This window comes from Serratia sp. CMO1 (assembly GCF_015689115.1).
Taxonomy (GTDB): Bacteria; Pseudomonadota; Gammaproteobacteria; order Enterobacterales; family Enterobacteriaceae; genus Serratia; species Serratia marcescens.
Map to the genome: position 1 here is coordinate 572957 of NZ_CP065032.1, position 55956 is coordinate 628912.

The 55956-nt window shown below is 62.1% G+C and carries 55 protein-coding genes and 3 tRNA genes (2 of these 58 only partly in view); 42 read left to right on the forward strand and 16 right to left on the reverse strand.

Annotation, left to right across the window (positions count from 1 at the left end; genetic code table 11):
- Positions 1–579 carry the 3' portion of an SDR family oxidoreductase gene (locus IT763_RS02635; RefSeq protein WP_164052248.1) on the forward strand. Its footprint begins 213 nt before the window's first position, so the window shows 579 of its 792 coding nt (coding positions 214–792); its start codon lies off the left edge, out of view; its stop codon occupies positions 577–579.
- A gap of 56 nt (positions 580–635) precedes the next feature.
- Here IT763_RS02635 and hpaR read toward each other — a convergent pair whose 3' ends face one another.
- Positions 636–1088 carry a homoprotocatechuate degradation operon regulator HpaR gene (gene hpaR, locus IT763_RS02640; protein WP_004933183.1) on the reverse strand — a complete coding sequence of 151 codons (453 nt, stop codon included), beginning with the start codon at positions 1086–1088 and terminating at the stop codon, positions 636–638.
- Between the two features lie 327 nt (positions 1089–1415).
- Here hpaR and IT763_RS02645 point away from each other — a divergent pair, with 327 nt between their 5' ends.
- From IT763_RS02645 to hpaC, 11 genes are all read left to right on the forward strand, one after another.
- Positions 1416–2048, forward strand: a complete 633-nt coding sequence (locus IT763_RS02645) for a fumarylacetoacetate hydrolase family protein (protein ID WP_151254770.1) — start codon at positions 1416–1418, stop codon at positions 2046–2048.
- Positions 2045–2809, forward strand: coding sequence for a fumarylacetoacetate hydrolase family protein (locus IT763_RS02650; RefSeq protein ID WP_151254771.1), 765 nt, complete (start codon positions 2045–2047; stop codon positions 2807–2809). Before IT763_RS02645 ends, IT763_RS02650 begins: the two co-directional genes overlap by 4 nt.
- Entirely contained in the window at positions 2806–4260 is a 1455-nt protein-coding gene (hpaE, locus tag IT763_RS02655; RefSeq protein WP_033631722.1) for a 5-carboxymethyl-2-hydroxymuconate semialdehyde dehydrogenase, read from the forward strand. Before IT763_RS02650 ends, hpaE begins: the two co-directional genes overlap by 4 nt.
- Before the next feature lie 37 nt (positions 4261–4297).
- Positions 4298–5371, forward strand: a complete 1074-nt coding sequence (gene hpaD, locus IT763_RS02660; RefSeq protein ID WP_004933173.1) for a 3,4-dihydroxyphenylacetate 2,3-dioxygenase — start codon at positions 4298–4300, stop codon at positions 5369–5371.
- Between the two features lie 50 nt (positions 5372–5421).
- Positions 5422–5808, forward strand: coding sequence for a 5-carboxymethyl-2-hydroxymuconate Delta-isomerase (locus IT763_RS02665; RefSeq protein ID WP_033638797.1), 387 nt, complete (start codon positions 5422–5424; stop codon positions 5806–5808).
- A 14-nt stretch (positions 5809–5822) separates the two neighbouring features.
- Complete coding sequence (gene hpaH, locus IT763_RS02670; RefSeq protein ID WP_004933170.1) at positions 5823–6626, forward strand: 2-oxo-hept-4-ene-1,7-dioate hydratase; 804 nt, start codon at positions 5823–5825, stop codon at positions 6624–6626.
- Positions 6627–6702: 76 nt separating this feature from the next.
- Positions 6703–7497, forward strand: a complete 795-nt coding sequence (hpaI, locus tag IT763_RS02675; RefSeq protein WP_033631724.1) for a 4-hydroxy-2-oxoheptanedioate aldolase — start codon at positions 6703–6705, stop codon at positions 7495–7497.
- 3 nt (positions 7498–7500) lie between these two features.
- On the forward strand, positions 7501–8871 hold the full coding sequence (gene hpaX / locus IT763_RS02680) for a 4-hydroxyphenylacetate permease (RefSeq protein WP_197758574.1): 1371 nt from the start codon (positions 7501–7503) through the stop codon (positions 8869–8871).
- 34 nt (positions 8872–8905) lie between these two features.
- Positions 8906–9802: a 4-hydroxyphenylacetate catabolism regulatory protein HpaA gene (gene hpaA, locus IT763_RS02685; protein ID WP_004933161.1), complete on the forward strand. Its 897-nt coding sequence runs from the start codon at positions 8906–8908 to the stop codon at positions 9800–9802.
- Between the two features lie 178 nt (positions 9803–9980).
- Positions 9981–11543: a 4-hydroxyphenylacetate 3-monooxygenase, oxygenase component gene (gene hpaB / locus IT763_RS02690; protein ID WP_004933158.1), complete on the forward strand. Its 1563-nt coding sequence runs from the start codon at positions 9981–9983 to the stop codon at positions 11541–11543.
- Positions 11544–11559: 16 nt separating this feature from the next.
- Positions 11560–12075 (forward strand): 4-hydroxyphenylacetate 3-monooxygenase, reductase component, encoded by a 516-nt coding sequence (hpaC, locus tag IT763_RS02695; protein WP_004933156.1) that lies wholly within the window; start codon positions 11560–11562, stop codon positions 12073–12075.
- Positions 12076–12108: 33 nt separating this feature from the next.
- Here the strand turns inward: hpaC and ampH are convergent, their stop codons facing one another.
- Positions 12109–13251, reverse strand: a complete 1143-nt coding sequence (gene ampH, locus IT763_RS02700) for a D-alanyl-D-alanine-carboxypeptidase/endopeptidase AmpH (RefSeq protein WP_015376541.1) — start codon at positions 13249–13251, stop codon at positions 12109–12111.
- Between the two features lie 126 nt (positions 13252–13377).
- Positions 13378–14136 carry a FadR/GntR family transcriptional regulator gene (locus IT763_RS02705; protein ID WP_004933150.1) on the reverse strand — a complete coding sequence of 253 codons (759 nt, stop codon included), beginning with the start codon at positions 14134–14136 and terminating at the stop codon, positions 13378–13380.
- Between the two features lie 235 nt (positions 14137–14371).
- Here IT763_RS02705 and IT763_RS02710 point away from each other — a divergent pair, with 235 nt between their 5' ends.
- The 7 genes from IT763_RS02710 to fucP are packed head-to-tail and all read left to right on the forward strand — an operon-like array spanning position 14372 to position 20533.
- Complete coding sequence (locus IT763_RS02710; protein WP_016929185.1) at positions 14372–15112, forward strand: SDR family oxidoreductase; 741 nt, start codon at positions 14372–14374, stop codon at positions 15110–15112.
- A gap of 25 nt (positions 15113–15137) precedes the next feature.
- Positions 15138–15983, forward strand: a complete 846-nt coding sequence (locus tag IT763_RS02715; RefSeq protein WP_028127877.1) for a fumarylacetoacetate hydrolase family protein — start codon at positions 15138–15140, stop codon at positions 15981–15983.
- Between the two features lie 14 nt (positions 15984–15997).
- Positions 15998–17275 (forward strand): L-fuconate dehydratase, encoded by a 1278-nt coding sequence (locus IT763_RS02720; RefSeq protein WP_025305193.1) that lies wholly within the window; start codon positions 15998–16000, stop codon positions 17273–17275.
- Between the two features lie 14 nt (positions 17276–17289).
- Positions 17290–18153 carry an amidohydrolase gene (locus tag IT763_RS02725; protein WP_110146672.1) on the forward strand — a complete coding sequence of 288 codons (864 nt, stop codon included), beginning with the start codon at positions 17290–17292 and terminating at the stop codon, positions 18151–18153.
- The gene (locus IT763_RS02730; protein ID WP_033638791.1) at positions 18131–18907 is read left to right on the forward strand and encodes an SDR family oxidoreductase; all 777 of its coding nucleotides are present in this window, start codon (positions 18131–18133) and stop codon (positions 18905–18907) included. Before IT763_RS02725 ends, IT763_RS02730 begins: the two co-directional genes overlap by 23 nt.
- On the forward strand, positions 18904–19263 hold the full coding sequence (locus IT763_RS02735; protein WP_015376547.1) for an L-rhamnose mutarotase: 360 nt from the start codon (positions 18904–18906) through the stop codon (positions 19261–19263). Before IT763_RS02730 ends, IT763_RS02735 begins: the two co-directional genes overlap by 4 nt.
- 40 nt (positions 19264–19303) lie before the next feature.
- Complete coding sequence (fucP, locus tag IT763_RS02740; RefSeq protein WP_206195154.1) at positions 19304–20533, forward strand: L-fucose:H+ symporter permease; 1230 nt, start codon at positions 19304–19306, stop codon at positions 20531–20533.
- 1 nt (position 20534) lies between these two features.
- Here the strand turns inward: fucP and IT763_RS02745 are convergent, their stop codons facing one another.
- The gene (locus tag IT763_RS02745; protein ID WP_206195155.1) at positions 20535–21737 is read right to left on the reverse strand and encodes an MFS transporter; all 1203 of its coding nucleotides are present in this window, start codon (positions 21735–21737) and stop codon (positions 20535–20537) included.
- Positions 21738–21845: 108 nt separating this feature from the next.
- Between IT763_RS02745 and IT763_RS02750 the strand changes: the two genes are divergently transcribed.
- Positions 21846–22757: a LysR family transcriptional regulator gene (locus IT763_RS02750; RefSeq protein WP_206195441.1), complete on the forward strand. Its 912-nt coding sequence runs from the start codon at positions 21846–21848 to the stop codon at positions 22755–22757.
- Here IT763_RS02750 and IT763_RS02755 read toward each other — a convergent pair.
- A complete protein-coding gene (locus IT763_RS02755) occupies positions 22754–23848 on the reverse strand; it encodes a GGDEF domain-containing protein (protein ID WP_049300729.1) in 1095 nt (364 codons plus the stop codon). The genes IT763_RS02750 and IT763_RS02755 overlap by 4 nt on opposite strands.
- Positions 23849–24106: 258 nt before the next feature.
- On the opposite strand from IT763_RS02755, the gene IT763_RS02760 reads away from it, so the two are divergent.
- Positions 24107–24391, forward strand: a complete 285-nt coding sequence (locus IT763_RS02760; protein WP_004933115.1) for a DUF1435 domain-containing protein — start codon at positions 24107–24109, stop codon at positions 24389–24391.
- Positions 24392–24480: 89 nt separating this feature from the next.
- Here the strand turns inward: IT763_RS02760 and IT763_RS02765 are convergent.
- The 4 genes from IT763_RS02765 to IT763_RS02780 form a co-directional block, all read right to left on the reverse strand.
- Positions 24481–24567 (reverse strand) — tRNA-Leu (locus tag IT763_RS02765).
- Between the two features lie 42 nt (positions 24568–24609).
- A tRNA-Leu gene (locus tag IT763_RS02770) sits at positions 24610–24696 on the reverse strand.
- Between the two features lie 36 nt (positions 24697–24732).
- A tRNA-Leu gene (locus IT763_RS02775) sits at positions 24733–24819 on the reverse strand.
- 72 nt (positions 24820–24891) lie between these two features.
- Complete coding sequence (locus IT763_RS02780; protein WP_143779178.1) at positions 24892–25836, reverse strand: LysR family transcriptional regulator; 945 nt, start codon at positions 25834–25836, stop codon at positions 24892–24894.
- Between the two features lie 118 nt (positions 25837–25954).
- Here IT763_RS02780 and IT763_RS02785 point away from each other — a divergent pair, with 118 nt between their 5' ends.
- Complete coding sequence (locus tag IT763_RS02785; RefSeq protein ID WP_206195156.1) at positions 25955–26947, forward strand: aldo/keto reductase; 993 nt, start codon at positions 25955–25957, stop codon at positions 26945–26947.
- Positions 26948–26997: 50 nt separating this feature from the next.
- Here IT763_RS02785 and rsmC read toward each other — a convergent pair whose 3' ends face one another.
- Positions 26998–28038, reverse strand: coding sequence for a 16S rRNA (guanine(1207)-N(2))-methyltransferase RsmC (rsmC, locus tag IT763_RS02790; protein WP_028127873.1), 1041 nt, complete (start codon positions 28036–28038; stop codon positions 26998–27000).
- 146 nt (positions 28039–28184) lie between these two features.
- On the opposite strand from rsmC, the gene IT763_RS02795 reads away from it, so the two are divergent.
- The 13 genes from IT763_RS02795 (at position 28185) to deoD (ending at position 40683) form a co-directional block, all read left to right on the forward strand.
- Positions 28185–28622, forward strand: coding sequence for a DNA polymerase III subunit psi (locus tag IT763_RS02795; protein WP_016929171.1), 438 nt, complete (start codon positions 28185–28187; stop codon positions 28620–28622).
- On the forward strand, positions 28567–29010 hold the full coding sequence (gene rimI / locus IT763_RS02800; RefSeq protein WP_044029730.1) for a ribosomal protein S18-alanine N-acetyltransferase: 444 nt from the start codon (positions 28567–28569) through the stop codon (positions 29008–29010). The genes IT763_RS02795 and rimI overlap by 56 nt, the downstream gene beginning before the upstream one ends.
- 151 nt (positions 29011–29161) lie before the next feature.
- Entirely contained in the window at positions 29162–30751 is a 1590-nt protein-coding gene (gene prfC / locus IT763_RS02805; RefSeq protein ID WP_206195157.1) for a peptide chain release factor 3, read from the forward strand.
- 515 nt (positions 30752–31266) lie between these two features.
- Positions 31267–31881 (forward strand): molecular chaperone OsmY, encoded by a 615-nt coding sequence (gene osmY, locus IT763_RS02810; protein ID WP_016929169.1) that lies wholly within the window; start codon positions 31267–31269, stop codon positions 31879–31881.
- Between the two features lie 161 nt (positions 31882–32042).
- The gene (locus tag IT763_RS02815; RefSeq protein WP_004933089.1) at positions 32043–32204 is read left to right on the forward strand and encodes a DUF1328 domain-containing protein; all 162 of its coding nucleotides are present in this window, start codon (positions 32043–32045) and stop codon (positions 32202–32204) included.
- 68 nt (positions 32205–32272) lie between these two features.
- Complete coding sequence (locus IT763_RS02820; RefSeq protein WP_206195158.1) at positions 32273–32458, forward strand: stress-response protein; 186 nt, start codon at positions 32273–32275, stop codon at positions 32456–32458.
- A 10-nt stretch (positions 32459–32468) separates the two neighbouring features.
- Positions 32469–33587: a patatin family protein gene (locus IT763_RS02825; protein ID WP_033631741.1), complete on the forward strand. Its 1119-nt coding sequence runs from the start codon at positions 32469–32471 to the stop codon at positions 33585–33587.
- A complete protein-coding gene (locus IT763_RS02830; RefSeq protein WP_016929166.1) occupies positions 33584–34366 on the forward strand; it encodes a metal-dependent hydrolase in 783 nt (260 codons plus the stop codon). Before IT763_RS02825 ends, IT763_RS02830 begins: the two co-directional genes overlap by 4 nt.
- A gap of 183 nt (positions 34367–34549) precedes the next feature.
- Entirely contained in the window at positions 34550–35827 is a 1278-nt protein-coding gene (locus IT763_RS02835; protein ID WP_004933076.1) for a NupC/NupG family nucleoside CNT transporter, read from the forward strand.
- A gap of 369 nt (positions 35828–36196) precedes the next feature.
- Complete coding sequence (gene deoC, locus IT763_RS02840) at positions 36197–36976, forward strand: deoxyribose-phosphate aldolase (RefSeq protein WP_016929165.1); 780 nt, start codon at positions 36197–36199, stop codon at positions 36974–36976.
- 66 nt (positions 36977–37042) lie between these two features.
- Entirely contained in the window at positions 37043–38368 is a 1326-nt protein-coding gene (gene deoA / locus IT763_RS02845) for a thymidine phosphorylase (protein ID WP_048796556.1), read from the forward strand.
- A 193-nt stretch (positions 38369–38561) separates the two neighbouring features.
- Positions 38562–39785 (forward strand): phosphopentomutase, encoded by a 1224-nt coding sequence (gene deoB / locus IT763_RS02850; protein ID WP_016929163.1) that lies wholly within the window; start codon positions 38562–38564, stop codon positions 39783–39785.
- Positions 39786–39951: 166 nt separating this feature from the next.
- Positions 39952–40683, forward strand: a complete 732-nt coding sequence (gene deoD, locus IT763_RS02855) for a purine-nucleoside phosphorylase (RefSeq protein ID WP_004933059.1) — start codon at positions 39952–39954, stop codon at positions 40681–40683.
- 169 nt (positions 40684–40852) lie between these two features.
- Here deoD and IT763_RS02860 read toward each other — a convergent pair whose 3' ends face one another.
- Positions 40853–41536 carry a YtjB family periplasmic protein gene (locus tag IT763_RS02860; RefSeq protein ID WP_151254331.1) on the reverse strand — a complete coding sequence of 228 codons (684 nt, stop codon included), beginning with the start codon at positions 41534–41536 and terminating at the stop codon, positions 40853–40855.
- 110 nt (positions 41537–41646) lie between these two features.
- Between IT763_RS02860 and serB the strand changes: the two genes are divergently transcribed.
- From serB to IT763_RS02880, 4 genes are all read left to right on the forward strand, one after another.
- Positions 41647–42624 carry a phosphoserine phosphatase gene (serB, locus tag IT763_RS02865; protein WP_004933052.1) on the forward strand — a complete coding sequence of 326 codons (978 nt, stop codon included), beginning with the start codon at positions 41647–41649 and terminating at the stop codon, positions 42622–42624.
- A gap of 19 nt (positions 42625–42643) precedes the next feature.
- Entirely contained in the window at positions 42644–44029 is a 1386-nt protein-coding gene (gene radA / locus IT763_RS02870) for a DNA repair protein RadA (RefSeq protein WP_004933048.1), read from the forward strand.
- A gap of 58 nt (positions 44030–44087) precedes the next feature.
- The gene (gene nadR, locus IT763_RS02875) at positions 44088–45362 is read left to right on the forward strand and encodes a multifunctional transcriptional regulator/nicotinamide-nucleotide adenylyltransferase/ribosylnicotinamide kinase NadR (protein WP_016929160.1); all 1275 of its coding nucleotides are present in this window, start codon (positions 44088–44090) and stop codon (positions 45360–45362) included.
- A gap of 133 nt (positions 45363–45495) precedes the next feature.
- Positions 45496–46929 carry a glycosyltransferase family 39 protein gene (locus tag IT763_RS02880; RefSeq protein ID WP_049300119.1) on the forward strand — a complete coding sequence of 478 codons (1434 nt, stop codon included), beginning with the start codon at positions 45496–45498 and terminating at the stop codon, positions 46927–46929.
- Between the two features lie 31 nt (positions 46930–46960).
- Here the strand turns inward: IT763_RS02880 and IT763_RS02885 are convergent, their stop codons facing one another.
- Positions 46961–47962: a zinc-binding alcohol dehydrogenase family protein gene (locus IT763_RS02885; protein WP_151254332.1), complete on the reverse strand. Its 1002-nt coding sequence runs from the start codon at positions 47960–47962 to the stop codon at positions 46961–46963.
- 97 nt (positions 47963–48059) lie between these two features.
- Between IT763_RS02885 and IT763_RS02890 the strand changes: the two genes are divergently transcribed.
- Positions 48060–48971, forward strand: a complete 912-nt coding sequence (locus IT763_RS02890) for a LysR family transcriptional regulator (protein WP_206195159.1) — start codon at positions 48060–48062, stop codon at positions 48969–48971.
- Positions 48972–49001: 30 nt separating this feature from the next.
- Here the strand turns inward: IT763_RS02890 and ettA are convergent, their stop codons facing one another.
- The 4 genes from ettA to IT763_RS02910 all read right to left on the reverse strand — a co-directional run bounded on the left by ettA (position 49002) and on the right by IT763_RS02910 (position 53197).
- Positions 49002–50669 carry an energy-dependent translational throttle protein EttA gene (gene ettA / locus IT763_RS02895; RefSeq protein ID WP_025159620.1) on the reverse strand — a complete coding sequence of 556 codons (1668 nt, stop codon included), beginning with the start codon at positions 50667–50669 and terminating at the stop codon, positions 49002–49004.
- A 142-nt stretch (positions 50670–50811) separates the two neighbouring features.
- Positions 50812–51309: an OmpA family protein gene (locus IT763_RS02900; RefSeq protein WP_016929155.1), complete on the reverse strand. Its 498-nt coding sequence runs from the start codon at positions 51307–51309 to the stop codon at positions 50812–50814.
- A gap of 38 nt (positions 51310–51347) precedes the next feature.
- Positions 51348–52595: a diguanylate cyclase domain-containing protein gene (locus IT763_RS02905; protein WP_016929154.1), complete on the reverse strand. Its 1248-nt coding sequence runs from the start codon at positions 52593–52595 to the stop codon at positions 51348–51350.
- Positions 52592–53197, reverse strand: a complete 606-nt coding sequence (locus IT763_RS02910; protein WP_015376603.1) for a YfiR family protein — start codon at positions 53195–53197, stop codon at positions 52592–52594. Before IT763_RS02910 ends, IT763_RS02905 begins: the two co-directional genes overlap by 4 nt.
- 639 nt (positions 53198–53836) lie before the next feature.
- On the opposite strand from IT763_RS02910, the gene sltY reads away from it, so the two are divergent.
- Both sltY and trpR read left to right on the forward strand, forming a co-directional pair.
- A complete protein-coding gene (sltY, locus tag IT763_RS02915) occupies positions 53837–55765 on the forward strand; it encodes a murein transglycosylase (protein WP_016929153.1) in 1929 nt (642 codons plus the stop codon).
- 54 nt (positions 55766–55819) lie between these two features.
- Positions 55820–55956: the beginning of a trp operon repressor gene (gene trpR, locus IT763_RS02920; RefSeq protein WP_016929152.1), read on the forward strand. 193 nt of this gene lie beyond the right edge of the window; 137 of the gene's 330 nt are visible here — the first part of the coding sequence; it begins with the start codon at positions 55820–55822; the stop codon falls past the right edge of the window.

Below are 55956 nucleotides of genomic sequence, written 5' to 3' on the forward strand. Positions count from 1 at the left end.
GAGCCGGGGCAGATAGCCGAGTTGGTGGCGGCGGTGGGCGAGCGGCATCAACGGCTGGATGTGGTGATCCACAACGCCGCCTATTTTCCGCTGACGCCGTTCGCTGCCATCGACGCGGCCCTGCTGCAACGCACGCTGAGCGTCAATCTGATGGCGCCGTTCTTTCTGGCGCAGGCGGCGCTGCCGTGGATGCGCCGTGCCGGCGGCGGCAGCCTGCTGGTGACCTCGTCGGTGACCGGCCCGCGGGTGGCGTATCCGGGGCTGGCGCACTACGCCGCCTCCAAGGCCGGGGTGAACGGGTTTATTCGCGCGGCGGCGCTGGAGCTGGCGGCGGAGAATATTCGCGTCAACGGCGTGGAGCCGGGGATGATCCGCACGCCGGCGATGGCCAACCTGGGCGATGCGCAGGTGAATCAGGCGATCGCCGCTGCGGTGCCGCTCGGGCGGCTGGGGGAACCGGAAGACATCGCCGCGGCGATGGTGTTTCTCGCCTCGCCGGCGGCGGCCTACATCACCGGCCAGACGCTGGTGGTGGACGGCGGTGCGCTGTTGCCGGAAACGAATTCTCTGCTTACTTGACGCTGCAGCGTTGTTGGCTGCAACGCCAATTAATTTGAGAATTCCGGTTGGTTAAATCACTGCTTGGCGGGATGCGCGGTGACGTTGGCGGGCAGGCTGTCGCCCAGGGTGATCAGCTCGTCCAGCAACGTCATCAGTTGGTCCATTTTCTGCCGCGAGAAAGCGGCTTCAATCTCGGCGTAGCCCTGTTCCACCTGGTGGCGCGCCACTTCATACAGATCCTGGCCCTGTTGGGTCAGCGACACGTACAGCTTGCGCTGATCGTTAACCGGCTTGAGGCGGAAGATCAGCTTATCACGCTCCATGCGCGACAGAATGCCGGTCAGGCTGGGACGCAGGATGCAGGTTTCCGCCGCCAGTTCGTGGAATTCGATCGAACGGCTGTTGGCCAGCACGCGGATGATGCGCCACTGCTGTTCGGTCAGGTTGTGGCTTTTCAGGATCGGGCGGAAGAACCCCATGGCGGTTTCACGCGCCTGCAGCAGGGCGATGGTTAACGATTCATGCATAAGTTTGGCCTTAGCTATCAAGGTGTTCGCTGTTACGGCGCTCGTCATGGGGGCGCCTGCCCCGCAAAGCCCGATTTTGTTAATAACTTAATAGTAGCCAAAGTTACCCGTAGGGATAAAGCAAAAATGCGCGGCGCAGCGAAAAATGGCGAGAAAAATGATTAATGCGTTGAATAATCACGCCAATGTTCGTTGTTTGTGAATATTTTGTTATCACGATCACAAATCATTCCAAGCGCGTTGCGTAAAAGCTGCACAGCGTATAAAAGTAATCATTAATATGTTAATGAATGCCGGTTGTCATGTTTTGCCATTGGAGGAGTTCGCATGAAAGGCACCGTATTTTCCGTTGCGCTGAACCACCGCAGCCAACTGGACGCCTGGGATCAGGCGTTTCACCAGCCGCCGTATCAAACCCCGCCCAAAACCCCGGTGTGGTTTATCAAACCGCGCAACACCCACCTCGCCAACGGCGGGGCGATCCCGTTTCCGGCCGGTGAAACCGTGCAGAGCGGCGGCACGCTGGCGGTGATCATCGGCGATACCGCGCGCAAGGTGCCGGCGGTGCAGGTGGGTCGTTATCTGGCCGGGTATGCGTTGGCCAACGACGTCAGCCTGCCGGAAAGCAGCTTCTACCGCCCGGCGATCAAGGCCAAATGCCGCGACGGGTTCTGCCCGCTGGGAGAGATCGGCCAGCTGGAGAATGCCGATCGGCTGGAGATCGTCACCGAGATCAACGGCGTGGAGCAGGATCGCTGGTCCACCGCCGATCTGGTGCGCTCGGTGCCGGAGCTGATCGCCGCCATCAGCGATTTCATCACCCTGCAGCCGGGCGATGCGGTGCTGATCGGCACCCCGCACCAGCGGGTGGCGATCAAACCGGGGGATGAGGTGACGGTGCGCGCCGCCGGCCTGCCCACTCTGAGCAACCGCGTCACCCAGGCAGGAGCCGCATCATGAAACATGCCCGTATTCGCCATCATGGCCAGATCGTCAACGTTCCGGTGGACGACCAGCTGCGCGTCACGTTGCCGAACGGCGAGGTGCTGCAGGAGCGCGAAGTGGAATGGCTGCCGCCGGCGCAGGGCACGGTGTTCGCCCTGGGGCTGAACTATGCCGACCACGCCAGCGAGCTGGAATTCAAGGCGCCGGAAGAGCCGCTGGTGTTCCTCAAGGCGCCGAACACTCTGACCGGCCATCGTCAGGTATCGGTGCGTCCGGCCGACGTGGAGTACATGCATTACGAAGCCGAGCTGGTGGCGGTGATCGGCAAGACCGCACGCAACGTCAGCCGCGAGCGCGCCATGGAGTATGTGGCGGGTTACACACTGTGCAACGACTACGCCATCCGCGACTACCTGGAAAACTACTACCGGCCGAATCTGCGGGTGAAGAGCCGCGATACCCTGACGCCGATCGGGCCGTATATCGTCGATCGCGACGACGTCGCCGATCCGCACCGGCTGGCGCTCAGCACCTACGTCAACGGCGAGCTGCGCCAGCGCGGCAGCACCGCCGACATGATTTTCGACATTCCGTTCCTGATCGCCTACCTGAGCGAATTCATGACGCTTCAGCCGGGCGACATGATCGCCACCGGCACGCCGAAAGGGCTGGCCGACGTGCGGCCGGGCGACGAAGTGGTGGTGGAGATCGAAGGCATCGGCCGTTTGGTTAACCACATTATCAGTGAAAAAGATTACGAGGAGAGCCTGCGATGAAAACCATCAACCACTGGATCAACGGCAAGAACGTCGCCAGCAAAGAGTATTTCACCACCACCAACCCGGCGAACGGCGAGGTGCTGGCGGAGGTGGCCTCCGGCGGCCAGCTGGAGATCGACCAGGCGGTGGCGGCCGCGAAAGAGGCGTTCCCCAAGTGGGCGAATACGCCGATGAAAGAGCGCGCGCGCCTGATGCGCCGTCTGGGTGAACTGATCGACCAGAACGTGCCGCAGATCGCCGAAATGGAAACTGCCGACACCGGCCTGCCGATCCATCAGACCAAAAACGTGCTGATCCCGCGCGCCTCGCACAACTTCGAATTCTTCGCCGAGGTGTGCCAGCAGATGAACGGCAAGACCTACCCGGTGGACGACAAGATGCTCAACTACACGCTGGTGCAGCCGGTGGGGGTCTGCGCGCTGGTGTCGCCGTGGAACGTGCCGTTCATGACCGCCACCTGGAAAACTGCGCCTTGCCTGGCGCTGGGCAACACGGCGGTGCTGAAAATGTCCGAACTGTCGCCGCTGAGCGCCGATCGCCTGGGCGAGCTGGCGCTGGAAGCCGGCATTCCGGCCGGGGTGCTGAACGTGGTGCAGGGCTACGGCGCCACCGCCGGCGACGCATTGGTGCGCCATAAAGACGTGCGCGCGGTCTCCTTCACCGGCGGCACCGCCACCGGCCGCCGCATCATCGAAAGCGCCGGGCTGAAGAAATTCTCCATGGAGCTCGGCGGCAAGTCGCCGGTGCTGATCTTTGAAGACGCCGACATCGAGCGGGCGCTCGACGCCGCGCTGTTCACCATCTTCTCGATCAACGGCGAACGCTGCACCGCCGGTTCGCGCATCTTTATTCAGGAGAGCATCTACCCGGAATTCGTCAAACGCTTCGCCGAGCGCGCCAACCGTCTGCGCGTCGGCGATCCGCAAGATCCCAACACCCAGGTGGGGGCGCTGATCAGCCCTCAGCACTGGGAAAAAGTTTCCGGCTATATCCGCCTCGGGGTGGAGGAAGGGGCGACCCTGTTGGCCGGCGGCCCGGATAAACCGGCCGGCTTGAGCCACGGCAACTTCCTGCGCCCGACGGTGCTGGCGGATGTCGACAACCGGATGCGCGTGGCGCAGGAGGAGATCTTCGGGCCGGTGGCCTGCCTGCTGCCGTTCAAATCAGAAGAAGACGGCCTGCGCATGGCCAACGACGTGGAGTACGGCCTGGCGTCGTACATCTGGACGCAGGATGTGAGCAAGGTTCTGCGCCTGGCCCGCGGCATCGAAGCGGGCATGGTTTTCGTCAACACCCAAAACGTACGCGATCTGCGCCAACCGTTCGGCGGCGTGAAAGCCTCCGGCACCGGCCGCGAAGGCGGCGAATACAGCTTCGAAGTGTTCGCCGAAATGAAGAACGTGTGCATTTCCATGGGTGACCACCCGATCCCGAAATGGGGCGTCTGAGCCTCAGGCCACAATAATAACGAAAGAGATGAGAACAATGACGACAAAACTGACCACTAATGCTGTCCCTGCTCCCGACGTCGTGCGCTGTGCCTACATGGAGATTCAGGTCACGAACCTTAAAGCCGCACGCGAATTTTACGTCGATATCCTCGGCCTGGTCGTAACCGCCGAAGATGACAAAACCCTCTACCTGCGTTCGATGGAGGAGTTCATTCACCATAACCTGGTGCTGCGCGAAGGCCCGGTCGCCGCCGTGGCGGCGTTTGCTTTCCGCGTGCGCACGCCGGAAGACGTCGATCGCGCCGAAGCGTATTTCAAGGCGCTTGGCTGCCGCACCGAGCGGCGGGTGAACGGGTTCGCCAAAGGCATCGGCGATGCGGTGCGGGTAGAAGATCCGCTCGGTTTCCCGTATGAGTTTTTCTACGATGTGCAGCACGTCGAGCGTCTGGCCTGGCGTTACGATCTGTATACGCCGGGCGCGCTGGTGCGCCTCGACCACTTTAACCAAATCACCCCTGATGTGCCGCGCGCCGTGGAATATATCCAGGGGCTGGGTTTCCGCGTGACGGAAGACATCCGCGATGAAGACGGCGTGGTTTACGCCGCCTGGATGCGCCGCAAGGCGACGGTGCACGATACCGCGATGACCGGCGGCGCCGGGCCGCGCATGCACCACATCGCCTTCGCCACCCATGAAAAACACAACATTTTGGCCATCTGCGACAAGCTCGGCGCGCTGCGCAAATCCGATTTGATCGAACGCGGCCCTGGCCGTCACGGCGTCTCCAACGCGTTCTATCTCTACCTGCGCGATCCTGATGGCCACCGTGTGGAAATCTACACGCAGGATTACTACACCGGCGATCCGGACAACCCGACCGTGACCTGGGACGTGCATGACAACCAGCGCCGCGACTGGTGGGGTAATCCGGTGGTGCCGAGCTGGTACACCGAAGGATCGCTGGTGTTGGATCTCGATGGGCAGCCGCAGCCGGTCATCGAACGCAGCGCGCCCAGCGAAATGGCCGTCACCATCGGCGCAGACGGTTTTTCCTATACCCGCGAGGGCGATACGGAAAAAGGTTTCAAACTTGGCAATACGCTGTAAATGCTGCTGCGCGGGCCTCGCCCGCGCCTATGCGCCGTGTGGAGAACGCTATGCCCCATTTTTACGCTGAATGTACCGACAACATCCGCCGCGAGGCGGATTTGCCCACCCTGTTCGCCAAGGTCAACGAGGCGCTGGCGGCGACCGGCATCTTCCCGCTGGCCGGCGTGCGCAGCCGCGCCATCTGGCTCGATACCTGGCAAATGGCCGACGGCAAGCAGGATTACGCCTTCGTGCACATGACGCTGAAGATCGGCCACGGCCGCAGTCTGGAAAGCCGTCAGCAGGTGGGCGAGATGCTGTTTACGCTGATCAAGGAACACTTCGCCGCGCTGATGGCGCAGCGTTACCTGGCGCTCTCTTTCACCATGGAAGAGCTGGATCCGGTGCTGAATTACAAACAGAACAATGTCCACGCGCTGTTCAATAAGGCGTGAATAAGGGGTCGTAAATGCTGGATAAAGAGCAGGTTAACCGCGCCGTGCAGCGTCTGCATCAGGCGGAAAAGAGCCGTGAGCAGATCCGCGCGCTGTCGCTCGATCATCCCGAGATCACCATTGAAGACGCCTATGCCATTCAGCGGCAGTGGGTAGAACTGAAGATCGCCGAGGGGCGCACGCTCAAAGGCCACAAGATCGGCCTGACCTCGCGCGCCATGCAGGTGAGCTCGCAGATCACCGAGCCGGATTACGGCGCGCTGCTGGACGACATGTTCTTCAACGACGGCAGCGACATTCCGATCGATCGCTTCATCGTGCCGCGGGTGGAAGTGGAGCTGGCGTTCGTGCTGGCCAAGCCGCTGCGCGGGCCGAACTGCACGCTGTTCGACGTCTACAACGCCACCGACTACGTCATTCCGGCGCTGGAGATCATCGACGCGCGCAGCCACAACGTCGATCCCGAGACGCAGCGGCCGCGCAAGGTGTTCGACACCATCTCCGACAACGCCGCCAACGCCGGGGTGGTGATGGGCGGGCGGCCGATCAAGCCGGATGCGCTGGATCTGCGCTGGATCTCTGCGCTGCTGTACCGCAACGGCGTGATTGAAGAGTCCGGCGTGGCGGCGGCGGTGCTCAACCACCCGGCCAACGGCGTGGCCTGGCTGGCCAACAAGCTGGCGCCGTATGAGGTGGAGCTGGAAGCGGGGCAGGTGATCCTCGGCGGTTCCTTCACCCGGCCGGTGCCGGCGCGGCGCGGCGATACTTTCCACGTCGATTACGGCCCGATGGGCTGCATCAGCTGCCGCTTCGTCTAATAAGCAGGCTCGGCGAACCGAGCCGCAATAACCGGGCGGGGGCCACGCGCCGCGCCCGCTTGTCAGGGAGAATGCGATGTTAACCAACCACTTCAAGCGAGCGCTGCAGGAAAAACGCCCGCAGATCGGGCTGTGGCTCGGGTTGTGCAGCAGCTACAGCGCCGAGCTGCTGGCCGGCGCCGGTTTCGACTGGCTGCTGATCGACGGCGAACATGCGCCCAACAACGTGCAGACGGTGCTGGGGCAGCTGCAGGCGGTCGCCCCTTACCCCAGCCAGCCGGTGGTGCGGCCGCCGTGGAACGACGCGGTGATCATCAAGCAACTGCTGGACGTCGGCGCGCAAACCTTATTGATCCCGATGATTCAGAACGCCGAACAGGCGCGCGACGCGGTGCGCGCCACGCGCTATCCGCCGCACGGCGTGCGCGGCGTCGGCAGCGCCCTGGCGCGCGCTTCGCGCTGGAACCGGGTGCCCGATTACCTGCAGCAGGCCGACGAGCAGATGTGCGTGCTGGTGCAGATTGAAACCCGCGAGGCGGTGAAAAACCTCGACGCCATTCTGCAGGTGGAAGGGGTGGACGGCGTGTTCATCGGCCCGGCGGATCTCAGCGCCGACATGGGCTTCGCCGGCAATCCGCAGCACCCGGAGGTGCAGCGCACCATCGATGACGCCATCGCGCGCATCCGCGCCGCCGGCAAGGCGCCGGGCATTTTGATGGCCAACAAGGCGCTGGCGCAGCGCTATCTGGAAGCCGGCGCGCTGTTCGTCGCGGTAGGGGTGGATACCACCCTGCTGGCGCGGGCGGCGGAAGCCCTGGCGGACGAGTTCAAACAGGGCGGGGCGCAAGCACCTTCATCGGGAGTCTACTGAACCATGAACCACGTCGATTCGCTGCCGCCGGCCAACCCGGCGCAGCAACATAAAGCGTTAACCGCCGCCGAGCAATCGGTGATTAAAAAGTTGTTTCGGCGCCTGATCATTTTCCTGTTCGTGTTGTTTGTTTTCTCTTTCCTCGACCGCATCAACATCGGCTTCGCCGGGCTGACGATGGGCAAAGATCTCGGCCTCAGCTCGACCATGTTCGGGCTGGCGGCGACGTTGTTCTATGTCACCTACGTGATCTTCGGCATTCCCAGCAACATGATGCTGAGCAGGGTCGGCGCGCGGCGCTGGATCGCCACCATCATGGTGCTGTGGGGCGTCGCCTCCACCTGCACCATGTTCGCCACCGGACCCACCAGCCTGTACGTGCTGCGCATGATCGTCGGCATCACCGAGGCCGGCTTTCTGCCGGGCATTCTGGTGTACCTCACCTACTGGTTCCCGGCGTTCTACCGCGCCCGCGCCAACGCCTTGTTCATGATCGCCATGCCGGTGACCATGGCGATCGGCTCGCTGGTCTCCGGCTATATTCTGGCGCTGGACGGGGTGATGAACCTGAAGGGCTGGCAGTGGCTGTTCCTGCTGGAAGGCATTCCGTCGGTGCTGCTGGGCGTGGTGGTGTGGTTCTACCTCGACGACACGCCGGCTAAGGCCAAGTGGCTGACCGACGAGGAAAAAGCCAGCCTGAAGGCGATGATGGAGGCCGACAAGCTGCAGCTGGTGCAGCCCAACGGGCCGAGCAGCCACCGCGCGCTGCAGCAGCGCAGCCTGTGGCGCGAGATTTTCACGCCGATTGTGTTGATGTATACGCTGGCCTATTTCTGCCTGACCAACACCCTGAGCGCGATCAATATCTGGACGCCGCAGATCCTGCAGAGCTTCAACCAGGGCAGCAGCAACGTGACGATCGGCATTCTGGCGGCGATCCCGCAGATCTGCACCATCGCCGGCATGGTGTGGTGGAGCAAACGATCCGACCGGCTGCAGGAGCGCAAGCATCACACTGCGCTGCCGTACCTGTTCGCCGCCGCCGGCTGGCTGCTGGCGTCCGCCACCGATCACAGCCTGATCCAACTGCTGGGGATCGTGATGGCGTCGGTCGGTTCCTTTACCGCCATGGCGATCTTCTGGACCACGCCGGATCAGTCGATCAGCCTGGAAGCGCGAGCGGTGGGGATCGCCGTGATCAACGCCACCGGCAACATCGGATCGGCGCTCAGCCCACTGCTGATCGGCTGGTTCAAGGATCTGACCGGCAGCTTCAACTCCGGGCTGTATTTCGTCTCGGTGCTGTTGATCGTCGGCGCCGTGCTGGTGTGGCGCATCCCGATGAAGGATTCGCGCCCGAGAGCGACGCCTTGATACGCAGACAGGCAGGATTGCAGGAGGTCATGAGGTGCGGAAAAGTACCGGTTTTATCGCCAACATCGATATTTGCAAAGAGTATGACGCGCGCTACGCCGCCGACGAGGTGCACTACGAAACCTTCGCCGGGCTGGCGGCATTCTTTGGCCGCGACATGCAGGTGCACTGGCACGACTGCTTCTTCCAGGTGCATTTTCTGGAGACCGGCAAGATAGAGCTGCAGCTCGACGATCAGCACTATTCGGTGCAGGCGCCGCTGTTCATCCTCACGCCGCCGTCGGTGCCGCATGCGTTCTTCACCGAACCGGACAGCGACGGCCACGTGCTGACGGTGCGTCAGGAGTTGATTTGGCCGCTGCTGGAGCGCCTGTACCCCGGCAGCAACCTGGCGCTCGACATGCCGGGCATCTGCCTGTCGCTGGCCGACGCGCCGCAGGAGCTGACGGCGCTCAGCCACTATTGGGCGCTGATCCGCCGCGAGTTCGCGCAGAACCTGGCCGGGCGTGAACAGACGCTGGCGCTGCTGGCGCAGGCGGTGTTCACGTTGCTGTTGCGCAATACCGCGCTGGAAGACAGCGCCAACAGCGGCGTGCGTGGCGAACTGCAGCTGTTCCAGCGCTTCAACAAGATGGTGGACGAGCGTTTTCGCGAGCACCTGCCGGTGCCGGAGTATGCGCAGGCGTTGGGGGTGACCGAATCGCGGCTCAACGATCTGTGTCGGCGCTTCGCCAACCGGCCGCCCAAGCGGCTGATCTTCGATCGATTGCTGCGCGAGGCCAAGCGCATGCTGCTGTTCAGCGCCTGCACGGTGCATGAAACCGCCTACAGCCTCGGCTTCAAGGATCCTGCCTATTTCGCCCGGTTTTTCAATCGGCTGGAAGGCTGTTCCCCCTCGACCTACCGCGCGGCGCAACACGCCCTTTCGTAACCGCGATCACAGTTTGCCGCGAAAGCGGCAAACTGACCTGAAAAGTACCGGCGATTGCCGCAAAAGTCTCTTCTCGAAACCGGCTTTGGCAGCTTCAATTAAGCAACCAAAAGAAAACATTATTTTAACAAATGGCCGACTCCACGGCCTGAAAAATGCCGATTACGAGGAAGACCCGATGAAACCAGAAGACTTTCGTGCCGACAGTAAACGCCCGTTCACCGGCGCCGAATACCTGAAAAGTTTGCAGGACAGCCGTGAAATTTACATTTACGGCGAGCGCGTGAAAGACGTCACCACTCACCCGGCGTTCCGCAATGCGGCGGCCTCGGTCGGCCAGCTGTACGACGCGCTGCACGATCCGGCCAGCCAGGATCGCCTGTGCTGGAATACCGACACCGGCAACGGCGGTTACACCCACAAGTTCTTCCGCTATGCCCGCAGCCCGGAAGAGATGCGCCAGCAGCGTGACGCCATCGCCGACTGGTCGCGCCAAAGCTATGGCTGGATGGGGCGCACGCCGGATTATAAGGCGGCCTTCGGCTGCGCGCTGGGCGCTTATCCGGAGTTCTACGGCCAGTTCGCCGACAACGCGCGCCACTGGTACAAACGCATTCAGGAAACCGGGCTCTATTTCAACCACGCTATCGTCAACCCGCCGATCGATCGTCATAAGCCGGTCAACGAGGTGAAGGACGTCTACATTCAGGTGGAGAAAGAGACCGACGCCGGCATCATCGTCAGCGGCGCCAAAGTGGTGGCCACCAACTCGGCGTTGACCCACTACAACTTCATCGGCTTCGGTTCGGCGCAGGTGATGGGCGATAACCCGGACTTCGCGCTGATGTTCGTGGCGCCGATGGACGCCGAAGGGGTGAAGCTGATTTCGCGCGCCTCCTACGAGCTGGTGGCCGGCGCGACCGGTTCGCCGTTCGACTACCCGCTGACCAGCCGCTTCGACGAGAACGACGCGATCCTGATCATGGATCATGTGCTGATCCCGTGGGAAAACGTGCTGATCTACCGCGATTTCGACCGCTGCCGCCGCTGGAGCACCCAGGGCGGTTTCGCCCGGCTGTTCCCGCTGCAGGCCTGCGTGCGCCTGGCGGTGAAGATGGACTTCATCACCGCGCTGCTGCAAAAGAGCCTCTCGTGCACCGGCGTGCTGGAGTTCCGCGGCGTGCAGGCCGATCTGGGCGAAGTGGTGGCCTGGCGCAACCTGTTCTGGTCGCTGAGCGACGCGATGTGCGCCGAAGCCACTCAATGGGAAAACGGCGCCTACCTGCCGGATTCCGCCGCGCTGCAAACCTACCGCGTGATGGCGCCGATGGCCTACACCAAGGTGAAACACATCATCGAGAAGAACGTCACCAGCGGCCTGATCTACCTGCCGTCCAGCGTGCGCGACATGAACAACCCGGAGATCGACAAGTACCTGGCGCGCTACGTGCGCGGATCGGACGGTATGGATCACGTCGAGCGCATCAAGATCCTCAAACTGATGTGGGATGCGATCGGCAGCGAGTTCGGCGGGCGCCACGAGCTGTATGAGATCAACTACGCCGGCAGCCAGGATGAGATCCGCCTGCAGTGCCTGCGCCACGCGCAGGGATCCGGCAACATGGATCGCATGATGCAGATGGTCGACAAGTGCCTGGCCGATTACGATCAGCATGGCTGGAAGGTGCCGCACCTGCGGAACAATGACGATATTAATCAGTTGGATAATCTGCTGAAGTAATTCAGGAGGAGGTTGTATGTCTCAGGAAAATGAACAGCGGTTGCGCTTTCGCGACGCGATGGCCAGCCTGTCGGCGGCGGTGAATATCGTCACCACCGACGGCCCGGCGGGGCGCTGCGGCATCACCGCCACGGCGGTGTGCTCGGTAACCGATACGCCGCCGACGCTGCTGGTGTGCATCAACCGCAACAGCGCGATGAACCCGGTATTTCAGGAAAATCGCAGGCTGTGCGTCAACGTGCTCAACCACGAACAGGAGCTGATGGCGCGCCACTTCGCCGGCATGACCGGCGTCAGCATGGAAGATCGTTTCCGGCTGGAAGAGTGGCAGCTTGGCGCGTTGGGGCAGCCTGTATTGCGCAATACCCTGGCCAGCCTGGAAGGGGAGATCGAGCAGATCCAGAGCATCGGCACTCACCAGATGTACCTGGTGCAGATCAAGCAGATCGCGCTGAGCGAAGCCGGCAACGGCCTGATCTATTTCAAGCGCAACTTCCATTCGGTGATCCACCAGATGGCGGTGCCGGCCTGAGGCATGGGGGCGCAGTTGGCTGCGCCCCTCATCTCAACTCTTGTTGGCCGCCAGATCGCTCACCAGGCGGTTGACCGGATCGCTCATGTTGGTGAACTTGCTCAGCTCCGAACGGGTCACCACCACGAACACCCCGACGTTTTTCGCCGGGATCATCGCCATGTAGGTAATGAATCCGCCGCCGCCGCCGGTCTTCTGAATGATGCCCGGCAGCCCGTCCTTCGGCGCCATATACACCCAGCCCAATCCCAATGCATCCGCTTGCCCCGGCACGTCCATGCCCTTCAGCGACACCAGATCGTGGCGCTGGAAGTACATGGTTTGCTCGCTGGCGGCGGTGGCTTTGCGCGGGCCGCTGGCGCTGGAGGAGAGGAACTGCTGCATCCAGCGCTGCATGTCGCGCGGGGTGGAGTAGACGCCGCCGCTGCCGGCTGCGGCGGTGGTGTCGCGACAGGCGCTCGGGCCGGCCGCCGCCACCATCAGGCGCGAGCACTGTTCGGGGCTCGGCGTCAACGTGGTGTCGACCATGCCGAGCGGCGCGGTGATTTTCTCTTTCAGCAGCGCGCTGTAAGGCTTGCCCGCGGCGCGGGAGAGCGCGTCGGCCAGCAGATCGTACGCCAGGTTGGAATACGCGGCGCGCACGCCCGGCGGCACCGTGACGTTGGCATGCGCCAGCCATTGCCAGCGCTGAGCCTTGGTCGGCCAGGTGAACACCGGCGTTTTCGGCGGCTTTTTGCCCGGCTGCTCGCGCGGCAGCGCGCTGGTGTGGGTCGCCAGGTTCAATAACGTGATCGGCTGGCCGGCGTTGTAAGACGGCACATAGGCGCCCTTGGGAGCGTACTTGCGCAGCGGGTCGGTCAGCTTGACCTGACCTGCCGCCGCCATTTTCACCATCACTTCGCTGGTCATCAGCTTGGTGATCGAGGCGATGCGGATCAGCGAATCCGGGCGCGGGCGCAGGTTATTGCCGGGCTTGGTGTCGCCGAAGCTGCGGTTAACCACCTGATTGCCGTCGATCACCACCAGCGCCATGCCGGTGGCGCCGCTGTTGTAGAAAATATGTTCGGCATACTGGTCGACGATTTGCGAAGCCAGCTGCGGGGGCGCGGCCTGCACGGCCAGCGGCGCGGCGCACAGGCCCAGCGCCAGCAATAAAGCGGAGACAGAGTTCTTCAACGGTCGTTATCCATTTAACAATGCAGCGGGAAAGGGCGTAATCCATCGCCCAGTGTAATGTGCCCGCCCCCCCGCTGCATGTAGAAAAAAGAGCGGTGGCGATAAAATTTTTTCACCGCCGGCGGCTTACTGCGCGCGGGCGAAAATGGCGATCACTTCATCCAGGTGCGCCTTCATCGCTTTGCGGGCGCCGCGCACATCGCGCGCTTCGATCGCCGCCAGGATCGCCCGGTGTTCCAGCTCGGAACGGTGCGGCATGTCGTCCGGCGTATAGTGGCGCTGCAGCACGCGGAACATGCTGCCGTAGCGGTGGCCGAGCAGATGGCCGATGATGAACGCGTAAGCCGGGTTGCCGCTGGCCTGGGCGATACGGATGTGGAACAGTCGATCGCCGGGGTGGGTGGCGGAGCCGGCGCGGTTATCGCGGCAGTTCTGCTCATAGGCGGCGCGGATGCCCGCCAGCTCCTCGTCGGTGGCGTGGCGCGCGGCCAGCGCAGCGGTCTCCGGTTCAATCAGCAGGCGGGTTTGCAGCAGTGAAAACGGCGGCAGCTCGGCGTTGAAATCCAGCTCGATATTCAGTTCGTCGTCGATCTCCGCCCACTGGTTGCGGCCGGCCTGGGCCATCACCGACTCCTGCGACGCCGCCGGCGGCGTTTGCGAACGCACGATCACCCCGTTGCCCACCTTGACGTCCACCAGGCCGATCACTTCCAACGCGATCAGCGCCTCGCGCACCGACGCGCGGCTGACCTGCAACTGCTGGGCGAGATCGCGCTCCGAGGGCAGGCGGCTGCCAGGCGGAAATTCGTTATTCTCGATAAGACGTTTGAGCTGGTCGGCTATCTGTCTGTAAATCCTTGGGTTTTCCAGTCGGGTAATCGGCATTTTTGACCTTTGACGATTCGGCGTTCAGTGATTTGGCGCACAATTATGCGACAAGGCGCTTGAGTAATCGTTATTCAAGTGTAAAAAAATGGTTAATTGAAATGTGGTTTCAAGGCTGTTTTATTAACTTCTTCCCCCAACGATAACGCGTAAAGCGTCTTTTGTCATGTTAGAGGCCTGACCTTTAATCGCCCTTAGTGGCCTGACCATTAGACCTTTAGGCCGAGGAGTCAAGATGGATTTAACCGGGAAACGCGTACTGATCACCGCCGCCGGGCAAGGGATCGGATTCACCACCGCCAGGCTGTTCGCCGCCGCCGGCGCCGAAGTGATCGCCAGCGACATCAACCTTGAGCGCCTGCAGGGCTGCGCCGGGATCCGCGCGCTGACGCTGAACGTCACCGATCCGGCCGCCATCGCGGCGGCGGCGGAAGCGATCGGCCCGATCGACGTGTTGTTCAACTGCGCCGGCGTAGTGCACAGCGGATCGATCCTCGATTGCAGCGAAGATCAGTGGGCGTTCGCGCTCGATCTCAACGTGACCGCGATGTTCCGCATGATCCGCGCCTTCCTGCCGGGCATGTTGGCGCGCGGCAAAGGCTCGATCATCAACATGTCTTCGGTGGCCTCGAGCGTGAAAGGGGTGCCGAACCGCTTCGCCTACAGCGCCAGCAAGGCGGCGGTGATCGGCCTGACGCGCTCGGTGGCGGCGGATTACGTCACCCAGGGCATCCGCTGCAACGCCATTTGCCCCGGCACGGTGGAATCGCCGTCGCTGCGCCAGCGCATCGCCGAGCAGGCGCGCGAACAGGGGCGCAGCGAGCAAGAGGTGTATCAGGCGTTCGTCGCCCGCCAGCCGATCGGGCGCATCGGCACCACCGAGGAAATCGCCCAATTGGCGCTGTATCTGGCCTCCGACGCCAGTTCGTACACCACCGGCACGGTGCAGATCATCGACGGCGGCTGGAGCAACTGATCCGCCATTTTTGAGAGAGGAACGCATGAAACTTTTACGTTATGGGCAACCTGGGCAAGAGCGCCCCGGCATGTTGGATGCCCAGGGCCGCCTGCGCGATCTGTCGCAGCATATCGCCGACGTGGGCGGCGCCGCGTTATCGCCGGCGTCGCTCGCCAAACTGCGCGCGCTGGACAGCGCCGCATTGCCGCTGGTCGAGGGGCAGCCGCGCCTCGGCGCCTGCGTCGGCGGCATCGGCAAGTTCATCTGCATCGGCCTGAACTACGCCGATCACGCGGCGGAAACCGGCGCGGCCATTCCTGAAGAACCGGTGGTGTTCAACAAATGGACCAGCGCGGTGGTCGGCCCCTACGACCGGGTGGAGATCCCGCGCGGCTCGCAGAAAACCGACTGGGAAGTGGAGCTGGGCGTAGTGATCGGCCTGGGCGGGCGCTACATCAGCGAAGCGGATGCGATGCGCCACGTCGCCGGTTATTGCGTGATCAACGACGTCTCAGAACGCGAATATCAAATTGAGCGCGGCGGCACCTGGGACAAGGGCAAAGGCTGCGACACCTTCGGGCCGATCGGGCCCTGGCTGGTGACCGCCGACGAGATCGCCGATCCGCACAGCCTGAATTTGTGGCTGGAGGTGGACGGCAAGCGCTATCAGGACGGCAACACCAGCACCATGATCTTCCGCATTCCGCAGATCGTCAGCTACCTCAGCCGCTTTATGAGCCTGCAGCCGGGCGACGTGATCTCCACCGGCACGCCGCCGGGCGTCGGCATGGGGCAGAAACCGCAGCCCATCTACCTGCGGGCGGGCCAGACGATGCGTCTGGGCATTGAAGGGCTGGGCGAACAGCGCCAGCAAACCGTACAGGCTTAACCGGGAGCGCCGCCATGACCACCATTACCGCACTGCGGGTTGAAGACATTCGTTTCCCCACCTCGCTGGGGCTGGACGGATCCGACGCCATGAATCCGGATCCCGACTATTCCGCCGCCTACGTGATCTTGGAGACCGATCGCGCGGATCTCAGTGGCCACGGACTGACGTTCACCATCGGCCGCGGCAACGAGATCTGCTGCGCGGCGATCCGCGCGCTGGAACATCAGATCGTCGGTGAGCGGCTGGAGACGATCGCCGCCGACATGGGCGCCTTCTGGCGGCGCTTCACCAGCGACAGCCAGCTGCGCTGGATCGGGCCGGACAAAGGCGCCATTCACCTGGCGACCGGCGCGGTGGTCAACGCGGTGTGGGATCTGTGGGCCAAATCGGTCGGCAAACCGGTGTGGCGGCTGGTGGCAGAGATGACGCCGGAGGAGCTGGTGCGCTGCATCGACTTCCGTTACATCACCGACTGCATCACGCCGCAGGAAGCGCTGGCGCTACTGAAACAGCGGGCCGAGGGCAAAGAACGCCGCCTGGAACGACTGCTGCAGGAAGGGTATCCCTGCTACACCACTTCGGCAGGGTGGTTGGGTTATCCGGACGACAAGCTGCGCCGCCTGTGCCAGGAGGCGGTCGACGCCGGTTTCTCCTACCTGAAGCTGAAGGTTGGGCGCGATCTGGAAGACGACATTCGCCGGGTGCGCATCGCGCGTGAGGTGATCGGCCCGGATCGCCGGCTGATGATCGACGCCAACCAGGTGTGGGAAGTCGATGAAGCCATTCCGTGGGTGAAACATCTGGCGTTCGCCAAACCCTGGTTTATCGAAGAGCCGACCAGCCCGGACGACGTCGAAGGGCATCGCCGCATCCGCGAAGGGGTGGCGCCGGTCAAGGTGGCTACCGGCGAGATGTGCCAGAACCGCATCATGTTCAAACAGTTCATCATGCGCGGTGCGGTGGACGTGGTGCAGATCGACGCCTGCCGTCTCGGCGGCGTCAACGAAGTGCTGGCGGTGATGCTGATGGCGGCCAAATACCAGCTGCCGGTCTGCCCGCACGCCGGCGGCGTCGGGCTGTGCGAATACGTGCAGCACCTGTCGATGATCGACTACCTGTGCATCGCCGGCACCCACGAAGGCCGGGTGATCGAGTACGTCGATCATTTGCATGAACACTTTGTCGATCCCTGCGTGATCAACGGCGCGGCCTACATGCCGCCGAGCCGGCCCGGTTACTCGATCGAGATGCATCCGTCGTCGATCGAGCAATACCGGTTCCGCGGGTGAAGCGGGAGGATCGCATGCCGCGCATCGACGCTCACCAGCACTACTGGCGCTACCACCCGCAGCATTACCCGTGGATCGACGAGCGGATGCGCGTGCTGCGGCAGGATTTCGATCCGCCCCGGCTGCGGCCGCTGTTGCAGGAACACGGTTTCGACGGCGCGCTGGCGGTGCAGGCGCGCCCCAGCGAGGAAGAGACGCTGGCCTTGCTGGCGCTGGCTGAACGGAGCGAAGGCGTATGCGGCGTGGTGGGCTGGTTGGATATCGCCGCGCCGCAGCTGGCGCAGCGTCTGGAGGCCCTGAGGCCGCGCGCTGCGCTGCGCGGGGTGCGTCATCAGGTGCAGGACGAAGCGGATCCGGCGGCCTGGTTGGCGCGGCCGGAGGTGGAACGTGGCATGCAAACGCTGCAGCGCGCCGGGTATGTGTACGAGATCCTGGTGACGCATCGGCATCTGGCGGCCGTGGCGTCGTTCGCCGCCCGCCATGACGAGCACTGGCTGGTGCTGGATCACCTCGGCAAGCCGGACATCGCGCGCGGCGCGCGGCACTGGGCGCAGCAAATCCGGCCGCTGGCGGCGCTGCCGCACGTGGCCTGCAAGCTTTCGGGCCTGATCACCGAGGCGCCGGGCGGCCGGTGGCGGGCGGAGGAACTGCTGCCGTTCTTCGACGCCGCGCTGGAGGCGTTCGGCCCGCAGCGGCTGATGTTCGGCTCCGACTGGCCGGTGTGCCTGCTGGCCGGCGACTACCGCCAGGTGGTGCAACTGTGCGAACGGGCGCTGTCGACGCTGGGGGCTGCCGAGCAGGCGGCGATTTGGGGCGACACCGCCTGGCGAATTTACGGTTTAACGGAGTCTGGTTATGGATTTGTATCTGCAAGATAAGGTGGTGCTGGTCACCGGCGGTGGTGCCGGCATCGGCGCGGCGATTTCTCATGTGCTGGCTGAAGAGGGGGCGATCCCGGTGCTGGTCACCAACGCCGCGCCGGAGGCGGCGCTGCTGGCCGATTTGCAGCGGCTGCAGCCGCGCACCGAGGTGATCCTCACCGAATTGTGCGATGAGGCGGCCTGCCGCCGCGCGGTCAGCCAGACGCTGGCGACCTTCGGCCGCATCGACGGACTGGTGAATAACGCCGGGGTCAATGACGGCGTCGGGCTGGAGGCGGGGCGTGAAGCGTTCGTCGGTTCGCTGGAAAAGAACCTGGTGCACTACTACCTGATGGCGCACCTGTGCCAGGCGGCGCTGCGGGAGAGCCGGGGCGCTATCGTCAACATCGCCTCCAAGACCGCGCTCAGCGGCCAGGGCGGCACCAGCGGCTACACCGCCGCCAAGGGCGCGGTGCTGGCGCTGACGCGCGAATGGGCGGTATCGCTGCGCCATGACGGGGTGCGGGTGAACGCGGTGGTGCCGGCGGAGGTGATCACCCCGCAGTACCAGCGCTGGCTCAACACCTTCGCCGAGCCGCAGCGGCAGATGGAGAAAATCACCGCGCGCATTCCGCTCGGGCAGCGCATGACCACGCCGCAGGAGATCGCCGATACCGTGGCGTTTCTGCTGTCGTCGCGGTCATCGCATACCACCGGGCAGTGGCTGTCGGTGGACGGCGGCTACCTGCATCTCGATCGGGCGCTGACGTGAGCGGCGCGGCGGCAGGGCGGCGCCGTTTCTGCCAGGCGCTCGATCTGATTGACTCACCGGCGCTGATTGCGGAGTACCAGCAGCATCATCAGCGCATTTGGCCGGGCATCGCCGCGCATTTGCGCGAGCACGGCATTCTGGACATGGAAATTTACCGGTTGGGCACCCGGCTGTTCATGATCGTGGAGGTCAGCGCCGATTTCGACGCCGCGCGCTTTGACGCCGCCAGCCTGAACAACCCCGAAGTACAGCGATGGGAAGCGCTGATGTGGCACTACCAGGCCGCCACCCCCTGGACGCCGCAGGGCGAAAAATGGGTGGAAATGGCGCGGATTTTCTCTCTGCAACAGCAATAACGCCAACATCATCATCGCCAGACGATACGAGGGTATCACCATGCTTGCTGAAAAAAGTGCGGCCTCCGCGCAGCCGGGCGTCCCCGTGACCGCCAATCTGCGCTGGGCCTTTATCCTGGTCACCAGCCTGTTCTTCATGTGGGGGCTGTCCTATGGCCTGCTGGACGTATTGAACAAACATTTTCAGGAGACGTTGCACGTCACCAAGGCGCAGTCGGGGCTGCTGCAGGCGGCCTACTTCGGCGCCTACTTCCTGGTGGCGCTGCCCGCCGGGTACTTTATGGATCGCAAGGGCTATAAGGCGGGCATTCTGGTCGGGCTGTGCCTGTACGCGCTGGGGGCGTTGCTGTTCGTGCCGGCGGCGTCGGCCAACAGCTTCGGCGTATTCCTGTTCGCGCTGTTCGTCATCGCCAGCGGCCTGGGGTGCCTGGAAACGGCGGCCAACCCGTACGCCACGGTGCTGGGCGACGCGCAGGGCGCCGAACGGCGGCTCAACCTGGCGCAGTCGTTCAACGGCCTCGGGCAGTTTATCGGCCCGCTGATCGGCGGCACGCTGTTCTTCTCCGCCAGTCAGTCCGCCGGCGACGGCGATCAGAGCGCGGTGAAGATGACCTATGTGGCGATCGCCGCGCTGGTGCTGCTGATCGCGCTGTTGTTCAGCCGCACCCGGCTGCCGGCGATCCGCGAAGAGGAAAAGCCGGTGCATGGCGTGATAGCGCAGGGATTGTGGCAGCATCCGCATTTCGTCGGCGGGGTTATCACACAGTTCTTCTACGTGGCGGCGCAGGTGGGCGTCGGGGCGTTCTTCATCAACTACGCCACCGAGCACTGGCGCGAGGTGTCTAACCAGAGCGCCTCTTACCTGCTGTCGATCGCCATGATCTGCTTTATGATCGGGCGCTTCTTCAGCACCTGGCTGATGGGGCGAGTCAAACCGGCGACGCTGCTGGCGGTCTATGCGCTGATCAACATCGCGCTGTGCGGCGTGGTGATGCTGAGCGTCGAAGGCGTATCGGTGGTGGCGCTGATCGCGGTGTTCTTCTTTATGTCGATCATGTTCCCGACCATTTTTGCCCTGGGGGTGAAAAATCTGGGCAAGCACACCAAGCGCGCCAGCTCGTTCATGATCATGGCGATCGTCGGCGGCGCCATCATGCCGTACTTTATGGGGGCGCTGGCCGACCGTTACAGCACCGCGCTCTCTTATCTGCTGCCGCTGCTGTGCTTCGCGGTGGTGCTGGTTTACGGCCTGCGGCAGCGCCGCGCCTGATTCAACCCGGCGGCGAATCGGCCTTCGCCGCCGCTTTCGGCATCTGCCGCCGGGTTCCCATCAGGATCGCCAACGCCAGCAGCAGCACCATGCCGGACAGCACGCCGTTTATCGTCAGGCCTCCGGCGTCCACCACCAGCCCGCCCGCCAGCGAACCGCAGGAAATCGCCAGATTAAACAGCGCGATATACAGCGAAGAGGCGACCTCGACCGCATCGGGCGCCGCCTTGAGCATCCACGCCATCAACGCAACGGAAACGCCGCCGTAGGCGATGCCCCACAGCAGGAGGAAGGCGCCGCCGCTCAGCGGCGCGTGGCCCAGCAGCGGCAGCAGCAGGACGGCGAGCGCCAGCCCGAGGGCGATCAGCGCCAGGGTGCGGCGCAGCCGTTTGGCGGCGGCCTGGCCGGCGATAAAATTCCCGACGAGGCCGGCGATGCCGTAGGCGAACAGCAGCGGCCCCACCCAGCGGCTCTCGATGCCGGCGACCGTCTGCAGCAGCGGGCGGACAAAGGTGTAAGCCATAAAGTGGCCGGCGACCAGCAGAAACGTCAGCAGCAGCCCGGTCAGCAGCCGGCGATTCGCGCGTTGCGCGGTGAACGACCGCCAGCCGATCGCCTGCGTGACCGGCAGCGGCGGCAGCACGCACACCAGCAGGAGCAGGGTCAGCGCCGCCAGAACGGCGACCGCCAGAAACGCCATGCGCCAGCCCAGCGCTTCGCCGAGGAATACCCCGAGCGGCACGCCGAACACCGAGGCCGCCGCTACGCCGCCGAAGATGATGGACAGGGCCAATCCGACGGAGGCCGGCGGCACCAGGCGTTCCGCCAGCCCGCCGGCGATGGCCCAGATACCGCCGATGCAAAAGCCCAGCAGAATGCGCGCAGCGAACAGCAGCGCCAGGGAGGTGGCGGCGGCGGCCAGCAGGTTAGCGGCGATCAGCAGCAGCAGAAAGCCCGCCAACAGGCTGCGGCGATCCGTGCGCCGGGCGCCCAGCACCACCAGCGGGGCGAACAGCGCGGCGAACAGGGCCGGCAGGGAAATCAGCAGCCCGGCACGGCCTATCGATGCGTTCAAGGTGCTGACGATCGGAGTCAGCAGCCCGACGGGCAGCATTTCTGCGGTGACGACGGTAAAGGTGGACAGGCCGACCGCGAAGGTCGCCAGCCAGGGTTTTGCGCCGCCGTCGGCGTGTAAGGCATTCATAAAGATCCTCCCAACAGATGAATAACCTCAGTGTATCCGCGCCAAAATGGCTGATAAACTGGCCTAATTGCGCAACATTGGGGATAAATCGTGGCTAATTTACCGTCTATGCCGTTGGATAATCTGACTGACCTGCTGGTGTTCATCCGCGTCGCCGACGCCTGCAGCTTCACGCTGGCGGCCGAGAGGCTGGGCATCTCCCGATCCGCGGCGGGAAAATGCGTGAACCGATTGGAGGCGCGATTGGCGACCCGGCTGCTGCAGCGCACCACGCGCAGCGTCAGCCTGACCGAAGACGGCGCGGTGTTTTACGAGTATGCGCAGCGCATCCTGTCGCAGGCCGAAGAGGCGGAAACGGCGCTCAATACGCGGCGGCAAACCCCGCGCGGGCGGCTGCGGCTGGATCTACCGGTCTCGCTGGGGCGGTTGCATATCTTGCCGATTTTACGGGAGTTTTTGGCACAGTGGCCGGAGGTGGACGCCGACGTCAGCTTCTCCGACGATTACAGCGATCTGGTGCGCGACGGCATCGACGTAGCTATCCGGGTCGGCGGCAGCGACGACAGCCGGCTGGTGCGGCGAGTGCTCGCGCCGCATCGCCTGATCACCTGCGCGGCGCCGGATTATCTGGCGCGGCACGGCGCGCCTGCGAAACCGGAGGCGTTGGGCGATCACGAGACGCTGGTCTTCAGCCATCAGGGGCTGCCGGCGCCCTGGCGCTATCGGGTTAACGGTCAACTGCACGAACAGCCGGTGCGCGGCCGGATGCGTTTCAACAACGTCGAGGCCTTGCGGGATGCCACCGTCGCCGGGGCCGGTCTGTGTCAGGTGGGGGCGTTTCTGGTCGGCGAGCAGATTGCGGCCGGCACGCTGGTGCCGGTGCTGGAACGCTATTGTCGCCCTGGGCCGCCGATCTGCGCCGTCTATCCCAGCCGGCGCCATCTCTCCCCCAAGGTGAAACTGTTCCTGGCGGCGATCGAACGGCGCTGGCAGGGCAAGGCGATTTGGGAAAGCGCCTAGTGTGTCAATTCCTGCGGTTGCAGCAGAGCGGGCTCGACGTTTTGCGCCAGCTGAATATTGTTGCGGCCGCTGTGCTTCGCCAGATAGAGCGCGGCGTCGGCCGCGCCGATCGCTGATTCGACGTCCAGCTTTTCCAATGCCGAGATGCCCGCGCTGAGCGTCAGCGTGCCGCTGTGCTGCGGGCTGGCGCCGTGCGGGATATTCAGTTCCGCCACGCGTTGACGCACCCGTTCGGCCAACTGCGCCGCATAGCCTTCGTGCACGTTGGTCAACAGCACCAAAAACTCTTCCCCGCCGTAGCGCACCACGATGTCGCGCGAACGCACCGCATCGCGGATGGCGATCGCCACCTGCACCAGCGCCCGGTCGCCCATGGCGTGGCCGTAGCTGTCGTTGTAGACCTTGAAGTGGTCGATATCCAGCAGCAGCACGTAGTGGCGGCCGGTTTGCGGTTCCAGCAGCATAGTGATCTTATTCTCCAGCCCTCGACGGTTATAAAGGCCGGTCAGGGGATCGAGCATGCTCAAATTATTGAATTTGTCCCGCTCGTTATACAGGTTGGCCACCAGCGCGTGGGTAAAGATTTCACTGCGTTTCAACATCAGGTGATGAATGGAGAAAGCGATAATAGGTAATAGCGTGGTGAATAATATCCGCAGGGTATTATGCATACCGTCTAAAGCCAGGATCATCATTGCGGAAGGTACGGCGTGTAAACAAAAGGCGGTAAAGTTATCCGTCAGAGAAATAGCGCTGATAAAAAAGATGCTAAACAAACTAATTAATAAAAAATCTTGGTTATTCGGTAGGCAATATTGACTTTTAACGTAAATATGTGCGGCCCAGAGCAGGCCGAGCACGCTGGCGAACAGGTTGAGTTTACACAAATATTTACGTGGCGTTTGCAGAGAAAATAGCGCTGCTACCAGACAAAATAGCGGTATACATAATAAAGGTAGGGTAAATGCGGGCGTATCCCTAAAAGGGAACAATAATGTAAATACGGAAGAGGCGGCATTCATTATCAGAAAAAGAAATAATGCCAGGCGCTGCTTGCTGTTCAGTAATTCCTGATAAGAACGGGCGTTCATACGGAGGTCACTCTTTGCAAAGTCGTTCTGTCGAATAATTAAGGTTGAGAAGCATTCCCTTGGCGCGAATATCCACTTGAATTGCATGGTTGAGGGTTGTGATTATTATCATGCAAACAGGACTAGGAATTTTCTTATGTCAAATTATCATTTTTTCCTGCTGGTGTCATCTGAGTTTGGTCAGCGCAGTGAAAATGATGCGGCGGCCAAAAAAGTGTTATATGATATTGGTTATCATTATCACTTAAGGAGGTTGTCATGCTCACTGCCATGATTGCCGCGTGCGGGCTGTGGGGCGTCAGTTGGTGCCTCGGGGATCGCCTGGCCAGCGCCTGGGGCGTTTTGCTGCCTTGTGCTTTGATGCCGCTGCTGGCCCTGATCAACCTGGATATGCTGCAGTTGCGCACCCTGATCGTGATAGCGATGTTGGCCACGCTGGTGATGCTGTTCAACAGCCGGCTGCGCCACTATCTGCTGTTGCCTTCCTGCATGGCGCTGGCGGGCGGCCTGGCGGCAGTCAGCCTCAACTTCAGCTTTGGGTGAAACGCCAGAAACGGCAAAACCACGCTTAAGCGTGTTTATCATCAATGCGTTGGGATTTTTTCGAAGGAACCGCCGAAGAGATCATCAATTGGTGCGAAGAGAGGGACTTGAACCCTCACGTCCGTAAGGACACTAACACCTGAAGCTAGCGCGTCTACCAATTCCGCCACCTTCGCACAGTCGATGTTGTTGCTTTGATTTATATTACGTCGCCAGCTTGGTGCGAAGAGAGGGACTTGAACCCTCACGTCCGTAAGAACACTAACACCTGAAGCTAGCGCGTCTACCAATTCCGCCACCTTCGCATCGATGCTGAGTGCAATATAAATCATGTGGTTATTTGGTGCGAAGAGAGGGACTTGAACCCTCACGTCCGTAAGGACACTAACACCTGAAGCTAGCGCGTCTACCAATTCCGCCACCTTCGCGTACCAGAAACATTACCGGAGTAACGTTACCACGGAGGCGAATTCTAGAGATTTTGGCGGGCACGTCAACAGTTATTTCCCCGCTTTGCGGGCGTTTGCTGGAAAAACAGCCATATCGCCGCTTTTCTGCTGGTCAAACAGCCAAATCAGCCAATCAATCAACACCCTGACCCGTGGCGCCAGGAAACGGCCGGGTGGATACATGATGTAAATCGGCATCGGCGGGGGCGGCGTGTCCGCCAACACTTCCACCAGTTCGCCCTGTTCCAGCCAGGGGGCAAGCGAATAGCGCGCCGCCTGAATCAATCCCATGCCGGCCCGCGCGCCGGCGATGTAGGCGTCGGCGCCGCTGACGCTGAGCCGCGCGGGCAGCTCGCGCAGTTCCAGCTTGCCGCCGCGGCAGAATTCCAGCGGGTAATCGCGGTTGTTGGCCAGGGAAAAATACCCCACAGCGCGATGCGGCTCCAGGCGATCGATGTCGAGCGGCGTGCCGTGGGCCTGCAGATAAGCGGGGGAAGTGCAGGTGACCTGCGGCAGCTGGGCGATGCGCCGCGCTACCAGACTGTCGTCTTCGGTTTCCCAGGCGCGCAGCACGCAGTCCACGCCTTCGCGCAACAGATCGACGTGGGTGTCGTTGGCGCCCAGTGCCAGGGTGATGTCGGGGTAACGCCGGTAAAAGTCGTCCAACGCCGGAATGACGATCTGGCGCGCCAGCGAATGGGGCATATCGATGCGCACCTTGCCGGACGGCTGCAGCTTATGGTGACTGAACAGCGTGTCCGCCTCCTCCAGCGCCCCCAGCAACTGCACGCAGCGTTGATAGTAGAGGCTGCCTTCACTGGTCACCTGCACCTGGCGGGTGGTGCGGATCAGCAGGCGCACGCCCAGCCGCTGTTCCAGCCGTTTCAACGCGTTGCTGACCGTAGCGCGCGGCAGCTGCAGGCGTTCGGCCGCTCGACTGAAACTGCCCAGTTCGACGATGCGGGTAAAAATGCGCATAGCTTGAACCTGATCCATGTCCACTCCGGATTGTTGGTGATTTTTGAACAGTGATGTGCAATCTGCATTATTTATCTTTGTCGCGTAAACAACCAGACTTTGCTGCGTTATCCATTCACCGCATGAGGGCAGCACAATGCAACAACGTAAACTCGGTTCCAACGGTCCCGTCGTCTCCGCCCTGGGGCTGGGGTGCATGGGCATGAGCGACTTCTACTCCACCGGCGCCGATCGGCAGGAAGCCATCGCCACGCTGCACCGGGCGCTGGAGTTGGGCGTCACGCTGCTCGACACCGCCGACATGTATGGGCCGCACACCAACGAAGAGCTGGTGGGGGAGGCGATCAAGGGCAAGCGGCAACAGGTGTTCCTGGCCACCAAGTTCGGCATTCTGCGCGATCCGGCGGATCCGTCGGCGCGCGGCGTCAGCAGCCGGCCCGAGTATATCCGGCGCTCGGTGGAAGGCAGCCTGCGGCGCTTGGGCGTGGAGGAGATCGATCTCTATTATCAGCACCGGGTCGATCCGCAAGTGCCGATCGAAGACGTCGTGGGCACGATGGCGGATCTGATCTGCGAAGGCAAGATCCGCCACATCGGCCTGAGCGAGGCGTCGGTCGCCACGCTGGAGCGGGCGCACAAGGTACATCCGATCACCGCGCTGCAGACCGAGTATTCGCTGTGGACGCGCGACGCCGAGCAGGGCGTACTGGCGGCCTGCGAGCGCCTGGGCATCGGCTTTGTGCCTTACAGCCCGTTAGGGCGCGGTTTCCTCACCGGCGCTATCCGGCGGCCGGAGGATCTGGCCGAGGACGATTTCCGCCGCGGCAACCCGCGTTTCCAGGGGGAAAACTTCGCCCGCAACCTGGCGCTGGTGGAGAAGGTGAGCGAGCTGGCGGCGCAGAAGGGCGTCAAACCTTCGCAGCTGGCGCTGGCCTGGGTGTTGGCGCAGGGCGAGCACATCGTGCCGATCCCCGGCACCAAGCGCCGTCGTTACCTGGAAGAGAACGTCGCGGCGGCGGAGATAACGCTGAGCGCGGCTGAGCTGGCGGCGATAGAAGCGGTGTTTCCGCTGAGCGCGGCGGCCGGCGATCGCTACGGCGCGGAGTCGATGACCTACATCAACGGCTAAAAAAAAGCGCGGCCTCGGGCCGCGCTCTGTCGTTTTCCGCCAACGGCGAATTATTTCTTCTTCGGCGCGCGCGGCGGGCGGCCGACGGTGGCCTGGTACACCTTGAAGCGGCCGTTTTGCGCCAGTACTTCGTGGCTGCCGAAGGTGGCGTCCAGAATGTCCGGGTATGGCAGGAAGGCGTTGGCGACGATGCGCAGCTGACCGCCGATCGGCAGGTGCTTCACCGCGCCGCGGATCAGGGTTTCGGCGGCGGTCAGGCTGGTCTGCAGCCCGTCGTGGAACGGCGGGTTGGAGATGATCATGTCGAAACGGCCGGTGATGTCGGAGTAAACGTTGCTGACGATCACTTCGCCTTCGATGCCGTTGGCGGCCAGCGTCGCGCGGCTGGACTCCACCGCGGCGGCGTTGACGTCGCTGAGGGTCAGTTTCACCTTCGGCGACAGCTTGGCCATCACCGAGGCCATCACGCCGGCGCCGCAGCCGATGTCCAGCACCTTGCCTTTCATGTGTTTTTCCAGCGTCGACAGCAGCAGCGAGCTGCCGACGTCCAGACCGTCGCGGCTGAACACGCCCGGCAGCGTTTTCACTTCCAGATCGTGCAGCTGATAGCTGTCCCACCAGTCGTTCAGGTCGAATTCGGTCTGCGCGTCCAGGCGGCCGTGATACAGGCCACAGCGGCGTGCGCTGTCGATTTTCACCAGCGTGACGTGGCCTTCCAGCGTCGGCTCGGCGCTGCGCACGCCGCTGCGGTTTTCACCGACCACGAACACGTCCGCGCCCACCGGCAGCAGCGCCAGGAGGTTGCACAGCTGGAATTGCGCTTCCTGTTTGCTCTTCGGCCAGTAGTACACCAGCGTGTCGCAGTCGGCGACGAAAGCGGGATCGACGGTCAAACCGAACTGCACGTTATCGCCCATCGTCCGGTTCAGTAACTGCCAGTGATGGTATTGCTGAGTGTGGACGCGCACGTCCGCGGCCTCGAATTGGGCCGGCAGGCTGTCCTGCAGGTCGCCGGCAAACAGCACGCGGCGTTCGATAAATTCATCACTGTGGCGCAGCATGACTTCACTGGCGGGGGTTAATGCAGACATCAGATATTGGCTCCTGGAAATGAGACCGGGGATTATAGAGCTTTGTGGCGATATGTTCGACGGGTTTGTTGGCGCGGGCTGCGCGGGTTTGTTAGCATAGCGCGGCGCATGGCAGGCATGGCGCACCACAACGGGTAGGAATCGGCATGGCATCAAAACGCGACTGGCTGTTACAACAACTGGGTATTACGCAGTGGACATTGCGCCGCCCGGGCGTGTTGCAGGGCGAAGTGGCGGTCAGTCTGCCGCCCGAGACGCGCCTGCTGGTGGTGGCGCAGACGCTGCCGGCGCCCGACGATCCGCTGTTTTGCGACGTGCTGCGCAGCCTGGGGCTGACGCCGGCGCAAACTTACAGCCTGACGCCGGAACAGGTGGCGATGCTGCCTGCAGAGACCGCATGCAACAGTTGGCGGCTGGGCGTGGCGGAGCCGCTCGCGGTCGCCGGCGCGCAGCTACACAGCCCGGCGCTGGCCGAGCTTTCCCAAGACGCGGGGGCCAAACGCGCCCTCTGGCAGCAGATTTGTCATCATGAACACGATTTCTACCCTGACGGCGGCCGACCTGGCCACGGCCTTCACCATTGAGCAAGCCAGCCACGCTTTCCCCTGGACGGAAACCACCTTTGCCAGCAATCAGGGCGATCGCTACCTTAACCTGAAGCTGAGCGCCGATGGGGAGATGGCGGGGTTCGCCATCACGCAGATCGTGCTGGACGAAGCCACGCTGTTCAACATCGCCATTCATCCGCAGCACCAGCGCCGGGGCTTTGGCCGCCTGCTGCTCAACGCGTTGATCGAACAGCTGGAGAGCCGCGGCGTGGTCACGCTGTGGCTGGAAGTCCGCGCCTCCAACCAGGCGGCGATCGCGCTGTATGAAGATCTCGGTTTCAACGAAGTCACCGTGCGCCGCAATTATTACCCGAGCGCCCACGGCCGCGAAGACGCGATCGTGATGGCGCTGCCGCTGGGGTAATCAGCCCGGTCGGAAAAAGCATTGATTGTCACCGGTTGGCAAATCGGCGAAAATGCCCGGCTGTTATCTTTTATTCACCGCTTTGCCCGGCGCCGCGATCGGCGCGTTCTGATGATGTCGCAGGGCGGACTAACCGTAGAACCTGAAAACCATGTCTCCTAGTGAATTTGCCCGCGAAGTCTCCAAAAGAAGAACTTTCGCCATCATCTCGCACCCCGATGCCGGTAAAACCACCATTACCGAAAAAGTGCTGCTGTTCGGACAGGCGATCCAGACCGCCGGTACGGTAAAAGGCCGCTGCTCCAGCCAGCACGCCAAATCCGACTGGATGGAAATGGAAAAGCAGCGTGGGATCTCGATCACCACCTCGGTGATGCAGTTCCCGTATCGCGACAGCCTGGTCAACCTGCTGGACACCCCGGGGCACGAAGACTTCTCCGAAGATACGTATCGCACCCTGACCGCGGTCGACTGCTGTCTGATGGTGATCGACGCCGCCAAGGGCGTTGAGGATCGCACCCGCAAGCTGATGGAAGTCACCCGCCTGCGCGACACGCCGATCCTGACCTTCATGAACAAGCTGGACCGCGACATCCGCGATCCGATGGAGGTGATGGATGAAGTCGAACGCGAACTGAAGATCGCCTGTTCGCCCATCACCTGGCCGATCGGCTGCGGCAAGCTGTTCAAGGGCGTTTACCACCTGTACAAGGATGAAACCTACCTGTACCAGACCGGTAAAGGCCATACCATTCAGGAAGTGCGCATCGTCAAGGGCCTGAACAACCCAGAGCTGGATGCGGCGGTGGGTGAAGATCTGGCGGCGCAGCTGCGCGATGAGCTGGAATTGGTGCAGGGCGCTTCTCACGAGTTCGATCAGGAGGCTTTCCTGAGCGGCGAGCTGACGCCGGTGTTCTTCGGTACCGCACTCGGCAACTTCGGCGTGGATCATATGCTGGATGGCCTGGTGGCCTGGGCGCCGGCGCCGATGCCGCGCAAAACCGACACCCGCGAAGTGACGGCGGCGGAAGAGAAATTCACCGGCTTTGTGTTCAAGATCCAGGCCAACATGGATCCGAAGCACCGCGACCGCGTGGCCTTTATGCGCGTGGTTTCCGGCCGTTATGAGAAGGGCATGAAGCTGCGCCAGGTGCGCACCGGCAAAGACGTGGTGATCTCCGACGCGCTGACCTTTATGGCCGGCGACCGTTCGCACGTGGAAGAAGCCTACCCGGGCGACATCATCGGTCTGCACAACCATGGCACCATTCAGATCGGCGATACCTTCACCCAGGGTGAAGACATGAAGTTCACCGGCATCCCGAACTTCGCGCCGGAACTGTTCCGCCGCATTCGCCTGCGCGATCCGCTGAAGCAGAAACAGTTGCTGAAGGGGCTGGTGCAGCTGTCCGAAGAAGGCGCGGTGCAGGTATTCCGCCCGATCGCCAACAACGATCTGATCGTCGGCGCGGTCGGCGTGTTGCAGTTCGACGTGGTGGTGGCGCGCTTGAAGAGCGAGTACAACGTGGAAGCGTTGTACGAGTCGGTTAACGTGTCGACCGCTCGCTGGGTCGAGTGCGACGACGTGAAGAAGTTCGAAGAGTTCAAGCGCAAGAACGAGATCAACCTGGCGCTGGACGGTGGGGACAACCTGTCCTACATCGCGCCGACCATGGTGAACCTCAACCTGACGCAGGAACGTTATCCTGACGTGACCTTCCGCAAAACCCGCGAACACTGATCAATCGGCAGGGCGCCCGGTGCGCCCTGCACGCTCCTCCCACCCTAACCGCGCTAATTAATAAACCTTACTCATATTTTACCCTGCGAACCGATGTCGCCAGGCGGCGTTCGTTCGGCCTGCATTTTCCGTCTGATGGTCTATCTTTAACAGGATGTTCGCACATTGCTTGAGAGTAAATCACTGAAATACGTTGCTTGTTTGGTGAGTTATTCTGATGTGTTGCCGATAGGAGACAGTTAGTGTCTTTAAATATCAATAAGATAGGTATGTTTCAGTTTTGTGTGGCTTAGTCTGTCGTCAATAGACGACAGTTTGTTGATTAAAAATCCAACTGAAAAATTTTTATCTTTGATAAATAAGGTTTTTTTGGATTGGCACGGCCGTTGCAAGACTCCTGTCGTGAACGCTTAATCGTATAGCGATGATGAAGTATTTACCGAGAGGCCGCGTGAAGGCGGCTGAAGGGTTCCGGCGCTCTGGCGCTGCGAGCCCCCAACAAAAGGAAGAGATCGATGAAAAAGACCAAATTTGCACACTCGCTGATGGCTGTTGTTTTGGGTTCTGCTCTGGTGAGCGGCACTGCACTGGCCGAAGACAGCCTGTTAAACAAGGCGTCTAACGCCGCGGATAGTGCCGGTGCCAAAATCGATAGCTCCATGAAAAAAGTTGACGGTTACATGGATGACAGCGCGATAACGGCTAAAGTTAAAAGTGCGTTGGTGGAAGATAAGACCATCAAAAGCGCTGACATTTCGGTGAAAACCGAAAAAGGCGCCGTGATCCTGAGCGGCTTTGTCGGCAGCCAGGCGCAGGCGGAACATGCGGTCGCGGTTGCCGGTAAGGTGGAAGGCGTCAAGACCGTCAGCGACAAGCTGCACGTGAAGGACGAAGCCAACCAGTCGATCAAATCGTATGCCGGCGACACTGCCACCACCAGCGAGCTGAAAGCCAAGCTGCTGGCCGATGACATCGTGCCGTCGCGCAATGTGAAAGTGGAAACCACCGATGGCGTGGTGCAGCTTTCCGGTGAGGTGAAAACGCAGGCGCAGTCTGAGCGTGCCGAAAGCATCGCCAAGGCCATCGACGGCGTGAAAAGCGTGAAAAACGACCTGGTGGTCAAGCCGTAATCCCGCCAGGCGCCCGTAACAAGTAACAACAAGCCGCATCTGTCGGGCCGTGAAGGCGGCCCGACGTGTACCACCAAAAAAAGAAACTGATTTGCCGTCGACGTCCCGTTGTCGGGGCGGCAGACAGCAGAGAATTTTTTCACAATGGTAAGGAGAAGCTTATGTTTCGTTGGGGCATTATCTTTTTAGTCATCGCGCTTATCGCTGCGGCACTGGGATTCGGTTCGCTGGCGGGCACCGCCGCCTGGGCCGCGAAGGTGGTGTTCGTTGTCGGCATCATCCTGTTCCTGGTCAGCCTGTTCACCGGCCGTCGGCGCCCTTAGCCGGCCGGCATTTTCCCGTAAACTGTAACAAAGCTTAATTCCTTTTCTCACCTCGGGGAGGGCCGGCCATGAACAGCGACATCATCGTCGGGCGCTGGAAACAGCTGAAAGGCCAGGTATGGCAGGCGTGGGCCGAATGGTCCGGCAGCGATTGCGCCTTGCTGGCCGGCAGCAACGATTTCCTCGCCGGCGTGCTGCAAGAGGATTACGGAAGAGAGCGAGACGCGGTATCCTCGGAGAAAACGTCTCACTGAGGATGCCAAGTTGGGATACAGAATACCCATCACGCTCGGCAATATAGAACCGCTGGCGTCTAAACCCTTTCGGCCAGGCAAGATGGCGTTGGTCTGCGAAGGCGGCGGCCAGCGCGGCATTTTCACCGCCGGCGTGCTGGACGAGTTTCAGCGCGCGGGCTTTAACCCTTTCGATCTGCTGATCGGCACGTCGGCCGGCGCTCAGAATCTGTCTGCCTATATCTGCGGGCAGATGGGCTACGCGCGCCGGGTGATCACCCGTTACACCACCTCGGCCCAGTTCTTCAATCCGCTGCGCTTTGTGCGCGGCGGCCATCTGATCGATCTCGATTGGTTGGTTGATACGGCGGCGGCGCAGATGCCGCTGGCGATGGATGTGGCGGAACAACACTTTATCGACGGGCGCGAATTCCTGCTGTGCGCCTGCCGCAGCGACGATTTCGAACCGGCCTATCTGCCGGCGCAGCGCGAACGCTGGCTGCCGGCCATCAAGGCGTCCAGCGCCATTCCCGGCTTTTACCGTCAGGGCGTGGAGTTGGACGGCGTCAGCTATCAGGACGGCGGCATCAGCGATGCGATCCCGGTGGAAGAGGCCTACCGCCGCGGCGCCGACACCATCGTGGTGATCCGCACCGTGCCTTCGCAAATGTACTACACCCCGCAGTGGATGAAGCGCATGGAGCACTGGCTGAGCGACAGCAGCCTGCAGCAGATGGTGCGCATCCTGCAGCATCATGAGCAAAGCTATCACCGCATCCAGCGCTTTATTGAGAAACCGCCGGGCAAGCTGCGCATCTTCGAGATCTTCCCGCCTAAGCCGCTGGCCAGCAATGCGCTGGGCAGCCGACTGGGGGCGCTCAATCAGGATTATCACCTGGGGCGCCGCTGCGGCCGCTACTTCCTGGCCACCGTCGGCCAGTGGATGGCGCAGCAGGAACCGGACGGTATCAAGGTGCAAAAATCGTTGTCGCGCCGCCTGATCCAGCCGGAGAACGTCAGAATGCCTTCGCCGATCGTGACCGACATCGCCATGTCACCCGATCTCACGGCGCAGCCGGAGGCTGCGGTGGCGGCGCCGAAGCTCATTCTGCCGGGCGATCTGCCGCCGGGTGAAGGGGGCGCGCTGTGAGCTACGCCTTTACCGACACCCACTGCCATTTCGATTTCCCACCCTTTACCGGACACGAGGCCGAAAGCCTGACGCGGGCGGCAAGCGCCGGCGTGCAGCGCATCATCGTCCCGACGGTCACTGCCGATCGCTTTGCGCGGGTGCTGCGGCTGGCGCAGGATCACGCGCCGCTGTTCGCCGCGCTGGGGCTGCACCCGCTGTATATCGCGCAGCATCATGAGCCGCAGCTGGAACAGTTGGCGGCGCTGTTGGCCGAACGGCCGCGCAAGCTGGTGGCGGTGGGGGAGATTGGGCTCGATCTGTATATGGACAACCCGCAGTTCGAGCGCCAGCAAAGCGTGCTGTTGGCCCAGCTGAGGCTGGCGAAACAGCATGACCTGCCGGTGATCCTGCACTCGCGCCGCACCCACGATCAGCTGGCCGCGGCGCTGCGGCGCATGCAACTGCCGCGCCGCGGCGTGGTGCACGGCTTCGCCGGCAGCCTGTCGCAGGCGCAGGCGTTTATCCGCCTCGGCTATTACATCGGCGTGGGCGGCACCATCACCTATGAGCGGGCGCAGAAAACGCGCGGCGTGATGGCGCAACTGCCGCTTGAGGCGCTGCTGCTGGAGACGGATGCGCCGGACATGCCGCTGGCCGGCTATCAGGGGCAGCCGAATCGCCCCGAGCGCGCCGCCGAGGTGTTTCACACGCTGTGCGCGCTGCGGCCGGAACCGGCCGACGAGATCGCCGCTCACCTGCAACGCAATACCCAGTCACTGTTTGCCATGCCGGATTGATGGGTTTATAACGTGACCCGTGTCACGTTATAAGATTTTCATTTGCGTCTCGTTGTATACATTTGTGACATAAATCGGTGCGAGGGTGACCTCGCTCAGTATAATCCCCCCGAAACTCTCCAATAGCAGACCTCTCTTCATGAGCAGGGATGTATTTTATTTTTTGCAACAGGGAAACTTTGCATGCAACTCATCATGAGTCTGGTCGGTATGGCGGTGCTGATCGCCATTGCGGTGCTGCTCTCCAGCAACCGTCGGGCCATCAAATTGCGTACCGTCGTGTGGGCGTTCATCATTCAGGTCGGCATCGGCGCGCTGGTGCTGTACGTGCCGCTGGGCCGCAGCATCCTCGGCAGTATGTCTAACGGCGTGGCAAACGTTATCGCCTACGGCAATCAGGGCATTTCGTTCATTTTCGGCGGGCTGGTGTCCGACAAGATGTTCGAGGTGTTCGGCGGCGGCGGCTTCGTGTTCGCGCTGCGCGTCCTGCCGGTGATCGTGTTCTTCTCCTCGCTGATTGCGGTGCTGTACTACCTCGGCATCATGCAGTTGGTGATCCGCGTGCTGGGCGGCGGCCTGCACAAGCTGCTGGGCACCTCGCGCACCGAATCGCTGTCGGCGACCGCCAACATTTTCGTCGGCCAGACCGAAGCGCCGCTGGTGGTGCGCCCCTATATCGCCACCATGAGCCAGTCAGAACTGTTCGCCGTGATGTGCGGCGGCCTGGCTTCGGTAGCCGGTTCGGTGTTGGCGGGGTACGCGCAGATGGGCGTGCCGCTGGAATACCTGATCGCCGCATCCTTCATGGCCGCGCCGGGCGGGCTGCTGTTCGCCAAGCTGATGGTGCCGGAAACCGAGCAGACCCACGATAAAGACGATGCGATGAAGCTGATCGCCGAAGAGGATCGTCCGGCCAACGTGATCGACGCGGCGGCATCCGGCGCGGCTTCCGGCATGCAGCTGGCGCTGAACGTCGGTGCGATGCTGCTGGCGTTTATCGCGCTGATCGCCTTGCTTAACGGCATTCTCGGCGGTATCGGCGGCTGGTTCGATTATCCGCAGCTGTCGCTTGAACTGATCCTCGGCTGGGTGTTCTCGCCGATCGCTTTCCTGATCGGCGTGCCGTGGAGCGAGGCAATGACCGCCGGTTCGTTCATCGGCCAGAAGATCATCGTCAACGAATTCGTCGCCTACATGAACTTCGGCGCCTATCTGCGCCCGGATGACGTAGTGGCGGCGGAAGGCCTGCAGGTGCTGTCGACGCACACCAAGGCGATCATCTCCTTTGCGCTGTGCGGCTTCGCCAACCTCTCCTCGGTGGCGATCCTGCTGGGCGGTCTGGGCAGCATGGCGCCCAACCGTCGCCACGACATCGCGCGCTTCGGTCTGAAGGCCGTGGCGGCGGGCACGCTGTCCAACCTGATGAGTGCCACCATCGCCGGCTTCTTCCTGGCGCTGTAAGCCATCACGGAGCCCGCGACGGCGCGACCGATCGCGGGACTCCGCCTATACTCTAAGCAACGCGGGTGTTGCCGCACCCGCGATCTTCAGCCGCTTCTTTAGCGAATTTGTGAACGATATCGCGTTATTTTGTGATGCTCTTCACATATAATTCCGGTCTGTTACAGTGCTATTTCATATAGTGTGACGATGAACGCGAATCGCCTCCGGCATTCGTGTTCAAATAGCTATTACTGGCCGGCCGCAAGGCGGGTGGCCATGTGCGGTGAGAAGGATCTCAGTTGCCGCCGCGGGAACGCCGTTCCCCAGCGCTATCTTCATGGAACCAAGTCCGCTCGCCAACACCCAGGTACTCAGTTGGAGAGTTTTATGACCGAATTAACCGCAGCAGCGCAACGTGCGCTGAACTTGATGGATTTAACCACGCTGAATGATGATGACACCGACGAGAAAGTGATCGCGCTCTGTCGTCAGGCCAACAGCCCGGCCGGCCACACGGCGGCCATCTGCATCTACCCGCGTTTTATCCCGGTGGCGCGTAAGGCGCTGCGCGAGCAAGGCACGCCGGACATCCGCATCGCCACCGTGACCAACTTCCCGCATGGCAATGACGATATCGACATCGCGCTGGCGGAAACCCGCGCGGCGATCGCCTATGGCGCGGATGAAGTGGACGTGGTGTTCCCATACCGCGCGCTGATCGCCGGCAACGAACAGGTCGGCTTCGAGCTGGTGAAACAGTGCAAGCAGGCTTGCCAGGCGGCCAACGTGTTGCTGAAAGTGATCATCGAAACCGGTGAGCTGAAACAGGCCGATTTGATCCGCAAGGCGTCCGAGATCGCCATCAAGGCCGGGGCGGACTTTATCAAGACCTCCACCGGCAAGGTGCCGGTCAACGCCACCCTGGAGAGCGCCGAGCTGATGATGTCGGTGATCCGCGATATGGGCGTGGCGAAGACGGTGGGCTTCAAGCCGGCCGGCGGCGTGCGCACCGCGGAAGACGCGCTGCATTATCTGCAACTTGCCGATCGTATTCTGGGCGAAGGGTGGGCCGATGCGCGGCATTTCCGCTTTGGCGCTTCCAGCCTGCTGGCCAGCTTGCTGACCGCGCTGGGCCACCAGACCCAGACCGCCGGCGGCGGCTACTGATCGATTTCGTTGGCGGGCGCCAGGCGCGCCCGTCTGCACCGACTCTCGGCGACACAGGGGGATGCCTTGTTCCTGGCTCAAGAAATTATTCGTAAGAAACGCGACGGCCAGCCGTTAAGCGAAGCGGAAATCCGCTTTTTCATCAACGGCATTCGCGACAACGTGGTGTCGGAAGGGCAGATCGCCGCGCTGGCGATGACCATTTATTTCCATGACATGAGCATGCCGGAGCGCGTGGCGCTCACCATGGCGATGCGCGATTCCGGCACCGTGCTGGACTGGAAGAGTTTGGCGCTGAATGGCCCGATCGTTGACAAGCATTCGACCGGCGGCGTGGGTGACGTGACCTCGCTGATGCTCGGCCCGATGGTGGCGGCCTGCGGCGGCTATGTGCCGATGATCTCCGGCCGCGGCCTGGGGCATACCGGCGGCACGCTGGACAAACTGGAAGCCATTCCGGGCTTCAATATTTTCCCGGACGATAACGCCTTCCGCAAAATCATTCAGGACGTCGGCGTGGCGATCATCGGCCAGACCAGTTCGCTGGCGCCGGCGGACAAGCGTTTTTACGCCACCCGCGACATCACCGCCACCGTGGATTCGATCCCGCTGATCACCGCCTCTATTCTGGCCAAGAAACTGGCGGAAGGGCTGGATGCGCTGGTGATGGACGTGAAGGTTGGCTCGGGCGCCTTTATGCCGACCTATGCCCTGTCGCAAGATTTGGCGCAGGCGATCGTCGGCGTGGCCAACGGCGCGGGCTGCAAGACCACCGCGCTGCTGACCGACATGAACCAGGTGCTGGCTTCCAGCGCCGGCAACGCGGTGGAAGTGCGCGAAGCGGTACGCTTCCTGACCGGCGAATACCGCAACCCGCGCCTGCTGGAAGTGACGCTGGCGCTGTGCGTGGAGATGCTGCTGTCCGGCGGCCTGGCGCAAGACGAGGCCGATGCGCGCGCCAAGCTGCAGGCGGTGCTGGACAACGGCAAAGCGGCTGAGGTGTTTGGCCGCATGGTGGCGGCGCAGCAAGGGCCGATAGACTTCGTCGAACGTTATGATAGCTATCTGCCGGCGGCAACGCTGAGCAAGCCGGTGTATGCTGAAAAGCCGGGCATCATCAGCGCCATGGATACCCGCGCGCTGGGTATGGCGGTGGTGTCGCTGGGCGGCGGCCGCCGCCGGGCGAGCGACGCCATCGATTACAGCGTTGGCCTGACCGAGGTAGCGCGTCTGGGCGATAAGGTGGATACCCAGCAACCGCTGGCGATGATCCACGCCAACGATGAAGAGAGCTGGCAGCTGGCGGCCGATGCGGTGCGCAGCGCAATGACGCTGAGCGACAAGGCGCCGGAGGCGACGCCGGTGGTGTATAAGCGCATCACTCAAGCGTGATGACCCTCGTCTTTCAAGCCGTAGCGTTGTTGGCTGCACGCGTGCACCCCAGTCACTTACTTGAGTAAGCTCCTGGGGATACACGCGCTAGCCGCCTAGCTACAACTTGAAATCCATTGGGTATAAATTTAGAGAATAAGGGCGATTGCAGTTTTGCGGTCGCAATAGCGTGAGAACACGCAGGAGAGCACAGATGAAACGCACATTTATTATGGTATTGGACTCCTTCGGCATCGGCGCCAGCGAAGACGCCGAACGTTTTGGCGACCAGGGGTCCGACACCCTGGGCCACATCGCCGAGGTTTGCGCGCGCGGTGAAGCCAACGTGGGCCGCCAGGGCCCGCTGACGCTGCCTAACCTGAGCCGTCTGGGCCTCGGCAAAGCGGCGGAGGAGTCCACCGGCAACTTCCCGCAGGGGCTGGATCGCAACGCCGACATCATCGGTGCTTACGCTTACGCCAGCGAGCTCTCTTCCGGTAAAGACACGCCGTCGGGCCACTGGGAAATCGCCGGCGTGCCGGTGCTGTTCGACTGGGGCTACTTCAAGGACGAGCACAACAGCTTCCCGCAGGCGCTGCTGGACAAACTGGTCGAACGCGCCAATCTGCCGGGCTACCTGGGCAACTGCCACTCATCCGGCACCGTGATCCTCGATCAGCTGGGCGAAGAGCACATGAAAACCGGCAAGCCGATTTTCTACACCTCCGCCGACTCGGTGTTCCAGATCGCCTGCCATGAAGAAACCTTCGGCCTGGATCGTCTGTATGAGCTGTGCGAAATCGCGCGTGAAGAGCTGACCGAAGGCGGTTACAACATCGGTCGCGTGATCGCGCGTCCGTTCGTCGGCGATAAGCCGGGCCACTTCCAGCGCACCGGCAACCGCCACGATCTGGCGGTAGAGCCGCCGGCGCCGACCGTGCTGAAAAAGCTGGTGGACGAGAAGGGCGGCGAAGTGGTGTCGATCGGTAAAATCGCCGACATCTACGCCAACGTCGGCATCACCAAGAAGGTGAAGGCGACCGGCATCGATGCTCTGTTTGACGCGACCCTGATTGAAATGGAAAAGGCCGGCGACAACACCATCGTGTTCACCAACTTCGTGGACTTCGACTCCTCTTACGGCCACCGCCGCGACGTGGCGGGCTACGCCGCCGCGCTGGAGCTGTTCGACCGCCGCCTGCCGGAGCTGCTGAAGCTGGTGAAAGACGAAGATATCATCATCTTCACCGCCGACCACGGCTGCGACCCGACCTGGCCGGGCACCGACCACACCCGCGAGCACATCCCGGTGCTGGTTTACGGTCCGAAAGTGAAACCGGGTTCGCTGGGCCACCGCGAGACCTTCGCCGACATCGGCCAGACCGTCGCCAATTATTTTGGCCTGTCGCCGATGGATTACGGTAAGACCATGTTCTAAGCCCTGTCTTTCAAGCCGCAGCGTTGTTAGCTTCACGCGTGAACCCCAGTCGCTTACTCAAGTAAGTTCCTGGGGATTCACCCGCTAGCTGCCTGGCTGCAACTCGAAATTCAAGGCTTGGATGTTTGACGTTTTTATTAAATAAGATTTCTAAAGGAAGAAAATTATGGCTACGCCGCACATTAATGCTGAGATGGGTGATTTCGCTGACGTAGTACTGATGCCGGGCGACCCGCTGCGCGCAAAATACATCGCCGAAACCTTCCTGGAAGGCGCGGTGGAAGTGAACAACGTGCGCGGCATGTTGGGCTTCACCGGCACCTACAAAGGCCGCCGCATCTCCGTAATGGGCCACGGCATGGGCATCCCGTCCTGCTCCATCTATGCGCGCGAGCTGATTGCCGAATTCGGCGTGAAGAAGATCATTCGCGTGGGTTCCTGCGGCGCGGTGCGTGACGATATCAAACTGCGTGACGTGGTGATCGGCATGGGCGCGTGCACCGACTCCAAGGTGAACCGTCTGCGCTTCAAGGATAACGACTACGCGGCGATCGCCGACTTCGACATGGTGCGCAACGCGGTCGACGCGGCGGCGGCGCAGGGCATCCCGGCGCGCGTGGGCAACATCTTCTCCGCCGATCTGTTCTACACCCCGGATCCGGACATGTTCCAGGTGATGAAGAAGTACGGCATCCTGGGCGTGGAAATGGAAGCGGCCGGCATCTACGGCGTGGCGGCGGAGCTGTACGAAGAGTTCGGCTGTAAGGCGCTGACCATCTGCACCGTGTCCGACCACATCCTGCGTCACGAAGCGACCACGGCGGCGGAACGCCAGACCACCTTTAACGAAATGATCGTTATCGCGCTGGAATCCGTGCTGCTGGGCGACAAAGCGTAATACCGCGGCGGGCGTCGTCATGGCGCCCGCCCGTCAATCTATTCATTCCGCACGGCCGTTTTTGGCTAACGCTTTACCTTTCAATTGATTATGGGTGTAGCCGTTACGGGCAATCTATTCACTGAAAGGACAATAAAACGGCGAGAACGCATTCAGCGCCTGGCCTGAGTTACTCCTTCTTCGGCGCTTCCTGCTTTATCTCCGGCGCATCCTCTTCGTCGTCTTCCACCGTATTGCCTTCTTCCAGTGGCGTGTTGGCGGTCAACAGGTACGGCGACTGCTGCCAGCGGCTGCGGCGGTGTTGCAGCAGGGTACGCGCCAGAATGATGCCGATCGCCAGCGCCAGCAGGATCATCAGGCGCAGCAGGTTGGTGGTGTTGTCCACCTGTTTGGATTCGGTCGCCAGCACGTGGGTGTCGAGGGTGATGCGGATAAAGCCGATCGGGCCGTCTTTGCCCTGAATGGATTCGACCAACTGGTGGTTGAAGTAGCTGCCGGCGCGTTTGCCGTCGAGCGACAGGCGATCGCGTATACTTATCTGTTCCCCGGCGTGGGAGACCAGCGTGCCGTCCAACTGATACACGCTGACGTCGAGAATGCGGCTGTGATCGGTGAGCTGCTTGAGGATGGCGTCGATGCGCGGGTTGTTGCCGTCGTCGTCCAGCAGCGGCGCCAGGCTGTAGGCGACCTGTTTGGTCAGCGTCTGCGCCAGCTCTTCCACCTGCTCGGATCGCGCCATTTGGTGACTCAGGCTAAAATAAGAGGCGCCCTGCATCAGCAGCACCAGCAAAGCCAGGCAAATCAGGATAATAGCGGTGCGGTGCAGGCGAAATTTCAGTTTAGCGCGAGCCATGCAGGTTCCTTGGGCATCGGGGACACTTTATGTTGCCAGAACCGCTGGCGATAGGATAGCTTGATGCGTCGTTTTATCATGCAGCGTTTTTGTCCATTCAGGAGTCAATGATGTCAAACAGTCTGACCTATTGCGATCTTCCGGCGGAGATCTCTCAATGGCCGGGTCTTCCCCTTTCGCTCAGCGGCGACGAAGTGATGCCGCTGGACTACCGGGCGGGCAATACCGGGTGGCTGTTATACGGCAGGAAGCTGGACAAGGCGCGCATTACCCAATTCCAACGCAAGCTGGGCGCGGCGATGGTGATCGTCACCGCCTGGGGCGTGGACGACTATCAGGTGGTGCGCCTGGCGGGCACCTTGACGCCGCGCGCCAAGCTGTTGGCGGCGGAGAGCGGGCTGGACGTGGCGCCGCTCGGCAAGATCCCGCACCTGCGCACGCCGGGGCTGCTGGTGATGGACATGGATTCGACGGCGATCGAGATCGAATGCATCGACGAGATCGCCAAATTGGCGGGCGTCGGCGAGCAGGTGGCGGAAGTCACCGAACGCGCGATGCGCGGCGAGCTGGACTTTACCGCCAGCCTGCGCCAGCGCGTCGGCACGCTGAAAGGGGCCGATGCCAACATCCTCAAGCAGGTGCGCGACGAGCTGCCGTTGATGCCGGGGCTGACCAGCCTGGTGGGCAAGCTGCAGGCGATGGGCTGGCATGTGGCGATCGCCTCCGGCGGCTTCACCTACTACGCCGAATACCTGCGCAACCGGCTGCGGCTGGTGGCGGCGGCGGCCAATGAGCTGGAGATCCGCGACGGCAAGCTGACCGGCGAAGTGCTGGGGCCGGTGGTGGACGCGCAGTTCAAAGCCGACACGCTGCTGCGGCTGGCGGAGAAGCTGGAGATCCCGCTGGCGCAAACCGTGGCCATCGGCGACGGCGCCAACGATTTGAAAATGATGCAGGCGGCGGGGCTGGGCATCGCCTACCACGCCAAGCCGAAAGTGTATGAAAAAGCGCAGGTATCGATCCGGCATGCGGATCTGATGGGCGTGCTGTGTATTCTCACCGGCAGCCTGAAACACGAAGTGCGATAACGAAAGATTGAGGTAAGACGTGGCAAAAGCGGCAAAACGGGCATTTGTGTGCAATGAGTGCGGGGCGGACTATCCGCGTTGGCAGGGGCAGTGCAGCGCCTGTCATGCCTGGAACACCATCACGGAAGTGCGTTTGGCCGCGTCGCCCGCAGCGGCGCGCAACGATCGCCTCAGCGGCTATGCCGGCGACGCCGGCGTCAGCAAGGTGCAGAAGCTGTCGGAAATCAGCCTGGAGGCGCTGCCGCGCTTCACCACCGGCTTTCTCGAGTTCGACCGCGTGCTGGGCGGCGGCGTGGTGCCCGGCAGCGCCATTCTGATCGGCGGCAACCCCGGCGCCGGCAAGAGCACCCTGTTGCTGCAGGTGCTGTGCAAGCTGTCTGAACAGATGAAAACCCTGTACGTCACCGGCGAGGAATCGCTGCAGCAGGTGGCGATGCGCGCCCACCGTCTGGGGCTGCCGACCGGCGGCCTGAACATGCTGTCGGAAACCAGCATCGAGCAGATCTGCCTGATTGCCGAGCAGGAACAGCCGAAGCTGATGGTGATCGACTCGATTCAGGTGATGCACATGGCGGACATTCAGTCTTCGCCGGGCAGCGTGGCGCAGGTGCGGGAAACCGCCGCCTACCTGACGCGCTTCGCCAAGACGCGTGGCGTGGCGATCGTGATGGTCGGCCACGTCACCAAAGACGGCTCGCTGGCCGGGCCGAAAGTGCTGGAACACTGCATCGACTGTTCGGTGCTGCTGGACGGTGACGCCGATTCCCGCTTCCGCACCCTGCGCAGCCACAAGAACCGCTTCGGCGCGGTCAACGAGCTGGGGGTGTTCGCCATGACCGAACAGGGGCTGCGCGAAGTCAGCAACCCGTCGGCGATCTTCCTTAGCCGCGGCGATGAAGTCACTTCCGGCAGCTCGGTGATGGTGGTGTGGGAAGGCACCCGGCCGCTGCTGGTGGAGATCCAGGCGCTGGTGGATCACTCGATGATGTCCAACCCGCGCCGCGTGGCGGTGGGCCTGGAGCAGAACCGGTTGGCGATCCTGCTGGCGGTGCTGCACCGGCACGGCGGGCTGCAGATGTCGGATCAGGACGTGTTCGTCAACGTGGTCGGCGGGGTGAAGGTCAGCGAGACCAGCGCCGACCTGGCGCTGCTGATGTCGCTGGTCTCAAGCCTGCGCGATCGGCCGCTGCCGAACGATCTGGTGGTGTTCGGCGAAGTGGGGCTGGCGGGGGAGATCCGCCCGGTGCCGAGCGGCCAGGAGCGGATCGCCGAAGCGGCCAAGCACGGCTTCAAGCGCGCCATCGTGCCGCACGGCAATATGCCGAAAAAGCCGCCGGCCAACATGCAGGTGTTCGGGGTCAAGAAGCTGGCGGACGCGCTGGACGTGCTGGAAGGGTTTTATTAATGTCGCCGACGGCGAGCAAGATATGCTATTTTGTTTAGCATATTAAACGGAGGTGGCCATGCCGCAATTTGATTACCTGAAGACGTCCATCAAGCAAAAGGGCTGCACGCTGCAGCAGGTGGCGGATGCCAGCGGCATGACCAAGGGCTATCTGAGCCAGCTTTTGAACGACAAAATCAAAAGCCCGAGCGCGCAAAAACTTGAGGCGCTGCACCGTTTTCTCGGGCTGGAGTTCCCGCGTAAAGAGGTTAAAGTCGGCGTGGTGTTTGGTAAATTTTACCCGCTGCATACCGGCCACATCTATCTGATCCAGCGCGCCTGCAGCCAGGTGGACGAGTTGCACGTTATTTTGTGCCACGACGAACCTCGCGACCGCGAGCTGTTCGAGAACAGTTCAATGTCGCAACAGCCGACGGTCAGCGATCGCCTGCGCTGGCTGCTGCAGACCTTCAAGTACCAGAAAAACATCCATATCCACTCGTTCGACGAGCAGGGCATCGAACCCTATCCGCACGGCTGGAACGTGTGGAGCGACGGCATGAAGGCCTTTATGGAACAGAAGGGCATCGTGCCGAGCTTCATTTATTCCAGCGAAGCGCAGGATGCGCCGCGCTACCGCGAGCATCTGGGCATCGAAACCATTTTGGTCGATCCCGAGCGTTCGTTCATGAACATCAGCGGCAATCAGATCCGCCAGGATCCATTCCGCTATTGGGACTACATCCCGACCGAGGTGAAGCCGTTCTTCGTGCGCACCGTGGCGATCCTCGGCGGCGAGTCGAGCGGCAAATCGACGCTGGTCAACAAGCTGGCCAACATCTTCAACACCACCAGCGCCTGGGAATATGGCCGCGATTACGTGTTCTCGCACCTGGGCGGCGACGAGATGGCGCTGCAATACTCCGACTACGACAAAATTGCCCTCGGGCAGGCGCAATACGTGGATTTCGCGGTCAAGTACGCCAACAAGGTGGCGTTTATCGATACCGATTTCGTCACCACCCAGGCGTTTTGCAAAAAGTACGAGGGGCGTGAACACCCCTTTGTGCAGGCGCTGATCGACGAATACCGTTTCGATCTGGTGATCCTGCTGGAAAACAACACGCCGTGGGTGGCGGATGGCCTGCGCAGCCTCGGCAGCACCGCCGATCGTCTGGCGTTCCAGCGCCTGCTGGAGGAAATGCTGCGCGCCAACGACATCGAGTATGTGCACGTTGAGTCCAGCGATTACGAAGAGCGTTTTCTGCGCTGCGTCGAGCTGGTGCAACAGTTGCTGGCGGCGGACGCCGGCCGGTTGGCGAACGCGCCCGCCCAGCATCACGCCGCAGGCTGAGAAAATTAGCGGAATGTGCGGTCGCGGCGGCAGAAACGGCCGCCCGGGCGCATATTTAACGGCTTGTTTAAACATGGTTCATTCGACAGCGACTACGGTAAGATTTTCTTTACAATAACGCTCAGAAGAAGACATGTCTTATCGCTTGCTCGCTCTTTGGTTGGTCTGCTATGCCGCAGCCTGGACGCTGCTGACTGTTCATCTCGATCCTACCCTGCCTTACGACGCCGTCGAGGCGCTCAACTGGGGCCTCAACGGCGAGTGGGGCTCACCGAAAAACCCGTGGCTGGTCGGGGCGGCGATGCAGCCGGCGATCGGGTTCTCGTGGCTGCCGCTGAACCTGTACTGGTATGGCGGGCACTTCATCGCCATCGCCATCGGCATGCTGGGTGTCTGGCTGTTGGCGCGCCGGCTGAGCGGCAGCACCTCGCTGGCCTGGATGGCGCTGTTGACGCTCAACCTGTCCGGCATCATCAATTTCGACATCATTCCCTACAACGACAATTACCTGTTGGTGATGCTGTGGCCGTGGATGGCGCTGTTTTTCCACCTGGCTATTTCGCGTTCGGCCAACTGGTGGCCGGCCTTCGCGTTGGCCGCCGGGCTGGCGATGATGGCGAAGTACTCGACCTTCGCCTTTGTCTATTTCGCTGCGCTGTCGACGCTGTTCGTGCCGCAGATCCGCCGCTGCTATCGCCAGCCGCAGTTCTATCTGGCGGTGGCGATCTGGTTGGCGCTAGTGCTGCCGAACGTGTTCTGGTTGTGGAACCACGACTTTGCCGCCTTCAAGTGGGTGGATTCGCAGATCAAGATGCAGCTCAACCTCGATATGCTGCAGTCGCTGCTGCTGGTGTTCTATCCGTCGCTGGTGCTGTGGGGGATCCTGCGGCGTAGCGGGGCGGTGCTGGCCTGGCCACCGGCGTTGCCGATGCGGGTGTTGCTGTGGGTCTATCTGTTGCCGCTCGGCATCATTACCTTCTGGTTCTCTTTCAACGTCGGCGGCCGGCTGACCGAATGGCTGCAGCCTTTCTTCATGCTGGCGCCCGCGCTGCTGGTCGGTTGCGTGCGCCAGCCGCCGGTGCGTTCGCTGCGCGCGGCAACCATTGGGCTGATGTGTGCGGCGCTGGCGGTCTATCTGGGGTATGCCGCGGTGATGCTGGGCAACGTGCGCAACGCCGGTCAGAAAATGGTGGGTATCAAGGCGTTCAGCGCCGGGGTGGAGCGGCAGTGGCAAGAGCGGTATGGCGTTGAACTGCGCTACGTCGGCGGCGAATACCTGTCGCAGTGGATGACGGTGTACGCCGGTTCCCGGCCGCGGACCATTACGCGTTGGTCCAATCATGCGCGGCCGAATATCTACAACGTCAACATCAGCTATCCGCAGATTGCGCAGCACGGCGTCGCCCTGTTCGGGCGGTTGGGTGAAGACTGCGCGCACAGCGACTTTGGCGGTGAGTTGGCCCACTGGCCGAAGATGCGCCTCGATTGGCAGCAGACGCTGACCTTCCGCGCCGATCCGCAGAGCGACGAGCAGATGCTGTGCGTCGGCTTCGTTCGTCCGCAGTAACGGCGGCGCGCTGCGCCGCCGCGATTCAGGCTCAGTAAGCGATGACCAGCTTGCCTTGCATATGGCCGCCGAGCAGCTGTTGATGCGCGGTGGTCAGCGTGTCTACCGACAGCCCGTGCAGGGTTTCGCTCAGCGTGGTGCTCAGCTTGCCCTCGTCCAGCAGCTGCGCCACCTGCTGCAGGATCTTGCCCTGCTGCGCGATATCCGGGGTGGTGAACATGCTGCGGGTGAACATGAACTCCCAGTGCAGCGCGGCGCTTTTCAGCTTCAGCGCGTTTTGATCCAACGGCTGCGCGTTCTCAACGATGGTGCAGATATGGCCGAGCGGCGCGATCAGTTCGGCCATCGCCGGCCAGTGGCCGTCGGTATCGTTCAGACACAGGATGTAATCCACCTGCTCGATGCCGTGCTGCGCCAGGTTGCCCTTCAGATCGCGGTAGTCCACCACCAGATCGGCGCCGCGCTCACGGCACCAGGCGGCGGATTCAGGTCTTGATGCGGTGGCGATCACTTTCACCTTGCTGCGCAATGCGGCCAGCGGAATGGCCAGCGAGCCGACCCCGCCGGCGCCGCCGATGATCAGCAGCGTCTTGTGCTCCGGCGCGTCCTGAATGTTCAGGTGTTCGAACAGCGCCTCCCAGGCGGTGAGGGCGGTGAGCGGCATGGCGGCGGACTCGGCCCAGTTCAGGCTGCGCGGTTTGTGCGCGGCGATGCGTGAGTCGATCAGTTGGTGGCTGCTGTTGCTGCCGGGGCGGGTGATGTCGCCGGCGTACCACACTTCATCGCCGGGCTTGAAGCCGCTGACGCTGCTGCCCACGCCCACCACGATGCCGCTGGCGTCCCAGCCGAGGACGCGCGGCTGCTGCAGGCCGCTTTTCTGCAGGCCGGCGTGCACTTTGGTGTCCACCGGGTTGACCGACGCCGCTTTCACTTCCACCAGCAGATCGTACTGGCCGGGAACCGGCATCTCCGGTGAGATTTCGATGAAACTGGCGGGGTTCTGCGGGTCTACGGCAATGGCTTTTATCGACATGATTGTACTCCTTTCAAATGATGCCCCCAGTGTAGACCCGCGGCAGTGGGGTGATAAGATGGACAATATCTAACGGAGTGTTCGTTTAAGGTGAACAATGGAATTCAAACAGCTGCAGGATATGGCGCTGTTCGCGCTGGTGGCGGAGTGCGGCAGCTTCACCGCCGCCGCGCAGCGCGTCGGGTTGCCGAAATCCAGCGTCAGCCAGCGCATCAGCCAGCTTGAGCAGACGCTGGGGCTGCGCTTGCTCAATCGCACCACGCGCCAGCTGAACCTGACCTTCGCCGGCGAGCGTTATCTGGAGCATTGTCAGGCGATGATGTCCGCTGCCGAACGCGCCGATCTGGCGTTGCAGCGGCTGCGCGATAACCCGAGCGGGCGCCTGCGCATCTCGACGCCGGCCGGGCTGGGGGCGACCCTGGTGGCGCGGCTGGCGGCGGATTTTCAGCGCCAGTACCCGGACGTTTCGCTGGAGGTGTCGGTGTCCGACGCCATGGTGGATCTGGTGCAGGAAGGTTACGACGCCGCGCTGCGCACCGGCAAGCCGCAGGATTCTTCGCTGATCGGCCGACGCCTCGGGTACGCGCCGCGCTATCTGCTGGCGGCGCCGTCCTACCTGGCGCAGCACCCGCCGATCGAACATCCGCAGCAACTGCAGCAGCATCGTTGCATCGCCCACCGCGCCTGGACGGCCTGGAACCTGCGCTGCGGCGATGACTACTATCGTTGGCAGCTGCCGCTGGCGCACACCACCGACAACTTGCTGTATGCGCGCGAATGCGCCATTGCCGGTGCCGGCATCACGTTGCTGCCGGCGTTTCTCAGCCGCGAGGTGGTGGCGCAGAAGCTGTTGGTGGAGGTGTTGCCGGCGTGGCGTGCGGAAGGGAACGAGCTGTATCTGGTCTACCCGAGCCGCAAGCTGAACTCCCCGGCGCTGGCTTGTTTCATCGATGTGGTGCTGCTGCACCCGGCGTTCGACGATTACGCGCGCGAGTTGGCGCGGGGGTAAAAAAAGGCGCCGCATGCGGCGCCTTGGGCATTACTTGGCGATCTTTTTGTACTTGATGCGGTGCGGCTCGAGCGCATCGGCGCCCAGCGTGCGCTTCTTGTACTCTTCGTACTCGGTGAAGTTGCCTTCGAAGAATTCCACCTTGCCCTCGTCCTGGTAGTCCAGGATGTGGGTGGCGATACGGTCGAGGAACCAACGGTCGTGCGAGATCACCATGGCGCAGCCAGGGAATTCCAGCAGGGCGTTTTCCAGCGCGCGCAGGGTTTCGATATCCAGGTCGTTGGTCGGTTCATCGAGCAGCAGCACGTTGCCGCCAACCTGCAGCAGCTTGGCCAGGTGCAGACGGCCACGCTCACCGCCGGACAGCTCGCCCACGCGTTTGCCCTGATCGACGCCCTTGAAGTTGAAGCGCCCGACATAGGCGCGGCTCGGCATCTCGGTGTTGCCGATGCGCATGATGTCCTGCCCGCCGGAGACTTCTTCCCAGACGGTTTTCGAACCGTCCATGCTGTCGCGGAACTGATCGACGGAAGCGAGTTTGACGGTGTCGCCCAGCACGATGCTGCCGGAATCAGGCTGCTCCTGACCGGACATCATGCGGAACAGCGTGGATTTACCCGCGCCGTTCGGGCCGATGATGCCGACGATTGCCCCTTTCGGCACCGAGAACGACAGGTCGTCGATCAGCAGGCGGTCGCCATAAGACTTGCGCAGGTTGCTGACTTCGACCACTTTATCGCCCAGGCGCGCGCCAGGTGGAATGAACAGTTCGTTGGTTTCGTTACGTTTCTGGTATTCGGTGTTGTTCAGCTCTTCAAAGCGGGCCAGGCGGGCCTTGCCTTTGGACTGACGGCCTTTGGCGCCCTGACGCACCCACTCCAGCTCTTTCTCGATCGACTTGCGACGAGCGGCTTCGGCGGACGCTTCCTGCGCCAGACGCGCGTCTTTCTGCTCCAGCCAGGACGAGTAGTTGCCTTCCCACGGAATGCCTTCGCCGCGGTCGAGTTCGAGGATCCAGCCGGCCACGTTATCCAGGAAGTAACGGTCGTGGGTGATCGCCACCACGGTGCCTTCAAAGTCGTGCAGGAAGCGTTCCAGCCAGGCCACGGACTCGGCGTCCAGGTGGTTGGTCGGTTCGTCCAGCAGCAGCATGTCCGGCTTTTCCAGCAGCAGGCGGCACAGCGCGACGCGGCGGCGTTCACCCCCGGACAGGTGGGCGATTTTGGCGTCCCAGTCCGGCAGGCGCAGCGCATCGGCGGCGCGTTCCAGCTGGGCGTTGAGGTTGTGACCGTCGTGCGCCTGAATGATCTCTTCCAGGCGGCCCTGTTCGGCGGCCAGCTTGTCGAAGTCTGCGCCTTCTTCCGCGTACAGCGCGTACACTTCGTCCAGGCGCTTCAGCGCGCCGACCACTTCCGCCAGCGCTTCTTCCACCGATTCACGCACGGTGTGTTCGAGGTTAAGCTGCGGCTCCTGCGGCAGGTAACCGATCTTGATGCCCGGCTGCGGGCGCGCTTCCCCTTCGATATCGGTATCGATGCCGGCCATGATGCGCAGCAGGGTGGACTTACCGGCGCCGTTCAGGCCCAGCACGCCGATTTTTGCCCCAGGGAAGAAGCTCAGGGAGATGTTTTTCAAAATATGACGCTTCGGCGGTACCACCTTGCCGACGCGGTGCATGGTATAGACGTATTGAGCCACGTTGCTCTAAGCCTCTCTATATCAGTATTTATAGGATGTCTGGCGGCATGAGTGTAGCCCGTTTCGATCTCGGATCCCAGACATCGCTCAGCGATCGCCAAGTATAACCGTTTATGCGCCGATAAAGGCGCATATTGGTGGCTTATGGCGTGACGACGATCGCGACGCGGCGGTTTTCCGCGCGGCCGCTGGAGGTGCGGTTATCGGCAACGGGATCGCGCTTGCCCATGCCGCGGGTTTCGATATTGGCGCGCGGAATGCCGACGCTGGCCAGCAGATCGGCCACCGCATCGGCGCGGCGCAGGGAAAGCTGATCGTTATAGCTGTCTTCACCGTAGTTGTCGGTATGGCCGTCCAGGCGGAACTTGGTGATGCCGACGCTCAGCAGCGCACGGCCCATCTTCTGCACCGTCTCGGTGCTTTCCGGGTTCAGCTTGCCGATGTTGTTGCCGAACAGCACCTTATCCGACAGGCCGAACTCCCAGCCGTTATCGGTCAGTTTGAAGCCCTGCGATTGCAGCAGCGCAACCTGCTCGGGCGTCAGGCCCTGCGGTTTGCTCTGGCAGCCGGCGAGCGCCAGCAGGGCGACGAACGCCATCGCCAGCAGTGAAAAACGACCTTTAAACAGTTGCTGTATCATAGTCAAAATCCCTAGTTCAAGTGTTATAGCCGGGGCTCTTATTTATGTATAGCCAGCCGCCAGCCTCCGTTATAACGATGCTTTGCCTGATACATCGCATCGTCAGCTTCGTGCAAAAGACCCTGAGGCGTCGACGCGTGATCAGGGTACAGCGCAATACCGATACTCAGAGAGGTGATGACCGCCTCGTCGTTCGGCAAAATGACCGGTTGCGTCATGCAGTCGATGATGTTGTCAGCGATCTGCAAGACATCTTCCGTGCCGTGTACCGGCGCCAACAGCACGGCGAATTCATCCCCTCCCAGGCGGGCGACCAGATCGGTCTCGCGCAACTGCGCGCGAATGCGCCCGGCAATGGTGGTCAGCACCGCATCGCCTGCGGCGTGGCCGTAACTGTCGTTCACCTCCTTGAAGCGATCGCCGTCGATAAACAGCACCGCCAATTTCGCCGGCGGTTCGATATCGCCCAGCGCCCGGCTCAGCCGCCCTTCGAAGAAGGCGCGGTTCGGCAAGCCGGTCAGGCTGTCGTGCGTCGCCCGGTGAGCCAGCGAGTCGTTTTCCTGTTTCAGATGGGCCTGCCAGGCCTCCAGCTCGTCGAGCAAGCCGTTGAAATCGTTGCTGAGCTCATGCAGCTCGGCGATAGGCGCCGACGGCACCCGCAGGCCGAAAGTGCGATCGCGGCGCACTGCATGCGCCACGTTGGCGATGTCGTCCAGCGAACTGACGATGCCGACCAGCATGCGGCGCGACAACACCAGGGCGCACAGGGTGCTGAGCACCAGGCAGGCGATCATGCCGACCATGCCGCGCAACAGGAAACGCAGCAGGCTGCCGCCGTTGCCGCTCAGCCAGACCTGGCCGACCTGTTTGCCCTCGTGGGTGATAGGCAGAATGACCGGTTCGGGCAGCGCCCAGTGCGCAACGATTTGCTCCAGGCCGTGCAGCGGCCCATCGGTAGGATGGCGCCAGTTGGCCAGCATCTTGCCGTTGTTGTCGAGGATCCGCGCGTCCGACACCTCTTCATTGGAGGATATCAGCATCAGCGCTTCGCGCGCGGCGGTGCGGTCTTCAAACACCACGGCGGCCTCGACGGTATAGCTGATGGAGCGCGCGATCAGGTGCAGGTTGTGATTGGCATAGGCGCGCAGCGCAAACAGCGCCACCAGCGTCAAAAAGATGCCGGCGGTGCCGACGGCGATCAGCGCCAGCCCAAGATGCACACGCTGCAGCACTCGGCCCAGCGTCGGGCGCGCATTGCCGGAGCGGTTTCTACGCAACAGCCTCATAGCGGCGGCGCCTGTTTGCGTGCCAGCTGCAGCACGTTGGGGTGAACGCGCACGCCGCTGCGCGCCAGAGCATCCAGGTTGACCTTGAAGCTGGCCTGGTCCCCATCAATCTGCAGGCAAAATGCGCTGCCGGCGGAGCATTCGCTATCGTTCTCGCTGATGCTGAGAATGGAGTTGCCGGAAATGCGCTGCATGAAATTTTGTCTCTGCGCGGCGGTGATGTTCCCTAAGTAGATGACATCACAGCCGGTACTCAGCGTTGGGCTGTCGAACGGCACGCGCTCGGCTTTAATCGGACGCGGCGCGCTCAGCAGGATCGGATCGAACAGCCCTTCGGCATACTGGGTGGGTGCGGTCACGCACAAGCGGATCGGATTGGGTTCACGCGACCAGCGTGCGTAGCTGATGATGCCTACCACCACGGTCGTCACGGCGTGCGTGCGCTTTTGATAGGGATCAGCGGCGGCGTGCGCAGGCTCGGACAACGTCAGCAGCACCAACAAAACGATCAGCAGCAGGCGGCCGATATTCAGGCGTGCGTCAAGGAAGCCCGGTTCGGGGCTTTTTGCGCAACGCATCGCTATCGCGGTCTTATTCACCATCTTCACCCGCCATTCCGGCCTGATCCACCGCCCGCAGGCCGTGGCCTGACAAGGAAAAATCCGGCCCGCTTGAAGGGACAATCGTTTTGCTGAAAGCTGTCAGTCGCACTGCCTAATGAACACTATCTAACCCATAATTGGCGCGGATTGTATTATAAGATGTCTTCGTTGGGCGCTTTATGTGCTGTTTTCTCGGAATTATCTTACTTATTTTTGATAGTATAAAAATGCCCACCCGGGTTTGCCACCGCTTTTCTGCAAAGTTGGCGCGTTTAGCCTGCTGTCAGGCGATTTGCGCAACGGCGGCGTCATGTCGAAAATGCAATAATGTGATGGCTAATAATTAAAAAGTATTTTACTTCTCCAATAAGTGCCGGGGCAGCTAATAAAAATCCGGTGGCTGGAAATATCCCGCCGGCCTGATTTGTCAGCCAAAGTAAACGTTTTTTACCTGGCCCCCGTCATGGCGATACACTTCTTCTTCTACAGTATTGAATGGATAAGCGATTGCGCTGTCTATGGTAGATATCCGCGTCCGGGCCGTGCGCCCGGCTTTATTTTGTCCCGCGGCGCCGTGGTGCGGCGGTCACCGGGGAGCTGGGCGGCTCCTGCGGTACAACCAGTGAGGAAAGAGCGAGGATGGTCAAGGTGGACAAGCGACGGCTGTTGGCAATGGGCCTGTGTCTGACGGCGTTTTCAGGCGCGGCGCTGGCGGATTCTCTGGATGCGCAACGTCAGCGTTACCAGCAGATCAAACAGGCGTGGGACGGCAATCAAATGGACGTGGTGGCGCAGCTGATGCCGACGCTGCGCGATTACCCGCTTTATCCTTACCTGGAATACCGCGAGCTGACACAGGATCTGAGCCAGGCGGGGTTCTCCGAGGTGAACGACTTTATCAAACGCCACCCGACGCTGCCGCCGGCGAAATCACTGGTGCCGCGCTTCGTCAATGAACTGGCGCGGCGCGAAGACTGGCGCACCCTGTTGGCCTTCAGCGCGCAGCCGCCCAAACCGGTGGCTGCGCGCTGCAACTATTACTACGCCAAATGGGCTACCGGTGACCAGCAGGCGGCCTGGAGCGGCGCCGATGAACTGTGGCTGAACGGCAAAACGTTGCCGAGCGCCTGCGATCGTCTGTTCAGCGTCTGGCGCGGCGCAGGCAAGCAAACGCCGCTGGATATTCTGGCGCGCATGAAGCTGGCGTTGAAAGAGGGTAACAGTTCGCTGGTCAGCAACCTTTACGGCCAGTTGCCGGCCGACTATCAAACCATGGGCAACGCCCTGGTGCGCTTGCAAAACGATCCGACCACCGTGGAAGCCTTCGCCCGCAGCGTGGGGCCGACTGACTTTACCCGTGCCGCCACCGGCATCGCCTTTGAACGCCTGGCGCGGCAGGATGTGGAAAACGCGCGGGCGATGATCCCGACGCTCGCGCGGTTGCAGAAAATGAGCGACGACGAACGGCTGGGGTTGGAAGAGGCGGTGGCCTGGCGCCTGATGGGCAGCGACGCTACCTACGAGCAGGCGCAGTGGCGCGATCAGGTGATTCTGCGCAGCCGTTCGCCTTCGCTGTTGGAGCGCCGAGTACGCATGGCGTTGGGCAACGGCGATCGGCAGGGCGTCGCGACCTGGCTGGCCCGCCTGCCGGAAGAGTCGCGCAACAAGGATGAGTGGCGCTACTGGCGCGCCAGTCAACTGATGGACGAAGGCAAACGCGCCGAAGGCGAGGAGATGTTGCGTAACCTGATGACCGAACGCGGCTTCTATCCGATGGTCGCGGCGCAGAAGCTGAACGCCACTTATCCGGTGATGGTGGCGGTGGCGGCCAAGCCGCGCACGTCGCTGGTCGACGGGCCGGAGGTCGCCCGGGTGCGTGAGCTGATGTACTGGAATATGGACAACCTGGCCCGCAGCGAGTGGGGCTCGTATGTCGCCAGCCGCAGCCGGCCGGAACAAGAAGCGCTGGCGCGCTACGCCTTTGAGCAAAAATGGGCCGATCTGAGCGTGCAGGCGACCATCGTCGGCAAGCTGTGGGATCATCTGGAGGAGCGTTTCCCGGTCGCCTGGCCGCAGGAGTTCCGCCGCGCGACCGATGACAAGGGGATCACCACCAGCTACGCGATGGCGATCGCGCGTCAGGAGAGCGCCTGGAATCCGAAAGCGCAGTCGCCGGTTGGCGCTACCGGCCTGATGCAGGTGATGCCGCGCACCGCGCAGCATACGGTGCAGATGTACAATATTCCCGGCTATGTCGGCCCGAGCCAACTGTTCGATCCGCAGACCAATATTACCATCGGCACCAGCTATCTGGAGTCGGTCTATCAGCAGTTTGGCCGCAACCGCATTCTGTCGAGCGCCGCCTATAATGCCGGCCCGTCGCGGGTGAATACCTGGCTGGGCAACAGCGCGGGGCGGATCGATCCGGTGGCATTCATCGAAAGCATTCCGTTCTCTGAAACCCGCGGCTACGTCAAGAACGTGCTGGCTTATGATGCGTTTTACCGTTATCTGACGCACCGGCCGGCCAAGGTGCTGACCGACGCCGAGTGGCAGAGACGTTATTGATTTTGACGGCCCTATGGTATGCTGCTGTACTAGTTAAATAGTATGGTGGCTGCCATGACGCAATTATCGTTAAACGACCCCGCTCTTTCAGAACAAGGCAATGAGGATTGGCTGCGCTTCGTCGCGCTGCTGCAGAATTCCTTTGCGCAAGAACTGCATCAACCGCTGCTGCAGCTGATGTTGACGCCGGA

Excerpts from the sequence above, each read along its gene's own strand:
- hpaR (WP_004933183.1), bottom strand. The coding sequence starts at position 1,088 with ATGCATGAATCGTTAACCATCGCCCTGCTGCAGGCGCGTGAAACCGCC.
- IT763_RS02645 (WP_151254770.1), top strand. The coding sequence starts at position 1,416 with ATGAAAGGCACCGTATTTTCCGTTGCGCTGAACCACCGCAGCCAACTG.
- IT763_RS02650 (WP_151254771.1), top strand. The coding sequence starts at position 2,045 with ATGAAACATGCCCGTATTCGCCATCATGGCCAGATCGTCAACGTTCCG.
- hpaE (WP_033631722.1), top strand. The coding sequence starts at position 2,806 with ATGAAAACCATCAACCACTGGATCAACGGCAAGAACGTCGCCAGCAAA.
- hpaD (WP_004933173.1), top strand. The coding sequence starts at position 4,298 with ATGACGACAAAACTGACCACTAATGCTGTCCCTGCTCCCGACGTCGTG.
- IT763_RS02665 (WP_033638797.1), top strand. The coding sequence starts at position 5,422 with ATGCCCCATTTTTACGCTGAATGTACCGACAACATCCGCCGCGAGGCG.
- hpaH (WP_004933170.1), top strand. The coding sequence starts at position 5,823 with ATGCTGGATAAAGAGCAGGTTAACCGCGCCGTGCAGCGTCTGCATCAG.
- hpaI (WP_033631724.1), top strand. The coding sequence starts at position 6,703 with ATGTTAACCAACCACTTCAAGCGAGCGCTGCAGGAAAAACGCCCGCAG.
- hpaX (WP_197758574.1), top strand. The coding sequence starts at position 7,501 with ATGAACCACGTCGATTCGCTGCCGCCGGCCAACCCGGCGCAGCAACAT.
- hpaB (WP_004933158.1), top strand. The coding sequence starts at position 9,981 with ATGAAACCAGAAGACTTTCGTGCCGACAGTAAACGCCCGTTCACCGGC.
- hpaC (WP_004933156.1), top strand. The coding sequence starts at position 11,560 with ATGTCTCAGGAAAATGAACAGCGGTTGCGCTTTCGCGACGCGATGGCC.
- IT763_RS02705 (WP_004933150.1), bottom strand. The coding sequence starts at position 14,136 with ATGCCGATTACCCGACTGGAAAACCCAAGGATTTACAGACAGATAGCC.
- IT763_RS02710 (WP_016929185.1), top strand. The coding sequence starts at position 14,372 with ATGGATTTAACCGGGAAACGCGTACTGATCACCGCCGCCGGGCAAGGG.
- IT763_RS02715 (WP_028127877.1), top strand. The coding sequence starts at position 15,138 with ATGAAACTTTTACGTTATGGGCAACCTGGGCAAGAGCGCCCCGGCATG.
- IT763_RS02720 (WP_025305193.1), top strand. The coding sequence starts at position 15,998 with ATGACCACCATTACCGCACTGCGGGTTGAAGACATTCGTTTCCCCACC.
- IT763_RS02725 (WP_110146672.1), top strand. The coding sequence starts at position 17,290 with ATGCCGCGCATCGACGCTCACCAGCACTACTGGCGCTACCACCCGCAG.
- IT763_RS02730 (WP_033638791.1), top strand. The coding sequence starts at position 18,131 with ATGGATTTGTATCTGCAAGATAAGGTGGTGCTGGTCACCGGCGGTGGT.
- fucP (WP_206195154.1), top strand. The coding sequence starts at position 19,304 with ATGCTTGCTGAAAAAAGTGCGGCCTCCGCGCAGCCGGGCGTCCCCGTG.
- IT763_RS02745 (WP_206195155.1), bottom strand. The coding sequence starts at position 21,737 with ATGAATGCCTTACACGCCGACGGCGGCGCAAAACCCTGGCTGGCGACC.
- IT763_RS02750 (WP_206195441.1), top strand. The coding sequence starts at position 21,846 with ATGCCGTTGGATAATCTGACTGACCTGCTGGTGTTCATCCGCGTCGCC.
- IT763_RS02755 (WP_049300729.1), bottom strand. The coding sequence starts at position 23,848 with ATGAACGCCCGTTCTTATCAGGAATTACTGAACAGCAAGCAGCGCCTG.
- IT763_RS02760 (WP_004933115.1), top strand. The coding sequence starts at position 24,107 with ATGCTCACTGCCATGATTGCCGCGTGCGGGCTGTGGGGCGTCAGTTGG.
- IT763_RS02780 (WP_143779178.1), bottom strand. The coding sequence starts at position 25,836 with ATGGATCAGGTTCAAGCTATGCGCATTTTTACCCGCATCGTCGAACTG.
- IT763_RS02785 (WP_206195156.1), top strand. The coding sequence starts at position 25,955 with ATGCAACAACGTAAACTCGGTTCCAACGGTCCCGTCGTCTCCGCCCTG.
- rsmC (WP_028127873.1), bottom strand. The coding sequence starts at position 28,038 with ATGTCTGCATTAACCCCCGCCAGTGAAGTCATGCTGCGCCACAGTGAT.
- IT763_RS02795 (WP_016929171.1), top strand. The coding sequence starts at position 28,185 with ATGGCATCAAAACGCGACTGGCTGTTACAACAACTGGGTATTACGCAG.
- rimI (WP_044029730.1), top strand. The coding sequence starts at position 28,567 with ATGAACACGATTTCTACCCTGACGGCGGCCGACCTGGCCACGGCCTTC.
- prfC (WP_206195157.1), top strand. The coding sequence starts at position 29,162 with ATGTCTCCTAGTGAATTTGCCCGCGAAGTCTCCAAAAGAAGAACTTTC.
- osmY (WP_016929169.1), top strand. The coding sequence starts at position 31,267 with ATGAAAAAGACCAAATTTGCACACTCGCTGATGGCTGTTGTTTTGGGT.
- IT763_RS02815 (WP_004933089.1), top strand. The coding sequence starts at position 32,043 with ATGTTTCGTTGGGGCATTATCTTTTTAGTCATCGCGCTTATCGCTGCG.
- IT763_RS02820 (WP_206195158.1), top strand. The coding sequence starts at position 32,273 with ATGAACAGCGACATCATCGTCGGGCGCTGGAAACAGCTGAAAGGCCAG.
- IT763_RS02835 (WP_004933076.1), top strand. The coding sequence starts at position 34,550 with ATGCAACTCATCATGAGTCTGGTCGGTATGGCGGTGCTGATCGCCATT.
- deoC (WP_016929165.1), top strand. The coding sequence starts at position 36,197 with ATGACCGAATTAACCGCAGCAGCGCAACGTGCGCTGAACTTGATGGAT.
- deoB (WP_016929163.1), top strand. The coding sequence starts at position 38,562 with ATGAAACGCACATTTATTATGGTATTGGACTCCTTCGGCATCGGCGCC.
- deoD (WP_004933059.1), top strand. The coding sequence starts at position 39,952 with ATGGCTACGCCGCACATTAATGCTGAGATGGGTGATTTCGCTGACGTA.
- IT763_RS02860 (WP_151254331.1), bottom strand. The coding sequence starts at position 41,536 with ATGGCTCGCGCTAAACTGAAATTTCGCCTGCACCGCACCGCTATTATC.
- serB (WP_004933052.1), top strand. The coding sequence starts at position 41,647 with ATGTCAAACAGTCTGACCTATTGCGATCTTCCGGCGGAGATCTCTCAA.
- nadR (WP_016929160.1), top strand. The coding sequence starts at position 44,088 with ATGCCGCAATTTGATTACCTGAAGACGTCCATCAAGCAAAAGGGCTGC.
- IT763_RS02880 (WP_049300119.1), top strand. The coding sequence starts at position 45,496 with ATGTCTTATCGCTTGCTCGCTCTTTGGTTGGTCTGCTATGCCGCAGCC.
- IT763_RS02885 (WP_151254332.1), bottom strand. The coding sequence starts at position 47,962 with ATGTCGATAAAAGCCATTGCCGTAGACCCGCAGAACCCCGCCAGTTTC.
- IT763_RS02890 (WP_206195159.1), top strand. The coding sequence starts at position 48,060 with ATGGAATTCAAACAGCTGCAGGATATGGCGCTGTTCGCGCTGGTGGCG.
- IT763_RS02900 (WP_016929155.1), bottom strand. The coding sequence starts at position 51,309 with ATGATACAGCAACTGTTTAAAGGTCGTTTTTCACTGCTGGCGATGGCG.
- IT763_RS02905 (WP_016929154.1), bottom strand. The coding sequence starts at position 52,595 with ATGAGGCTGTTGCGTAGAAACCGCTCCGGCAATGCGCGCCCGACGCTG.
- IT763_RS02910 (WP_015376603.1), bottom strand. The coding sequence starts at position 53,197 with ATGGTGAATAAGACCGCGATAGCGATGCGTTGCGCAAAAAGCCCCGAA.
- sltY (WP_016929153.1), top strand. The coding sequence starts at position 53,837 with ATGGTCAAGGTGGACAAGCGACGGCTGTTGGCAATGGGCCTGTGTCTG.